Source organism: Streptomyces sp. BK340 (genome assembly GCF_007827595.1).
GTDB lineage: Bacteria > Actinomycetota > Actinomycetes > Streptomycetales > Streptomycetaceae > Streptomyces.
This window is the reverse complement of the sequence record NZ_VISR01000006.1, coordinates 115,344-170,936: the sequence shown is the minus strand read 5'-3', so window position 1 is coordinate 170,936 and position 55,593 is coordinate 115,344. Positions and strand designations below refer to the sequence as shown.

Annotated in this window: 54 protein-coding genes, 1 pseudogene and 1 riboswitch (1 of these 56 cut by a window edge); of the genes and pseudogenes, 23 read left to right on the top strand and 32 right to left on the bottom strand. The window is 71.8% G+C overall.

The window, feature by feature from the left end:
* Positions 1-91: 91 nt before the first annotated feature.
* Together FB157_RS14755 and FB157_RS14750 are read right to left on the bottom strand one after the other, a co-directional pair.
* Complete coding sequence (locus tag FB157_RS14755; RefSeq protein WP_145879727.1) at positions 92-919, bottom strand: hypothetical protein; 828 nt, start codon at positions 917-919, stop codon at positions 92-94.
* A 108-nt stretch (positions 920-1,027) separates the two neighbouring features.
* Positions 1,028-1,660 (bottom strand): RNA polymerase sigma factor, encoded by a 633-nt coding sequence (locus tag FB157_RS14750; RefSeq protein WP_145879726.1) that lies wholly within the window; start codon positions 1,658-1,660, stop codon positions 1,028-1,030.
* A 255-nt stretch (positions 1,661-1,915) separates the two neighbouring features.
* Here FB157_RS14750 and FB157_RS14745 point away from each other — a divergent pair, with 255 nt between their 5' ends.
* Positions 1,916-2,257, top strand: coding sequence for a hypothetical protein (locus FB157_RS14745; RefSeq protein ID WP_261386315.1), 342 nt, complete (start codon positions 1,916-1,918; stop codon positions 2,255-2,257).
* Between the two features lie 346 nt (positions 2,258-2,603).
* Here the strand turns inward: FB157_RS14745 and FB157_RS14740 are convergent, their stop codons facing one another.
* From FB157_RS14740 to FB157_RS14725, 4 genes are all read right to left on the bottom strand, one after another.
* The gene (locus FB157_RS14740; protein ID WP_186581507.1) at positions 2,604-2,996 is read right to left on the bottom strand and encodes a hypothetical protein; all 393 of its coding nucleotides are present in this window, start codon (positions 2,994-2,996) and stop codon (positions 2,604-2,606) included.
* Positions 2,997-3,142: 146 nt separating this feature from the next.
* Positions 3,143-3,700 carry a hypothetical protein gene (locus FB157_RS14735; protein ID WP_145879722.1) on the bottom strand — a complete coding sequence of 186 codons (558 nt, stop codon included), beginning with the start codon at positions 3,698-3,700 and terminating at the stop codon, positions 3,143-3,145.
* Positions 3,701-3,791: 91 nt separating this feature from the next.
* Entirely contained in the window at positions 3,792-4,478 is a 687-nt protein-coding gene (locus FB157_RS14730; protein WP_145879720.1) for a DUF4328 domain-containing protein, read from the bottom strand.
* 96 nt (positions 4,479-4,574) lie between these two features.
* The gene (locus FB157_RS14725; RefSeq protein ID WP_186581506.1) at positions 4,575-6,236 is read right to left on the bottom strand and encodes a glycoside hydrolase family 20 protein; all 1,662 of its coding nucleotides are present in this window, start codon (positions 6,234-6,236) and stop codon (positions 4,575-4,577) included.
* 154 nt (positions 6,237-6,390) lie between these two features.
* Here FB157_RS14725 and FB157_RS14720 point away from each other — a divergent pair, with 154 nt between their 5' ends.
* The 10 genes from FB157_RS14720 (at position 6,391) to FB157_RS14675 (ending at position 14,340) form a co-directional block, all read left to right on the top strand.
* A complete protein-coding gene (locus FB157_RS14720) occupies positions 6,391-6,963 on the top strand; it encodes a 2-oxo-4-hydroxy-4-carboxy-5-ureidoimidazoline decarboxylase (protein WP_145879718.1) in 573 nt (190 codons plus the stop codon).
* Positions 6,964-7,154: 191 nt separating this feature from the next.
* Complete coding sequence (gene sdhC, locus FB157_RS14715; RefSeq protein WP_043406142.1) at positions 7,155-7,535, top strand: succinate dehydrogenase, cytochrome b556 subunit; 381 nt, start codon at positions 7,155-7,157, stop codon at positions 7,533-7,535.
* A 5-nt stretch (positions 7,536-7,540) separates the two neighbouring features.
* Entirely contained in the window at positions 7,541-8,023 is a 483-nt protein-coding gene (locus FB157_RS14710; RefSeq protein ID WP_145879716.1) for a succinate dehydrogenase hydrophobic membrane anchor subunit, read from the top strand.
* A gap of 19 nt (positions 8,024-8,042) precedes the next feature.
* Entirely contained in the window at positions 8,043-9,797 is a 1,755-nt protein-coding gene (gene sdhA / locus FB157_RS14705) for a succinate dehydrogenase flavoprotein subunit (RefSeq protein ID WP_145879714.1), read from the top strand.
* Positions 9,797-10,558, top strand: coding sequence for a succinate dehydrogenase iron-sulfur subunit (locus tag FB157_RS14700; RefSeq protein WP_145879711.1), 762 nt, complete (start codon positions 9,797-9,799; stop codon positions 10,556-10,558). Before sdhA ends, FB157_RS14700 begins: the two co-directional genes overlap by 1 nt.
* 119 nt (positions 10,559-10,677) lie before the next feature.
* Positions 10,678-12,045, top strand: coding sequence for an FG-GAP and VCBS repeat-containing protein (locus tag FB157_RS14695; RefSeq protein ID WP_145879710.1), 1,368 nt, complete (start codon positions 10,678-10,680; stop codon positions 12,043-12,045).
* A gap of 92 nt (positions 12,046-12,137) precedes the next feature.
* Positions 12,138-12,548 (top strand): VOC family protein, encoded by a 411-nt coding sequence (locus tag FB157_RS14690; protein ID WP_145879708.1) that lies wholly within the window; start codon positions 12,138-12,140, stop codon positions 12,546-12,548.
* A 107-nt stretch (positions 12,549-12,655) separates the two neighbouring features.
* Positions 12,656-13,063 carry a hypothetical protein gene (locus FB157_RS14685; RefSeq protein WP_145879706.1) on the top strand — a complete coding sequence of 136 codons (408 nt, stop codon included), beginning with the start codon at positions 12,656-12,658 and terminating at the stop codon, positions 13,061-13,063.
* Complete coding sequence (locus FB157_RS14680; RefSeq protein WP_261386314.1) at positions 13,060-13,584, top strand: thiol-disulfide oxidoreductase DCC family protein; 525 nt, start codon at positions 13,060-13,062, stop codon at positions 13,582-13,584. The genes FB157_RS14685 and FB157_RS14680 overlap by 4 nt, the downstream gene beginning before the upstream one ends.
* Before the next feature lie 9 nt (positions 13,585-13,593).
* Positions 13,594-14,340, top strand: coding sequence for a TetR/AcrR family transcriptional regulator (locus FB157_RS14675; RefSeq protein ID WP_145879704.1), 747 nt, complete (start codon positions 13,594-13,596; stop codon positions 14,338-14,340).
* Here FB157_RS14675 and FB157_RS14670 read toward each other — a convergent pair whose 3' ends face one another.
* The 3 genes from FB157_RS14670 to FB157_RS14660 all read right to left on the bottom strand — a co-directional run bounded on the left by FB157_RS14670 (position 14,341) and on the right by FB157_RS14660 (position 17,631).
* A complete protein-coding gene (locus FB157_RS14670; RefSeq protein ID WP_145879702.1) occupies positions 14,341-15,885 on the bottom strand; it encodes an ABC transporter substrate-binding protein in 1,545 nt (514 codons plus the stop codon).
* Positions 15,886-16,096: 211 nt separating this feature from the next.
* A complete protein-coding gene (locus FB157_RS14665) occupies positions 16,097-17,374 on the bottom strand; it encodes a metallophosphoesterase (RefSeq protein WP_145879700.1) in 1,278 nt (425 codons plus the stop codon).
* Between the two features lie 17 nt (positions 17,375-17,391).
* Positions 17,392-17,631, bottom strand: a complete 240-nt coding sequence (locus FB157_RS14660; RefSeq protein WP_145879698.1) for an SCO4848 family membrane protein — start codon at positions 17,629-17,631, stop codon at positions 17,392-17,394.
* Positions 17,632-17,722: 91 nt separating this feature from the next.
* Here FB157_RS14660 and FB157_RS14655 point away from each other — a divergent pair, with 91 nt between their 5' ends.
* Positions 17,723-18,958 (top strand): D-alanyl-D-alanine carboxypeptidase family protein, encoded by a 1,236-nt coding sequence (locus FB157_RS14655; RefSeq protein ID WP_398946693.1) that lies wholly within the window; start codon positions 17,723-17,725, stop codon positions 18,956-18,958.
* Here FB157_RS14655 and FB157_RS14650 read toward each other — a convergent pair.
* A complete protein-coding gene (locus FB157_RS14650) occupies positions 18,906-19,823 on the bottom strand; it encodes a YihY/virulence factor BrkB family protein (RefSeq protein WP_145879695.1) in 918 nt (305 codons plus the stop codon). The genes FB157_RS14655 and FB157_RS14650 overlap by 53 nt on opposite strands.
* Positions 19,824-19,908: 85 nt before the next feature.
* Here FB157_RS14650 and FB157_RS14645 point away from each other — a divergent pair, with 85 nt between their 5' ends.
* Positions 19,909-20,664, top strand: coding sequence for a decaprenylphospho-beta-D-erythro-pentofuranosid-2-ulose 2-reductase (locus FB157_RS14645; protein ID WP_145879693.1), 756 nt, complete (start codon positions 19,909-19,911; stop codon positions 20,662-20,664).
* Between the two features lie 7 nt (positions 20,665-20,671).
* Here the strand turns inward: FB157_RS14645 and FB157_RS14640 are convergent, their stop codons facing one another.
* From FB157_RS14640 to FB157_RS14630, 3 genes are all read right to left on the bottom strand, one after another.
* A complete protein-coding gene (locus FB157_RS14640; RefSeq protein WP_145879691.1) occupies positions 20,672-21,256 on the bottom strand; it encodes a 2'-5' RNA ligase family protein in 585 nt (194 codons plus the stop codon).
* A 192-nt stretch (positions 21,257-21,448) separates the two neighbouring features.
* Complete coding sequence (gene trpS, locus FB157_RS14635; protein ID WP_398946691.1) at positions 21,449-22,474, bottom strand: tryptophan--tRNA ligase; 1,026 nt, start codon at positions 22,472-22,474, stop codon at positions 21,449-21,451.
* 129 nt (positions 22,475-22,603) lie between these two features.
* On the bottom strand, positions 22,604-24,052 hold the full coding sequence (locus FB157_RS14630; RefSeq protein ID WP_145879687.1) for a glycine hydroxymethyltransferase: 1,449 nt from the start codon (positions 24,050-24,052) through the stop codon (positions 22,604-22,606).
* Positions 24,053-24,084: 32 nt separating this feature from the next.
* Positions 24,085-24,175: riboswitch (ZMP/ZTP riboswitch) on the bottom strand.
* A gap of 100 nt (positions 24,176-24,275) precedes the next feature.
* Between FB157_RS14630 and rocD the strand changes: the two genes are divergently transcribed.
* A complete protein-coding gene (gene rocD, locus FB157_RS14625; RefSeq protein ID WP_145879685.1) occupies positions 24,276-25,481 on the top strand; it encodes an ornithine--oxo-acid transaminase in 1,206 nt (401 codons plus the stop codon).
* Here rocD and FB157_RS14620 read toward each other — a convergent pair.
* The 4 genes from FB157_RS14620 to FB157_RS14605 all read right to left on the bottom strand — a co-directional run bounded on the left by FB157_RS14620 (position 25,478) and on the right by FB157_RS14605 (position 28,568).
* Entirely contained in the window at positions 25,478-26,662 is a 1,185-nt protein-coding gene (locus tag FB157_RS14620) for a glutathionylspermidine synthase family protein (protein WP_145879684.1), read from the bottom strand. The two genes, rocD and FB157_RS14620, sit on opposite strands and share 4 nt — an antisense overlap.
* Positions 26,663-26,676: 14 nt before the next feature.
* Positions 26,677-27,030: a hypothetical protein gene (locus FB157_RS14615; RefSeq protein WP_145879682.1), complete on the bottom strand. Its 354-nt coding sequence runs from the start codon at positions 27,028-27,030 to the stop codon at positions 26,677-26,679.
* A 189-nt stretch (positions 27,031-27,219) separates the two neighbouring features.
* Positions 27,220-28,224, bottom strand: coding sequence for a DUF1648 domain-containing protein (locus FB157_RS14610; RefSeq protein WP_145879681.1), 1,005 nt, complete (start codon positions 28,222-28,224; stop codon positions 27,220-27,222).
* Entirely contained in the window at positions 28,221-28,568 is a 348-nt protein-coding gene (locus tag FB157_RS14605; RefSeq protein WP_145879679.1) for a GntR family transcriptional regulator, read from the bottom strand. Before FB157_RS14605 ends, FB157_RS14610 begins: the two co-directional genes overlap by 4 nt.
* Before the next feature lie 162 nt (positions 28,569-28,730).
* Between FB157_RS14605 and FB157_RS14600 the strand changes: the two genes are divergently transcribed.
* Positions 28,731-29,582 carry a DMT family transporter gene (locus FB157_RS14600; RefSeq protein ID WP_145879989.1) on the top strand — a complete coding sequence of 284 codons (852 nt, stop codon included), beginning with the start codon at positions 28,731-28,733 and terminating at the stop codon, positions 29,580-29,582.
* A 42-nt stretch (positions 29,583-29,624) separates the two neighbouring features.
* Here the strand turns inward: FB157_RS14600 and FB157_RS14595 are convergent, their stop codons facing one another.
* Positions 29,625-31,046, bottom strand: a complete 1,422-nt coding sequence (locus FB157_RS14595; protein WP_145879677.1) for a PLP-dependent aminotransferase family protein — start codon at positions 31,044-31,046, stop codon at positions 29,625-29,627.
* 46 nt (positions 31,047-31,092) lie between these two features.
* On the opposite strand from FB157_RS14595, the gene FB157_RS14590 reads away from it, so the two are divergent.
* From FB157_RS14590 to FB157_RS14580, 3 genes are read left to right on the top strand one after another with little or no spacing between them, the layout of a single operon-like run.
* A complete protein-coding gene (locus FB157_RS14590; protein ID WP_145879675.1) occupies positions 31,093-31,593 on the top strand; it encodes a carboxymuconolactone decarboxylase family protein in 501 nt (166 codons plus the stop codon).
* Entirely contained in the window at positions 31,590-32,033 is a 444-nt protein-coding gene (locus FB157_RS14585; RefSeq protein WP_261386313.1) for a carboxymuconolactone decarboxylase family protein, read from the top strand. Before FB157_RS14590 ends, FB157_RS14585 begins: the two co-directional genes overlap by 4 nt.
* Positions 32,030-32,749: an isocitrate lyase/phosphoenolpyruvate mutase family protein gene (locus tag FB157_RS14580; protein ID WP_145879674.1), complete on the top strand. Its 720-nt coding sequence runs from the start codon at positions 32,030-32,032 to the stop codon at positions 32,747-32,749. Before FB157_RS14585 ends, FB157_RS14580 begins: the two co-directional genes overlap by 4 nt.
* A 9-nt stretch (positions 32,750-32,758) precedes the next feature.
* Here the strand turns inward: FB157_RS14580 and FB157_RS14575 are convergent, their stop codons facing one another.
* From FB157_RS14575 to FB157_RS14555, 5 genes and pseudogenes are all read right to left on the bottom strand, one after another.
* A complete protein-coding gene (locus FB157_RS14575; RefSeq protein ID WP_145879672.1) occupies positions 32,759-33,724 on the bottom strand; it encodes an ABC transporter substrate-binding protein in 966 nt (321 codons plus the stop codon).
* 1 nt (position 33,725) lies between these two features.
* Positions 33,726-35,672 carry a proline/glycine betaine ABC transporter permease gene (locus tag FB157_RS14570; RefSeq protein WP_186581504.1) on the bottom strand — a complete coding sequence of 649 codons (1,947 nt, stop codon included), beginning with the start codon at positions 35,670-35,672 and terminating at the stop codon, positions 33,726-33,728.
* Positions 35,673-35,982: 310 nt separating this feature from the next.
* Positions 35,983-37,042: pseudogene (locus tag FB157_RS14565) on the bottom strand (glycine betaine/L-proline ABC transporter ATP-binding protein); the annotation flags it as partial.
* Positions 37,042-38,571, bottom strand: coding sequence for a GMC family oxidoreductase (locus FB157_RS14560; RefSeq protein WP_145879669.1), 1,530 nt, complete (start codon positions 38,569-38,571; stop codon positions 37,042-37,044). The gene FB157_RS14560 and the pseudogene FB157_RS14565, both read right to left, overlap by 1 nt.
* A 44-nt stretch (positions 38,572-38,615) precedes the next feature.
* Positions 38,616-40,136 carry an aldehyde dehydrogenase family protein gene (locus tag FB157_RS14555; protein ID WP_145879667.1) on the bottom strand — a complete coding sequence of 507 codons (1,521 nt, stop codon included), beginning with the start codon at positions 40,134-40,136 and terminating at the stop codon, positions 38,616-38,618.
* A gap of 200 nt (positions 40,137-40,336) precedes the next feature.
* Between FB157_RS14555 and FB157_RS14550 the strand changes: the two genes are divergently transcribed.
* Together FB157_RS14550 and FB157_RS14545 are read left to right on the top strand one after the other, a co-directional pair.
* Positions 40,337-41,095, top strand: coding sequence for a hypothetical protein (locus tag FB157_RS14550; protein WP_145879666.1), 759 nt, complete (start codon positions 40,337-40,339; stop codon positions 41,093-41,095).
* Positions 41,092-41,988: a helix-turn-helix domain-containing GNAT family N-acetyltransferase gene (locus tag FB157_RS14545; RefSeq protein ID WP_145879664.1), complete on the top strand. Its 897-nt coding sequence runs from the start codon at positions 41,092-41,094 to the stop codon at positions 41,986-41,988. Before FB157_RS14550 ends, FB157_RS14545 begins: the two co-directional genes overlap by 4 nt.
* Here the strand turns inward: FB157_RS14545 and FB157_RS14540 are convergent.
* Complete coding sequence (locus tag FB157_RS14540; RefSeq protein ID WP_145879662.1) at positions 41,971-42,888, bottom strand: LysR family transcriptional regulator; 918 nt, start codon at positions 42,886-42,888, stop codon at positions 41,971-41,973. The two genes, FB157_RS14545 and FB157_RS14540, sit on opposite strands and share 18 nt — an antisense overlap.
* A 101-nt stretch (positions 42,889-42,989) precedes the next feature.
* Here FB157_RS14540 and FB157_RS14535 point away from each other — a divergent pair, with 101 nt between their 5' ends.
* On the top strand, positions 42,990-44,435 hold the full coding sequence (locus FB157_RS14535) for an MFS transporter (protein ID WP_145879660.1): 1,446 nt from the start codon (positions 42,990-42,992) through the stop codon (positions 44,433-44,435).
* A 31-nt stretch (positions 44,436-44,466) separates the two neighbouring features.
* Here the strand turns inward: FB157_RS14535 and FB157_RS14530 are convergent, their stop codons facing one another.
* The 5 genes from FB157_RS14530 to FB157_RS14510 all read right to left on the bottom strand — a co-directional run bounded on the left by FB157_RS14530 (position 44,467) and on the right by FB157_RS14510 (position 50,074).
* Positions 44,467-45,447 carry a hypothetical protein gene (locus tag FB157_RS14530; RefSeq protein ID WP_145879658.1) on the bottom strand — a complete coding sequence of 327 codons (981 nt, stop codon included), beginning with the start codon at positions 45,445-45,447 and terminating at the stop codon, positions 44,467-44,469.
* Positions 45,448-45,577: 130 nt separating this feature from the next.
* Positions 45,578-46,567 (bottom strand): malate dehydrogenase, encoded by a 990-nt coding sequence (locus FB157_RS14525; protein ID WP_145879656.1) that lies wholly within the window; start codon positions 46,565-46,567, stop codon positions 45,578-45,580.
* 366 nt (positions 46,568-46,933) lie between these two features.
* Positions 46,934-48,271, bottom strand: coding sequence for an XRE family transcriptional regulator (locus FB157_RS14520; RefSeq protein WP_145879654.1), 1,338 nt, complete (start codon positions 48,269-48,271; stop codon positions 46,934-46,936).
* A gap of 506 nt (positions 48,272-48,777) precedes the next feature.
* Positions 48,778-49,230, bottom strand: a complete 453-nt coding sequence (locus FB157_RS14515) for a DUF3017 domain-containing protein (RefSeq protein ID WP_145879653.1) — start codon at positions 49,228-49,230, stop codon at positions 48,778-48,780.
* Positions 49,220-50,074, bottom strand: coding sequence for a bifunctional methylenetetrahydrofolate dehydrogenase/methenyltetrahydrofolate cyclohydrolase (locus tag FB157_RS14510; RefSeq protein WP_145879650.1), 855 nt, complete (start codon positions 50,072-50,074; stop codon positions 49,220-49,222). The genes FB157_RS14515 and FB157_RS14510 overlap by 11 nt, the downstream gene beginning before the upstream one ends.
* A gap of 253 nt (positions 50,075-50,327) precedes the next feature.
* Here FB157_RS14510 and FB157_RS14505 point away from each other — a divergent pair, with 253 nt between their 5' ends.
* Positions 50,328-50,906 (top strand): RDD family protein, encoded by a 579-nt coding sequence (locus tag FB157_RS14505; RefSeq protein WP_145879649.1) that lies wholly within the window; start codon positions 50,328-50,330, stop codon positions 50,904-50,906.
* Between the two features lie 102 nt (positions 50,907-51,008).
* Here the strand turns inward: FB157_RS14505 and purH are convergent, their stop codons facing one another.
* Positions 51,009-52,580: a bifunctional phosphoribosylaminoimidazolecarboxamide formyltransferase/IMP cyclohydrolase gene (gene purH, locus FB157_RS14500; RefSeq protein WP_145879647.1), complete on the bottom strand. Its 1,572-nt coding sequence runs from the start codon at positions 52,578-52,580 to the stop codon at positions 51,009-51,011.
* Positions 52,577-53,215 (bottom strand): phosphoribosylglycinamide formyltransferase, encoded by a 639-nt coding sequence (purN, locus tag FB157_RS14495; protein ID WP_145879645.1) that lies wholly within the window; start codon positions 53,213-53,215, stop codon positions 52,577-52,579. The genes purH and purN overlap by 4 nt, the downstream gene beginning before the upstream one ends.
* A gap of 282 nt (positions 53,216-53,497) precedes the next feature.
* Between purN and FB157_RS14490 the strand changes: the two genes are divergently transcribed.
* The gene (locus FB157_RS14490; protein ID WP_145879642.1) at positions 53,498-54,262 is read left to right on the top strand and encodes a hypothetical protein; all 765 of its coding nucleotides are present in this window, start codon (positions 53,498-53,500) and stop codon (positions 54,260-54,262) included.
* Positions 54,263-54,327: 65 nt separating this feature from the next.
* On the opposite strand, the gene FB157_RS14485 is transcribed toward FB157_RS14490, so the two are convergent.
* Positions 54,328-55,593, bottom strand: partial view of a DUF6350 family protein gene (locus FB157_RS14485; RefSeq protein WP_222440932.1) — the 3' portion only. 894 nt of this gene lie beyond the right edge of the window; only the last 1,266 of its 2,160 coding nucleotides appear in the window; its start codon lies off the right edge, out of view; the stop codon is at positions 54,328-54,330.

Sequence of the window (55,593 nt, the reverse complement as noted above, 5' to 3'; positions counted from 1 at the left end):
GCGCCGCACGGCGCCGTCGAGCCGACGTCCGAGAGCGGGTGAATCCTCGCGTCGGCAGATGGATCCTCACGCCCGGCAGCGGGTAACGACGTTACTTCTTCCCGCCGGACTTCCCGGGGTCGGCGGAGCCGGTGGGCCTCACGCCCGCCTTGCCGCTGTTGTCGCCCTTGCCGCTACCGCTGCCATTGCCACTGCTGCTGTCGGAACTGCTGCGCCCATTGCCGCTGTTGCGCGTCTTGTCGCTCTTGTCGTTCTTGTCGTTCTTGTTGCCGGTCGCGCCGTCGGCGCGTGCGATCCGCTCGGCGCAGTAGCCGGCGACCTTCTCCTGGCCGCCCGCCGCCGTGACGAGCCGCTGCCAGGCCGTCGCGTCGAGGGCCTTGCCATGGTCCTTGACCTGCTCGTAGGCACGGCAGTGGGCCAGGGTGTCCTTCGCCGTGGCCGGGTGATGGGGGCGCGCCGAAGCACCTGCGGACCCGGGACCGGCCGGCTCCGCGCTCGAGTGTCCCGGTGCGCTCGCCGAGGGCCGCTTCTGCTGCCCGGCGTCGTCCTTCCGGGACCCGACGGAGTCGATCGCGGCGAAGGCGACGCCGCCCAGCGCGACGCTCGCGAGGAACACCGAGAGCGTGGCCTTCAGCGAGAGCCGGGCGCCGCGCGCCTGCCGCGGCCGCCAGTCGTCCCGGCGCCGGGTGCGCAGCGCGTGCGCCCCGGAGTCACGGGCGGCGCGGAACGCGGCCACGGCGCGCCGCTCGGCCTCGGGGTCGACAGCGCCCGAGGCTGCGCCCCGGCTGAGCGCGGCACCGAGCAGCGCCTCGAAGGCGGGGTCCCGGTCGGTCCGGTCGGCCGGGGCCGGCCCGAGGACGGTGCCGCCAGGGTGCCCGCGCCGGCGGCCGGGCTCGTCGCCGCTGTGCCGTTCACCCATGTCCGTTCCCGATCCTGTTCCTAGTGCGGCCCGTGCGGCGTCCCGGATCTGCCGGGGGCCTCGCCCCACTGTCTCTGCAGAATCCATACGGCCGGCGGCCGTCAGCGTTCATTTCGACTCCCCCAGCGTCCGGGAGCCGTCATCCGTCACACCTGCGTCCACCGCGTCCTGGACGCCCAGCTGGCGGGCGAGCCGCTTCAGCCCCCGGTACGCGGCCGTACGGACCGCACCCGGGCGTTTGCCGAGGACACGCGCCACGGAGGGGCCGTCGAGGCCGACGACCACCCGCAGCAGGACGGCCTCGGCCTGGTCGCGCGGCAGCGACCGGACCAGTTCCAGGGCGCGCTCGGTGGATATGGACTCCAGCGCCTGTTCGTGGGTGCTGTGCGGCCCCGGCAGGTCCAGTACGTCCTGTTCGAGCGTCGTCCCCCGGGGCCGTACCCGCTGCCTGCGCAGGTGGTCCAGCGCCCGGTGCCGGGCGATGGTCGCGGTCCAGCCGCGGAACCCCGCGCCGTCTCCCCGGAACCTGCCGAGGTCGCGGGATATCTCCAGCCAGGCGTCGGAGGCCACGTCCTCGGCGTCCTCGCCGACGAGGCCGCGCAGATAGCCGAGCAGGCCCGGCTGCACGATCCGGTAGGCCACCGCGAAGGCGTTCTCGTCACCGTCCTGGGCCCGTGCGACGGCCGCGCCCAATTCCCCGTCGTACGCCTGCACGCGGCGGGGTTCCCTTACGTGGCCCAAGAACCGTCCTCGTCCGTACCGAGCCCGGGCCGCGCCCGCGCTCGCCTCGAATCCCCGTCGTGCGACACGGTCGCCCGTGTCCCACGCCCCACGGTCATCAGCGCCGGAGCTCACAGATTTGTCACAGTCGGCGGCGGGCAGTCCACCCGCACCGCCCCCGCGCGGCGCACGAGCATCTCACCTGCTTACCCTGCGGTGCGTCGCACAGGTCGCTTCACACCGGACAGGGCCAAGTGCCCGCTGAACACACCATGGTTGCTCGGACCGAGGGACGACATGCTGAAGGACGAGATCCTTCAGGATCTGTACGAGATGGGCGACACCGAGGGGTACGTTCCCTTCCCGCAGCCCGGGGGCCTGATCTCCTGGGCTGAGTCCAATTCGGGGGATTCCTTCTACTGGAAGACGAGTCCTGCGGACCCGGACGCATGGCCGGTGGTCGTCCGCACGGACAACGCCGAGTGGTTCGAGTTCCCGGTCGGCGCCGTCGAGTTCCTGGCCGGCGTGTACGGGCGCACCATCGATGTGCCGGGCATGCCCAGGAACTTCCCCGGCGAAAACCCACAGGTGCTGGGCCTGAGCGACTCCATCGGCTGATCGGGGCGACAGGTTCCCGTGGCTGGACTCTCCGGGTGGGGCGGCATCCTGAAGTCCGCCGTCGGATTCCCGGCGCAAGTCCGGTGCCCGCGGCGCCTGACAGTCGCGGCGACGGCTGCCGTGAGCAGACAGAACGGGCGAGGGTCCCGCTGTGCTCGAAGAGGTGGGCGCGTGAGTCCGCCGTGAGCACGCCACCACCAACGGCACGCGACTGCCCGCACGACGTACCGCCGGAGCCTGGGGCCACCCGTACGGCGCGGATGCTGATCGCTGGGGCTCGTACGACGGCGGCTTCCGCACATCGTCCACGGATTGGACGGGACGGAGATTCACCCCCGCCGGGTGTTCATGCGGAGGCGGAGGCGGACGCGTCGCGGCAGAGCAGGCGCAGGGAGCCCTGGCCGGCGAAGCAGCGGCGGGCCTCCTCGACGGGGTCCCACAACTTGCCGTCGGGTGTGCGGATCCAGTGGTCGCCGCCGGTCGACCACCACTCGGCGCCGGTCTGGCGCACGATGACCTCGCCGGCGTAGGCGCCGAAGCCGCGCAGCACGTTCTCGACCGCCGCGTAGGGCGGATCCTCGCGGCGGATGTCCTCGATCATCCGGTCCACCCGCCACAGACTCTGTGCCGAGTAGTCGAGCCGCACCCGCGCGCCCTCGCGCATGGTCGCCACCGCGTCGGCCGCCCACCGGACGGGCTTCGCCGCCGCGTGCGGCCTGGTCTCCTGCTGTGCTGTCACGTACTGCGCTGTCACATAGGGAGAAGCGGGCGGGGCCCGGCATCCGTCACCCGGATCGGGCCACGTTTCCCAACCGGTGCAGGACCGCCCCACCGCCACCGCACAACAGTCACAGGACTCCCCCGGAACCGGGGTTCGGACTCCGGTCAGCCGCGGCTGCGGGCGCGGCGGGACACGACCGCCTGCAGCACCCGGCGGCCCTCCACCGAGACGTCCAGGGCGCGGCGCAGCCCGTTCGGGCCGTGCTCGGCGAGGAGTTCCAGGACGACGACCTGGCGGCGCAGCTCGGCGGCGACGAGCGGGGACGCGTCCGTGTCGCCGCCCGCGCGCCCGGTCTCCGGCTCGTCGGCCGGCGAGCCGCCGCCCGCGGCCGGGTCGAGAAGCCGGTGGATGCGCAGGGAGGCGACGGAGCAGGCGTCGGCCCACGCCCTTATCTCCTCGGCGGTGCGCTCGGCAGGGGCCGCGTCCAGCATGCGGTGGGCGAGCTGCTCGGCCTCGTCCTCGCCGGCCTGCGCCGGACCGAGGGCGCCACGCGCCTTCTCCAGGCCGGCGGTCCACTCGGAGCCGTCCACGAGGCTCGCCCACAGGGGGCGCAGCACCTCGTCGTCACCGCCCAACAAGGGCACGCACCGGTCCAAACAAGCCAGCCCACTGGCAGCCAGTCCGCGTTCGTCGGCCTGAGCGATCAGTTCCACCAGGCTCATGAAAGCCTCCCTCGCCAGGGCGCCGCCTTTACGGAGCCCGCACTTCCCCTAACTGCGTGCGACTGCGAGAGAGTGTCACAGCAGTGGGTTTTCAGCCAAGAGCCGGGACAAACACAGGTCCGGCGAGTGCCTTCTCGTGCTGCATGCGGGTCAGCCGCAGCACGAACAGGACGGCGAGCGCGGCGGCCAGGACGTCGACGCCGTCGGCGATCATGACGTGCAGCGCGGCGTCCCGGATGGCCGACGCGGTGCGCGCCGCCTCGTACTCGCTCTGCATGAGCCGGCCGACGCCGGTGGAGAGCAGCCAGAACCCCCACCAGGCGTTGATCAGCCCGTGCCGCGCCCGCACACCGGCGGGGTGGCTGGCGTCCCAGACGTCCAGGGCGATGCGCCGCGGGAAGTAGAAGTTCGCGATGGGCACCACCCAGCCGGCGACGGTCCACGCACGCGACTTGCTGTGCCCGTCGGGGCTGAACACCTCGGCGTTCACCCGCACCCGGTAGAACCAGACCAGGAACACGACCGAGCAGACCAGCCAGAGCACGCTCTGGGCGCCCCCCGCCACCGAGTACAGGGCGTCCGCCCGGTCGGCGCGCGCGGAGAGACGCCTGCCGAAAGCGCCGGTGCCCGCCGCGAGGCCGTCCGCCACGCGGTACACGTTCAGACCGGCCACGACGGCCACCAGGTCGGCCAGAGCGACCAGGCCGAGCAGCACGGCAGTGGCCCTGCCGGGCCCGACCGGCGAACGCAGCCGGGCGCCCTTCGAGCCGGCGCTCATGACATCAGTGTTCATGGTGAATCCCCCCGTGTGCCCCAAGTACGTCGTGGCACGCGGAAGATACGGTTCACCGGCCTGGCATGTCCACCTGAAGAATCAGCCCAGCCGGTCCGCCAGCTGCTTGAACTGCGCCCAGGACAGAGCGGGCTTACGCGGGTCCCACAGCTTCTGCACGGTGGCCCGCAGCGGCATCCGGATACCTGCCGCGACCTGGTCCTGCGTCTGGGCGCCCGCGATGTCGCTCCACACCGCGAAGGACCCGCCGAGAATCTGGCCGTCGTAGCTCGCCGGTACGGCGGTCGTGCCGCGCAGCACCCGCGGGTTCCACTGCTCGTAGATGCGCTGCCCGGTCGGATAGACGAAGGTCTGCGGCTCCCCCAGCACGTAGTACAGGAACTCGTCGTTGTAGTTGAGCACCTTGCGGCCCGCGCTCAGGTACTCCACCGGCTGCCGGGCGCCGATCTCCTTGCCGGTCCAGTAGGCGACCTGGAGATCCTTGGCGGGCTGCACCGAGGTGTTGCGGAAGAAGCCGTCGTTCCAGGCCCGCATGGTCCGGTCGTGGGCGCGCACGGTGGCGGCCCGGTCGTTCAGCCAGCCGGTGGCGAGGTCGGCGACGGTCGCGCCGGACCCGTACTTCTGCCGGGCGGCGGCCGCCAGTTGCGGATACGACGCCTGCGGGTTCGCCACGGTCAGCGCCTGGTACTCGTCGCCGCCGAGATGCCACTGGTCGCCGGTGAAGAGCCCGGCGTACTCGCCCAGCAGGTCGTCGACGATCTTCGCGGCGGCGGGCTTGGAGATGTCGACCGCACCCCGGGTCGCCACCCCGTTCACGTTGCGCAGCTGCAGGTCGGGGTGGGCCGCGATGACCGCGCCCAGATGCCCGGGCGAGTCGATCTCGGGCACGACGGTGATGTGCCGGGCGGCCGCGAGCCCGACGATCTGTTTGACCTGCGCCTTGGTCAGATGGTCCGTGGAGACGATCTCCGGATGGGTGCTGGACTCGATCCGGAAGCCCTGGTCGTCGGAGAAGTGCAGCCCCAGTTCGTTGTACTTCAGGTCCCCCAGCTCGCGTATCCGGTCCTCGATCCAGGAGGCGGTGTACGGCTTGCGCGCGATGTCCAGCATGAAGCCGCGCCGCGGCTTGGCGGGCTCGTCCCGTACGACGCCCTCCGGCGCCGTACCGCCCCCGTGGACCTCCTGCTTGAGGGTGCGGGTGCCGTAGAAGACGCCCGCGTCGCCGGGTCCGCTGATGTCGACCCGCCCGTCGCGCACGGTCATCGTGTACGACTCCGGGTTCCCGCCCCCGCTGCCCAGAGCCAGCCGCAGATCGCCGGCCCGGACGTCGTCCTTCTCCCCCGCGTACGACAGCCCCAGCTCCCCGGCTATCAGCCGCCCCTCGTCGGCCAGCTCCGGATCGCTCACCACCACCCGCTCGCCCCGCTGCGCGCGCCAGCCCGGACCGCGGGCCGGGGTGTGGGAGCGCACCGCGGGTATGGTGCGCGGCGCCCGGGAGAGCGGATAGGACCGGCTGGGCGAGGGACTGCTCGGCGTGGCGGCGTGCCCGGACCCGGCACCCGAGGTGCGGTCCGACGGCGCCTGCGCCGCGCTCCCCACCGGTTTCCCGCCACCGCCGCCGCCCGCCGAGGCCCACACGCCGACGCCCACGCCGAGCGCGACGGTTCCCGCGAACGCGGCGGTCACGACCGCCCGCTTCCGCCTCACCTTCTGCGCCGGGGCCCGGCGCCTGTGCTGGCTCACCCAGCCAACGTACGTCCGATCGAGGATTCACTCGTCACCGAGACGTTCCGAAACTCTCCCGTTGGAGTGAAATTCGGGCATCCGTCGGACACACAGTGACCACTCTCGATAACGTGATGACACACCTTTCACGACATCCCCTGCCACACCACATGTGACGCGAGGACCCACGCTGCCTGCGCACCGTCTCCCGTACCTCCCCAAACCGCTGGACGCCTTCAACGCCGCACCCGCCGACGAGTCCCGCGCCCTGCTGCTGAACTGTCTGCGCAGCCTGCACTGGTCCCGTCGCCTGGCCGAGCACCGCCCCTACCCCGACCTGGACTCCCTCCTGGCGGCGGCGGACGAGGCGGCGTACGACCTGGCGCCGGGGGATCTGTCCGAGGCACTGGCGAGCGAGTCGCTGCCCGAGCTGCCGGAGGACACGTACTCCGCCGCCCACACGGCCCTGAGCGCGGCCCACGCGGCCTACGAGGCCCGATTCGGACACGTTTTCGTCATCTATCTGGGTGATTGTCCTCGCGAGGAGGCCCTCGACCGCATCCTCGAAGGCATCCGGTCACGATTGACGAACGATCCGGAGGAGGAGCGGGTGATAGCGGCGGAAGAACTCCGGCGCCTCGCGGGGCAGCGGCTGTCCCAGCTCCTCGGGGACACGATGCCGCATCCACCAGCGGCTCCACCGCGGAACGCAGCCGGCCACAACGCGCCCGCGCCCGGCAAATAACCGGACACGCCACCCCAGTAGCCGCAGCGCAATAGCCCATCCGATGCCAGTTTGATCACACAGGTAGGCCCCCCGTAAGCGGCGGCGCACCGCATGGATACGATGCTGAGGGCCGGTGGACCGTACCCGGCCGGGCCCGACCGACACCGAAGCCGGCGCGGCCCTAGTCCCCGCTCCCGGAGGGTTCTTCCGTGCCGGCTGGAACGCTGTACCGCGGCCGGGAAGGAATGTGGTCCTGGGTGGCTCACCGAGTCACCGGCGTCCTCATCTTCTTCTTCCTGTTCGTTCACGTGCTGGACACCGCACTTGTCCGTGTCTCCCCCGAGGACTACGACAAGGTCGTAGCCACGTACAAGACGCCGATCGTCGCGCTGCTGGAGTACGGCCTCGTCGCCGCCATCCTCTTCCACGCGCTCAACGGCCTGCGCGTCATCGCCGTCGACTTCTGGTCGAAGGGCCCGCGCTACCAGAAGCAGATGCTCTGGACCGTCGTCGGCGTCTGGGTCGTCCTGATGGCCGGGGCGATCTACCCCGTTCTCGGCCACGCCGCTCGTGTTCTGTTCGGGAGCTGACGCCCATGTCCACGACTGAAACCACCGCGTCCGGAGTCGGCCCCGTCGAGGGCGCCCCCGTCTACACGGTCGACAACCCGGCCCCGCTCATCGAGGCGCCGCGCAAGCGGACCAAGAAGACCCCCCGGTCCACCCGGGGCAACTTCGAGATGGCGGCCTGGCTGTTCATGCGCCTGTCCGGCGTCGTGCTGGTCGTCCTCGTCCTCGGCCACCTGCTGATCCAGCTCGTGCTGGACGGCGGCGTCTCCAAGATCGGCTTCGCCTTCGTGGCCGGCCGCTGGGCGTCCCCGTTCTGGCAGGTCTGGGACCTGCTGATGCTCTGGCTCGCCATGCTGCACGGAGCCAACGGCCTGCGCACGGTCATCAACGACTACGCGGAGCGCGCGAACACCCGGCTGTGGCTCAAGGGGCTGCTCTACACCGCCACGGTGTTCACCATCCTGCTGGGCACGCTGGTGATCTTCACCTTCGACCCGAACATCCGCTAGGCACGGGGCTGCGAGAATCATGAAGATCCACAAGTACGACACCGTCATCGTCGGCGCCGGCGGCGCGGGCATGCGCGCCGCCATCGAGTCGACGAAGCGCAGCCGCACCGCGGTCCTGACCAAGCTCTACCCCACCCGCTCCCACACGGGCGCCGCGCAGGGCGGCATGGCCGCCGCGCTGGCCAACGTGGAGGAGGACAACTGGGAGTGGCACACCTTCGACACGGTCAAGGGCGGTGACTACCTGGTCGACCAGGACGCCGCCGAGATCCTGGCGAAGGAGGCCATCGACGCCGTCCTCGACCTGGAGAAGATGGGCCTGCCGTTCAACCGGACCCCCAACGGGACGATCGACCAGCGCCGGTTCGGCGGTCACTCCCGCAACCACGGTGAGGCCCCGGTCCGCCGGTCCTGCTACGCGGCCGACCGCACCGGCCACATGATCCTCCAGACGCTGTACCAGAACTGCGTCAAGGAGGGCGTGGAGTTCTTCAACGAGTTCTACGTCCTGGACCAGCTGATCACCGAGGTCGACGGCGTCAAGAAGTCGGCCGGCGTGGTGGCGTACGAGCTGGCCACCGGTGAGATCCACGTCTTCCAGGCGAAGGCGGTCATCTACGCCTCCGGCGGCACCGGCAAGTTCTTCAAGGTGACGTCGAACGCCCACACGCTGACCGGTGACGGCCAGGCCGCCGTCTACCGCCGCGGTCTGCCGCTGGAGGACATGGAGTTCTTCCAGTTCCACCCGACCGGCATCTGGCGCATGGGCATCCTGCTGACGGAGGGCGCCCGTGGTGAGGGCGGCATCCTCCGCAACAAGGACGGCGAGCGCTTCATGGAGAAGTACGCGCCGGTCATGAAGGACCTCGCGTCCCGTGACGTCGTCTCCCGCTCCATCTACACGGAGATCCGCGAGGGCCGTGGCTGTGGTCCCGAGGGCGACCACGTCTACCTGGACCTCACGCACCTCCCGCCGGAGCAGCTGGACGCCAAGCTCCCGGACATCACCGAGTTCGCGCGCACCTACCTCGGCATCGAGCCCTACACGGACCCGATCCCGATCCAGCCGACCGCGCACTACGCCATGGGCGGCATCCCGACGAACGTCGAGGGTGAGGTCCTCTCGGACAACACCACCGTCGTCCCGGGGCTGTACGCGGCCGGCGAGGTCGCCTGTGTCTCCGTGCACGGCGCCAACCGCCTCGGCACCAACTCGCTGCTGGACATCAACGTGTTCGGCCGCCGTGCGGGCATCGCCGCCGCCGAGTACTCCCACACGGCCGACTACGTCGAGCTGCCGGAGAACCCGGAGGCCTTCGTCGTCGAGCAGATCGAGCGGCTGCGCAACTCCACCGGCAACGAGCGGGTGGCCACGATCCGTCGTGAGCTGCAGGAGACCATGGACGCGAACGTCATGGTGTTCCGCACCGAGCAGACGATCAAGACCGCGGTCGAGAAGATCGCCGAGCTGCGCGAGCGCTACAAGAACGTGGCGATCCAGGACAAGGGCAAGCGGTTCAACACGGACCTCCTGGAAGCGATCGAGCTGGGCAACCTGCTCGAGCTGGCCGAGGTCATGGCGGTGTCGGCCCTGGCCCGCAAGGAGTCCCGCGGCGGTCACTACCGCGAGGACTACCCGAACCGCGACGACGTCAACTTCATGCGCCACACCATGGCGTACCGCGAGGTCGGCGCCGACGGGTCGGAATCCGTCCGTCTCGACTACAAGCCGGTCGTCCAGACCCGCTACCAGCCGATGGAGCGTAAGTACTGATGGCAACTCCCGTTCTGGACAAGGTGGAGGCGGAGTCCGCCGCCTCTCCCTACATCACCGTCACCTTCCGGGTCCGCCGCTTCAACCCGGAGGTCTCGGCCGAGGCGACGTGGGAAGACTTCCAGCTGGAAATCGACCCGAAGGAGCGTGTCCTCGACGGTCTCCACAAGATCAAGTGGGACGTCGACGGCACCCTCACCTTCCGTCGTTCCTGCGCGCACGGCATCTGCGGTTCGGACGCGATGCGGATCAACGGCAAGAACCGCCTTGCGTGCAAGACGCTGATCAAGGACATCAACCCCGAGAAGCCGATCACGGTCGAGCCCATCAAGGGCCTCACGGTCCTGAAGGACCTGGTCGTGGACATGGAGCCGTTCTTCCAGGCGTACCGGGACGTGATGCCCTTCCTGATCACGAAGGACACCAACGAGCCGACGCGCGAGCGTCTGCAGTCCGCCGAGGACCGTGAGCGCTTCGACGACACGACGAAGTGCATCCTCTGCGCCGCCTGCACGTCCTCCTGCCCGGTGTTCTGGAACGACGGCCAGTACTTCGGTCCGGCCGCGATCGTGAACGCCCACCGCTTCATCTTCGACAGCCGTGACGAGGCGGGCGAGCAGCGCCTGGAGATCCTCAACGACCGGGACGGCGTGTGGCGTTGCCGCACGACCTTCAACTGCACGGACGCCTGCCCGCGCGGTATCGAGGTCACCAAGGCGATCCAGGAGGTCAAGCGCGCGCTGATCACGCGTCGCTTCTGATCCGCCCTCGCCCAGGGCGAGTTGGGCCCCGTTTCCGGTTCCACCGGGGGCGGGGCCCTCGCCGTACAACCCTCACGCCTCGTCAGGGGTCTCCTGTGTACTCGGATCACAGGAGACACATGTTCACGCACAGGAGGCTCCGCCTGGCGCTCGCGACGGCCACGGCCGCCTCGCTCGCCGGCGGGCTGCTGGCCCTCTCTGCCCAGACGGCCGCCGCGGCGACTCCCGCCAAGTACGCCGACGACTTCAACGGTGACGGCTACCGGGACTACGCGGTCGGCTGGTCGGGTGAGGTCACCGTCACCTACGGCACGGCCACGGGTCCCGGCACCGTGACGACGAAGTTCACCCAGAACAGCGCCGGCATCCCCGGAAAGCCGGGCGACGCCGGAGGGTACGGCGACATGTTCGGCGAGGGACTCGCGAACGCGGACTTCAACCGCGACGGTTACGCCGACCTGGCGGTCGCGGACCGCAGCGAGAAGGTGGGCACGAAGGCCGGGGCGGGCGCGGTCACCATTCTGTGGGGCGCCAGGGCCGGTCTCGGCACGAAGGCCACCCGCATCCCCGTCACGGCCCACGCCGACTACGGGTTCGGCGCCGCCCTGGCCGCCGGCGACTTCAACGGCGACGGAAAGGCCGACCTGGCCGTCGCCGACGGCGTGCACACGGTCTACATCTACCGCGGCGGCTTCTCCCAGTCCGGTACGACGGGCGCGGTCACCAGGCACGGGTACTCCGGCACCCTCGAACCGACCGCTCTCGTCGCCGGAAAGGTCACCAAGGACAAGGCGACCGACCTGTACGTCCTCGGCCAGGGCTACAAGAACGACAAGATGACCCAGGCCGCCTGGTTCCTGCGCGGCGGGACCACCATCAGGCCGGGCAGGTTCACGACGTACGACGCGTCGTCACCGGACTACGGCCCGACCGGAGTCATCGCCGACTTCGACAAGAACGGCTACGGGGACCTGGCCGTCAGCGACACCCCGTACAACAAGCACGCGGGCTCGGTCGTCGTCCTGCGCGGCGGCTCCGACGGCCCGGCCACCTCCTACCGCCTCACCCAGTCGACGGCAGGGGTTGCCACCGCCGCCACGGCGCACGACAGCTTCGGCTCCGGCCTCTCCGCCGCCGACACCAACCGCGACGGCTACCCGGATCTGGCGGTCGGCGTGCCCGAGGAGAAGGTCGGCACGGCCAAGCAGGCGGGTGGCGTCCACGTCCTGCGGGGCGGCGCGCACGGTCTCACCGGCACCGGCTCCCAGTGGTTCACCCGCGCCACCGCGGGCGTACCGGGCGACGCCACGCAGTACGGGGACTTCGGCAGGTACGTCCGCCTGCGCGACTTCGACCGGGACGGTGACGCGGACCTGCTGGTGTCGAGCGACTACTACAGCCCGGGTGTGCTGCTCCGCGCGGGTGCGACCGGCATCACGACCGACGGAGCCACGGAGCAGGCGCTGATCGCCGCCTTCCCGCAGTAGCCCGCGCGTCCGCACCCACCCGAGGAGCCCCGCCGAATCCGCTTCGGTGGGGCTCCTCGCATCTTGTCCCGTTCAGACCCTAATCTGACGACATGTCAGACGAAGAGTCGTACGAACTGCTCGGGTTCGACAACGTGCTGCTGCCCGTCGGTGACCTCGGTGAGGCCGTCGGGTTCTACGAGCGGGCCGGGTTCACCGTCGGATTCCGGTTCGACGAGGCCGGGATCGCACTGCTGAAGGTCGGCGGCGAGACGCCCGGGATTCTGCTGCGCGTCGAGGACGGACTGGGGCAACGGCCGCCGCCGTGGCCCTCGCCGCGCCTGTGGCTGGAGGTGCCGGACGCCCGGGCCGCGGCGCGGGAGCTGGCCGCCGCCGGTATCCCGGCGCTGGACGAGGTGTTCCCGGTGGCCACCGGCTGGACCGTCGAGATCGCCGATCCCTGGGGAAACGTCCTCGGGTTCACCGACTACAGCAAACGGCCGGCCCTGGGCCGCAGGGGATGAGACGAGGGTCTCCCCGCACCCCCACCCATTGAGTTGAACATGTTCAAAAGCAGGTCTACAGTCATGCCTGTCAGCGTTTTGAACGCGTTCAAGAAGGGGTGGGGCGCATGGACCGCATCGTCATCGCCTATGTCATCTACCTGGTCGTCAGCATCTCGCTGACCGTCTGGGTGGCCCGCACGCTCAGCCACAACGGCCGGGTCTTCCTCGCCGACGTGCTGCAGGGCAACGAGAAGCTGGCAGACGCCGTCAACCACCTCCTGGTGGTCGGCTTCTACCTCGTCAACCTCGGCTTCGTGGCCCTGTTCCTGACCGACAACAGCGACGTCGGCGACACCCGGGCCATCTTCGAGGTGCTGTCGGTCAAGCTCGGCGTGGTGCTGCTGGTGCTCGGCGCGATGCACCTGGGCAACGTGTACGTGCTCAACAAGATCCGGCGGCGCGGGATCATGGAGCGCGAGCAGCAACCCCCGGTGAACCCACAGGGCTGGATGCCGCCGACGGTCGGGGCGTGACGGCCGTGACCGCCACGGACGGCCGGGGCGCCACGGGCGTCCCGGTCCGCCGGCTGACCGTCCTGTACGACGCCGAGTGCGCCCTGTGCACCCATCTGCGCGACTGGCTGGTACGGCAGCCGCAGCTGGTGCCCCTGGAGCTGCTGCCGGCCGGATCCGCCGAGGCCCGCAGGCGCTACCCGGGGCTCGACCACGCCGCCACCCTCGACGAGGTCACCGTGATCGGCGACTCCGGCCAGGTCTACCAGGCCTCCCGCGCCTGGATCGTCGTCCTGTGGGCCCTGCGTGAACACCGCCCGCTCGCCCACAGACTGAGCACCCCGGCCGGGGCCAGACTGGCCCGGGGCGCGGCGCTGGCGGCCGCGAAATGGCGGGGTGCGCTGTGGGGCGGTACGCGGCAGGGCGGTGCGCAGTGGGGCGGGCAGTCCTACCAGGGCGCCGACGGGTGGGCGTACACCCCCGGCACGGGCTGGAGTTACAACCCGCCGTCCTGTTCAGACGGTGCCTGCCCGACTGGTTAGGCTCCTCCCGTGCCCGCGAAGAACGACGGCCCCGAGGCCGGCTCCCCGACCAAGTCCGAGCAGACCCGCGCCCTGATCCTGGAGACCGCCATGCGGATGTTCCAGGAGCGGGGCTACGACAAGACGACCATGCGGGCCATCGCCACCGAGGCCGGGGTCTCCGTGGGCAACGCCTACTACTACTTCGCGGGCAAGGAGCACCTGATCCAGGGCTTCTACGACAGGATCGCCGCCGAGCACCAGGTGGCGGTCCGGGAGGTCCTGGACCGGGAGACCGACCTGGAGGCGCGGCTCGCGGGCGTGCTGACCGCATGGCTGGACATCGCCAAGCCGTACCACGAGTTCGCGGTGCAGTTCTTCAAGAACGCCGCCGACCCCGACAGCCCGCTCAGCCCGTTCTCACCGGAGAGCGAGCACGCCCGCGAGCAGGCCATCAGCGTCCACCGCGAGGTGCTGGCCGGCTCCAAGTCCAAGGTCGCGCCCGAACTCCGTGACGTATTGCCGGAGTTGATGTGGCTCTCCCAGATGGGCCTCGTCCTGTACTGGGTGTTCGACCGCACCGAGGGACGTGAGCGCAGCTACCGGCTGGCACGCCGGGGCGCACGGCTGACCGCACGCGGCGTCGCCCTGGCCCGCTTCCGGGTGCTGCGTCCCCTCGTGCTCGAAGTCCACGAACTGTTCACGGACTTCCTGCCGGGGATGACGAAGGCACTGCCGGACCCGGGGGCCAGGGCGCACCGCGACGAGACGGGCTGATCAGATCCACTGCAGACGCCACAGGCGGAAGACGCCCGTGCCGTCCGTGAGGTACTGGCCGCCGCCGACGTCCTCGGTGCTCACCACGTACTCCTTGCGCTGCCACAGCGGGATCAGCGGCACATCGGTCGCCACGTCCGCCTGGATGTCGTGGAAGTCGTTCGCGGCCCGCGTGCGGTCGGCGTACTGCTGGCTGTCCAGGATGAGGTGGTCGACGACCTTGTTGCTGTAGCCGGTGGCCATGGTGGAGCCGGTGGCGACGAGCGGGGAGCCGAAGGTGTCCGGGTCGGGATAGTCGGCCACCCAGCCGACCGCCCACGCGTCCATCTTCCCGGCGGCCCAGCGCTTCTGGAAGTCGGTCCACTCATAACCCTGGACGTCCACCTTGAACAGGCCGCCCGCCTCCAGCTGCTTCTTCAGCTCAGCGGCCTCTTCCTCGCCCGCGCCCCGGTTCTTGCCGTAGCCGAAGGTGAAGTGCACCGGCAGGGTCACCCCGGCCTGGGTGAGCAGCTCCCGCGCCTTCTGGGTGCTCTGCGTCGGGTAGTCGTCGAAGAAGGACGTGGTGTGGCCGGTGATCCCGGTCGGGATCAGCGAGTACAGCGGGTCGACCGTGCCCTCGTACACCGTGGCGGCCAGCCGCTCGCGGTTGACCAGCCAGGCCAGGGCGCGGCGCACGCGCACGTCGTGCAGCGGCGAGTTCGCGCGGGTGTTGAGGTAGAGGTTGCGGGTCTCGGCGCTGTCGGACTCCGTGACCCGGTTGTTCGGGTCGCTCGGGTTGAGCCGGGACAGCATGCTCGGCGGCAGCGTCCGGGTGGCGACGTCGACCTGCTTGTCCTTCCAGGCGCTGTTGAGCTGGTCGGAGTCGGTGTAGTAGCGCAGCTCGATCGGGCGGCCGGTACCGCTCAGGTAGCCCCGGTAGTTCCCGTACGGGTCGAGGTCGGCCTTCTTGTCCTTCGTGTACGAGGTCAGCGTGTACGGGCCGGTGCCGTCGACGCCGTCGTCCTTGCGCAGGGCGGTGGCCGGGTACTTGTCCTTGTCGACGATGGAACCGGCGCCCGTGGCGACCTTCAGCGGGAAGGTGGCGTCCGGGGACGACAGATGGAAGGTGACCGTCGCCGCGCCGTCCGCGCTCACCGAGCCGAGCGTGGAGAACAGCGACGCCGGGCCGACGGGGGCGTCGATCTTCTTGACCCGCTCGAAGGAGTACCGGACGTCCTCGGCGGTCATCTTGCGCCCGCTCGGGAAGGTGATGTCGTCCCGCAGCCGGCACTGGTACGTCTTCAGCCCGCTGCCCACGAAGCCGCAGCTCTTCGCGGCGTCCGGGATCGGCTGGACACCGCCCGGCTCGAAGGTGAGCAGCGTCTGGAAGACGTTGCTGAACAGGGCCCAGGAACCGGCGTCGTACGCGCCCGCTGGGTCCAGTGAAGTGACGGCGTCGGTCGTACCGACCGAGATCGTCTTGTTCTTGTCCGTCTGCGACGGCAGCAACTGCCAGCCGCCGATTCCCACGACAGCGAGTACGAGCAGCGTCACGAGAATACGCATGCGAAAAGATCGCATGGTGGTGCCCTCCCCAGGCCCTCCAGGGCCCTACCCCTGGCCAGCACAATTTCGCCACTCCCCTAAGCGGCGCCGCTCACCTAATCACAGGACTTTCACTTGGGGGAAGGGCTTTCTGACCAGATGTGGAAGAACTTACCGAGACGTTGTTCGGCCGGGTTTCACAGCGTCTTCACAGGGGTGGGGAGAGTTCTGGTCACGCGCGTGTCGCGGCGAGCTCGATCACCGTGACGTCCGACGGCGCCCCGACACGCGTGGGCGGACCCCACGCGCCCGCGCCCCGGCTGACGTACAGCTGTGTGTCGCCGTACCGGTCGAGACCGGCCACGGTCGGGTTGGCCGCGGCGGCGACGAGGTTGCCGGGCCAGAGCTGGCCGCCGTGGGTGTGGCCGGACAGTTGGAGGTCGACGCCGTACCGGACGGCCTCGTGGATCTGCACCGGCTGGTGGGCGAGGAGCACGCAGGCGCGTGCCGGGTCCCGGTCCCCGAGCGCCTTCCGGAAGTCCGGGCCCTGGCCCTCGCTCTCGCCCTGGAGGTCGTTCACCCCGGCCAGGTCGAAGTACGGCAGCTCGGTGCGGGCGTTCTCCAGCGGGTGCAGGCCGAGCGTGCGCACCTCGGCGACCCACTGCGCGGCGCCGGAGAAGTACTCGTGGTTGCCGGTGACGAAGAACGCCCCGTGCCGGGCGGCGAGCTGGGCGAGGGGCGCGGCGGCCGGGCCGAGGTCCTTGACGCTGCCGTCCACCAGATCGCCGACGACCGCGATCAGGTCGGGCCGGGTGGCGTTGACGGTGTCGACGACCCGCTGCGCGAAACCGCGGCCCAGGACGGGTCCGAGGTGGATGTCGCTGACCACGGCGATCCGGAAGCCGTGTGCGGCGCGCGGCAGTTTGGCGAGCGGTACGGTGACCCGCTTCACCCGGGGCCCGCGCAGGACGCCGTAGGTGCCGTGGCCGACGGTCCCCACGGCCGCGGCGGCCGCGGCTCCGCCGATGACACGGGAGACGACGAGGCGGCGGCCGGGGTTCCGTGCCGCGGGTTCCCGGGTCGGTTGCGGTGCCGCGGCGGGCGCGCCGGCGGGCTCCGCCTCCTGGACCTCCGGCAGGTGCCCGGCCGCCACCCGGCTCCGCGGGCCGGGAAGCGGCTCCACGGTCTGCCGCCGGTCCAGGACGCGTCTCAGCAGCGGTCGTACCGCCTCTCCCGCCGCCACCGCCAGCAGCAGGTACAGCGCCAGCGCCATCCACAGGAAGCCGGGCCGGGCGAGGGTGCGCTGGAGCCAGAAGGGGGCACCTGAGCGTTCGGCGACCAGGGCCGTGATCATCAGCAGCGGGCCGGCGACGAAGAGCGCCGTGCCGGCGCGGCGGGCGGGGCCCGGGCCGCGGGTCGTGTCACGGACCAGTCGGCGCCACACGTACCAGTGCCCCAGCACCAGGACAGCCAGGACGGCCGGCGCGGCAAGGACGAGGACGATGACCACGCTGTCGAGTTCCCCCGCTATGACGTCCGGCGCAGTGCGCGCAGTCCGCGCAACCCGATGACCCCGATGACCGTCCCCAATACGAAGGAAACGACCGCCAGCAGCAGGTGCACCCAGAAGTACGCGGTCGGGTGACCGTCGTCGAAGGCGAGACCGCTGCCGTCCTTGACCAGGTTCTTGACGAAAGTGACCCAGATGATCCAGCTCCACACCCCGAAGGCGAGCAGGAACCAGGAGACCGGGCGGCTGAGCTTCATGACATCAGTATCGCCGTTCGATGTCCGGGTCCGTGTCCGGGGTGGGGTGCGCGGCGGGACTTCGCAGCCCCTGCCGGGTACGTTCAGGGCCGTGCCCGCACCGAAGAAGACCCCCAGGCGATCCCTGCTGGTCACCACCGCCACGCTGCTGTCCCTGTCCGCCACCGCGCCCGTCGCGCTCGCGGCCCCGACCCCGTCGACGAGCCCGACGGCCACGCCTCCGGCGCAGATGTCGCAGGTCGGCGGAGTCCGTCTCGGGCTGCCCGGGACACAGGTGAACCTCGCCGCCGGCGTGCCCGTGCTCCCCAAGGACCTCACCGCCCGTTCCTGGATCGTCTCCGACGCCGAGTCCGGCGATGTGCTCGCCGCGCACAACGCGCACTGGCGGCTGCCCCCGGCGAGCACCCTGAAGATGCTGTTCGCCGACACCGTGCTGCCGAGGTTCCCGAAGACGACCGAGCACAAGGTGGTGCCGAACGACCTGGCCGGCATGGGCATCGGCTCCAGCGTGGTCGGGATAAGGGAAGGCCGCTCCTACTCCGTCCACGACCTGTGGCTCGGCGTCTTCCTGCGCTCGGGCAACGACGCCGTGCACGTGCTGTCCGCGATGAACGGCGGCGTCGCGCAGACCGTGAAGGACATGCAGGACCACGCCGACGAGCTGCAGGCCCTGGACACGCACGTGGTCAGCCCGGACGGCTACGACGAGCCGGGGCAGCTGTCGTCGGCGTACGACCTGACGCTGTTCGCCCGCTCCGGGCTGCAGAAGAAGGACTTCCGCGACTACTGCTCGACGGTGCGGGCGAAGTTCGGGTCTGCCGAGATCCAGAACACCAACCGGCTGCTGAGCGGTGACATCGACGTGCCCGTCTACCGGGGCATCGCCGGGGTGAAGAACGGCAACACCACCAACGCGGGCGCCACCTTCACCGGCGTCGCCGAGCGGAGCGGCCGGGTGCTGCTGGTCACGGTGATGAACCCGGAGAAGCACGAGCACAACGAGGTCTACAAGGAGGCGGCCAAGCTGCTGGACTGGGGCTTCGAGGCGGCCGGCAAGGTCAGCCCGGTGGGCGAGCTGGTCCCGCCGAGGAGCGCCGCGCAGTCCACCCCGAGCCCCGGCGCCACCGCCTCCGCCGGGGCGGCGGGGAGGACCGGCGGGCGCGGCTCGAAGCCGGTGGCGAGCTCCACCGCCGCGGGCGGCTCCGGCGGCATCGGGATCGCCCTGGCCATCGCCGGCGGGCTGCTGGTACTGCTCGGCGGCGGGGCGTTCCTGGTCAACCGCCGTTGGCCGCTGCCGGACCTGATGCGCCGCCGGACGCGTTCCTGACCTCCTGCGCACCGCTCTCCTCGCTCTGCGTCGCCGTCCAGGCGGCGCAGAACAGGAGGAGTTTCGCCGTGAAGTTGATCCACAGCAGCAGCGCGACAGGGACGCCGAACGCACCGTACATGCTCTTCGCGGCGACTCCCTGGATGTAGCCGCTGAGCAGCACCTTCAGCAGTTCGAAGCCGACCGCGCCGAGGAGCGCGGCCTCCAGCAGGCGGCGGCGCGGCGGCTCGACGCCGGGCAGCAGGGTCAGGACGTAGAGCAGGAGCAGGAAGTCGGCGAGCACGGCGACGGTGAACGCGGCGATCCGCAACAGGACGGCGCCCCAGCCCGCCCGCTCGATACCGAGGTGGTCGGTGCTCCAGCCCACCAGTGCCGAGGCGATGGTGGAGATGGCGAGGGTGGCGAGGAGGGCTCCGCCGAGGCCGATCAGGATGCCCGCGTCCTTGGCCTTGGCCAGGACCGGGTTCCCCGTCGTGTCGGGCAGCTCCCACACCACGCGCAGGCACTCGCGCATCTGGCCGACCCAGCCCATGCCGATGAACAGCAGCACGGCACCGGCGATGACTCCGACCGTACCGGCGTTCTGCACCAGGGAGTTGATGTCCAGCTGATCGGCGATGCCGGGGACCTGGTCGGCGATCTTGTGCTGCAGGTTCTGCTGCTGCGACTGGCTGAGCGTGGCGGCGGCGATCGCCGCGATCAGCGTCAGCAGCGGGAACAGCGCGACGAAACTGATGAAGGTCATCGCGGCGGCCAGCCGTGTCCACTTCACCCGGTCCAGCCGCTCGTACGCCTGCCACGCGTGCGTGGTCATCAGCCAGGTGACGATCGGTCCGATCCCGGGGAGCTTCTTCAGCCAGTCCATGATCGGACTCTGCCCGCTCCTGGTGGACGTCAACACCGCGTTTCTTCACCAGGACGGACATATGTGGGCGATACGGTCGGCTGTCATGAAGGACGCCACCGCTCTGCCCCAGTCCCTGCTCATCCTCGGCGGCACGTCCGAGATCGCGCTGGCCACCGCCCGCCGGCTGATCGCCCGCCGCACCCGCACCGTCTGGCTGGCCGGCCGCCCCTCGCCCGCCCTGGACCAGGCGGCCGATCAGCTGCGCGCCCTGGGTGCCGACGTCCGCACCGTCGCCTTCGACGCCCTCGACCCCGAGTCCCACGAGGCGGCCCTCGGCAAGGTCTTCACCGAGGGCGACATCGACCTGGTGCTGCTCGCGTTCGGCATCCTCGGCGACCAGGCCCACGACGAACGCGAACCCCTGCGTGCGGTCCGGGTCGCGCAGACGAACTACACCGGAGCCGTGTCGGCGGGCCTGGTCGCGGCCCGTGCCCTGCAGACACAGGGCCACGGCTCTCTGGTGGTCCTCTCCTCCGCCGCCGGCGAACGGGCCCGCCGCGCCGACTTCATCTACGGGTCCAGCAAGGCCGGCCTCGACACGTTCGCCCAGGGCCTCGGCGACGCACTCTTCGGCACCGGCGTGCACGTCATGGTCGTACGCCCCGGCTTCGTCCGTACCCGCATGACGGCGGACCTGCCCGCGGCCCCGCTCGCCACCACCCCCGAGGCCGTGGCCACGGCCGTCGAACTGGGCCTGCGCCGCGGCTCGGAGACGGTGTGGGTGCCGGGCGCTCTGCGCCTGGTGATGTCGGCACTACGACACGCGCCGCGTGCGCTGTTCCGGAGGCTGCCCCTGTAGCGGAGCGTCAGCGACTGGCGATCCGCCCGCGCTCGACGCCCGCGTGGCCCCCCTGTGCGGGCACCACGGATCCACCGAACGTGTACTCCCGCAGCTTGCGCCACACGTCGTCGGCGCCCTGCTCGTACAGCGCGAACCCGGTGCACGGCCACTCGGCCTCGAAGCCGGCCAACTCGGCGAAGGCGCGGTCCATCGACGCCTCGTCGATGCCGTGCGCGACCGTGACGTGCGGGTGGTACGGGAACTGCAGCTCGCGTGCCACCGGACCCGAGGCGTCCCGCACCCGCTGCTGCAGCCAGGCGCAGGCCTCGGCACCCCGCGCGACACGCACATAGACGACCGGCGACAGGGGCCGGAAGGTGCCGGTCCCGCACAGCCGCATCGGGAACGGCCGGCCGGCCGCCGCGACCTGCTTGAGGTGCGCCTCGACCGCCGCCAGGTCGGCCGCGTCCACCTCGGTCGGCGGCAGCAGGGTGACATGCGTGGGGATGCCGTGCGCCGCGGCGTCACCGAAGCCCGCGCGCAGCTCCTGGAGCAGGCTGCCGTGAGGCTCCGGGACCGCGATCGACACGCCGATCGTTACGGTCCCCACGTCGTCTCCTGTCGTCGCGTGATGTCTTCCGGCCGTCTTCGCCGCCGTCGTCGTCGCGTGTGCGTCCGGGCCGTCGGCTATCGACTGTACGGCCACGGATGTCCCGTGGGCAGGCGCAGTGGAAGTGATGTGCAGCGCTCTGCCCGGTCGGACGTGTGTACGGTCGTGCGCCTCAGCGCCGGATCGTGCTTCTCAGTGCTTCGCCGGCAGGAAACCCACCCGGTCGTACGCCTGCGCAAGCGTCTCCGCGGCGACGGCGCGCGCCTTCTCCGCGCCCTTGGCGAGGATCGAGTCGAGCGTCTCGGAGTCGTCCAGGTACTGCTGGGTGCGCTCCCGGAAGGGCGTCACGAACTCGACCATGACCTCGGCGAGGTCCGTCTTGAGCGCGCCGTACATCTTGCCCTCGTAGTCCTGCTCCAGCTCGGCGACCGACTTGCCGGTGAGCGTGGAGTAGATGGTGAGGAGATTCGACACGCCAGGCTTGTTCACCGCGTCGTAGCGGATCACGGTGTCGGTGTCGGTGACGGCGCTCTTGACCTTCTTGGCCGTCGCCTTCGGCTCGTCGAGCAGGTTGATCAGGCCCTTCGGCGTGGACGCCGACTTGCTCATCTTGATCGTCGGGTCCTGAAGGTCGTAGATCTTCGCCGTCTCCTTGAGGATGTACGGCGACGGGATCACGAACGTGTCGCCGAACCGGCCGTTGAAGCGCTCGGCGAGGTCGCGGGTCAGCTCGATGTGCTGGCGCTGGTCCTCGCCGACCGGCACCTCGTTGGCCTGGTACAGCAGGATGTCCGCGACCTGCAGGACCGGGTACGTGAACAGGCCGACGGAGGCCCGCTCGGCACCCTGCTTGGCGGACTTGTCCTTGAACTGGGTCATCCGGCTGGCCTCGCCGAAGCCGGTGAGGCAGTTCATGATCCAGGCGAGCTGGGCGTGCTCGGGCACATGGCTCTGCACGAAGAGGGTGCAGCGGTCGGGGTCGAGACCGGCGGCCAGCAGCTGGGCCGCGGCCAGGCGGGTGTTCGCGCGCAGATCCGCCGGGTCCTGCGGGACCGTGATCGCGTGCAGGTCGACGACCATGTAGAAGGCGTCGTGGGACTCCTGCAGGGCCACCCACTGGCGGACGGCGCCGAGGTAGTTGCCGAGGTGGAACGAGCCGGCGGTGGGCTGGATGCCGGAGAGCACGCGGGGTCGGTCAGCGGAAGCCATGTTGCCCATTCTCTCAGAGGCTGGGGTGGGATCGGCCCCTGAGGTGGGGGGTGCTTCGGTGCGTGGGGACTGCGGACCGTAGGGGCTGGTCGCGCAGTTCCCCGCGCCCCTTAGGTTGGCTGGCCCTGAGGGCGTTGATCAGCCAAGGTCGATTTCAGGGTAGAGCGGGAACGCCGCCACCAGGTCCGTCGCCCGCTGGGCGATCTCCTGCGCGGTCTTCTCGTCCAGGACGTGGGCCGCCTTGGACGGGGCACCCGACTTGGTGGTGCCCGGCTCGGTGGTGCTGAGGACGCGGTCGATCAGGCCGGCGACCTCGTCCATCTCCGCGGTGCCGAGGCCCCGGGTGGTCAGGGCGGGGGTGCCGATGCGGATGCCGGAGGTGTACCAGGCGCCGTTCGGGTCGGCCGGGATGGCGTTGCGGTTGGTGACGATGCCGGACTCGAGCAGGGCCGCCTCGGCCTGACGGCCGGTGAGGCCGTAGGAGGTGGCCACGTCGATCAGGTTGAGGTGGTTGTCCGTACCGCCGGTGACCAGGGTGGCGCCGCGCTTCATCAGGCCCTCGGCGAGGGCGCGCGAGTTGTCGACGATGCGCTGGGCGTAGTCCTGGAAGGAGGGCTGACGGGCCTCGGCGAGGGCGACGGCCTTCGCCGCCATGACGTGCGGGAGCGGGCCGCCGAGCACCATCGGGCAGCCGCGGTCCACCTGGTCCTTCAGGGAGTCGTCGCACAGGACCATGCCGCCGCGCGGGCCGCGCAGGGACTTGTGGGTGGTCGTGGTGACGATCTGGGCGTGCGGGACCGGGTCGAAGTCGCCGGTCAGGACCTTGCCGGCGACCAGACCGGCGAAGTGGGCCATGTCGACCATCAGGGTCGCGCCGACCTCGTCGGCGATCTCGCGCATGACGCGGAAGTTCACCAGACGGGGGTACGCCGAGTAGCCCGCGACGATGATCAGCGGCTTGAACTCGCGGGCCTGGACACGCAGCGCCTCGTAGTCGATCAGGCCGGTGGCCGGGTCGGTGCCGTAGGAGCGCTGGTCGAACATCTTGCCTGAGATGTTCGGACGGAAGCCGTGGGTGAGGTGGCCGCCGGCGTCCAGGGACATGCCGAGCATGCGCTGGTTGCCGAAGGCCTGGCGGAGCTCGGCCCAGTCGGCCTCGGAGAGGTCGTTGACCTGGCGGGCGCCGGTCTTCTCCAGGAACGGGACCTCCACGCGGTCCGCGAGGACGGCCCAGAAGGCGACGAGGTTGGCGTCGATACCGGAGTGCGGCTGGACGTAGGCGTGCCGGGCACCGAAGAGCGCCTTGGCGTGCTCGGCGGCCAGGGACTCCACCGTGTCGACGTTGCGGCAGCCGGCGTAGAAGCGGCGGCCGATGGTGCCCTCGGCGTACTTGTCGCTGAACCAGTTGCCCATCGCCAGCAGGGTGGCCGGGGAGGCGTAGTTCTCGGAGGCGATCAGCTTCAGCATCTCGCGCTGGTCGGTCACCTCTTGGCCGATGGCGTCCGCGACCCGCGGCTCGACGGCACGGATCACGTCGAGGGCGGCACGGAAGGCGGTGGACTCGGTCGACAGGGGCTGCTCTGGCATGGGGACCTCCGGACGGTGTGCGTACAGCGTTCACGTTCGGCCCAGGCGCACGGCACTCTTTCCGGCTCGGGCCGCTCCCCGATGGTCGGTCCCATCCCTAGCGCGCCAGTCACGGCCCGCTGATCAGCCTACCGGGCGCGCCGGAACGGGGAGGTCCCGCGTCCACCATGCGAGCGAGGATAAGAAGGGGGTGCATCCGACTCTCTGGCCCCTTGGAGTTCCCGTGAACGCTACGGAGACGCTCATCGCCGCCGCCGACACCCACAGTGCGCACAACTACCACCCCCTGCCGGTGGTCGTCGCCACCGCGGAGGGGGCCTGGATGACGGATGTCGAGGGGCGGCGCTACCTCGACCTGCTGGCCGGGTACTCGGCGCTGAACTTCGGCCACGGCCACCCGCGGCTGGTGGAGGCTGCCAAGGCGCAGCTGGAGCGGGTGACGCTGACCTCGCGGGCGTTCCACCACGACCGGTTCGCCGCCTTCTGCACCGAGCTGGCCGCGCTGTGCGGCATGCAGATGGTGCTGCCGATGAACACCGGCGTCGAGGCGGTGGAGACCGCGGTGAAGACCGCCCGGAAATGGGGGTACCGGATCAAGGGGGTGCCCGCCGAGATGGCGAAGATCGTGGTCGCGAGCGGCAACTTCCACGGCCGTACGACGACGGTCATCAGCTTCTCGACCGACCCCGAGGCGCGGGCGGACTTCGGGCCGTACACGCCGGGCTTCCAGATCGTGCCGTACGGCGACCTGACCGCGATGCGGGCGGCGCTCACCGAGAACACGGTCGCGGTGCTGCTCGAACCGATCCAGGGCGAGTCGGGGGTGATCGTCCCGCCGGCCGGTTATCTGCCGGCGGTGCGTGAGCTGACCCGGCAGCGGGACGTGCTGTTCATCGCGGACGAGATCCAGTCCGGGCTGGGTCGGACCGGGCGGACGTTCGCGTGCGAGCACGAGGGGGTCGTACCGGATGTGTACGTGCTGGGGAAGGCGCTGGGCGGCGGGATCGTGCCGGTGTCGGCGGTGGTGTCGAGCACCGAGGTGCTCGGGGTGTTCGGGCCGGGTGAGCACGGATCGACGTTCGGCGGGAACCCCTTGGCGTGTGCGGTGGCGCTGGAGGTGATCAGGATGCTGCGGACGGGCGAGTACCAGGCACGGGCCGCCGAGCTCGGCGATCATCTGCACCGGGAGCTGGGCGCGCTGCTCGGCACCGGCAGGGTGACGGCGGTGCGCGGGCGCGGGCTGTGGGCCGGGGTGGACATCGCGCCGGGGGTCGGGACCGGCCGGCAGGTGTCCGAGCGGCTGATGGACCGGGGTGTCCTGGTGAAGGACACCCACGGTGCGACGGTCCGGATCGCGCCGCCGTTGGTGATCGGCAAGGAGGACCTGGACTGGGGGCTCGAACAGCTGGGGGCGGTGCTGGCCGGCTAGAGGATCACGTGCGGCAGGAAGCGGGCGTACTCGTCGGTGATCAGGCCCGAGGACTCGCGCAGGCCGAGGCCGGCCGGCTCGTCCCGGACGACCCAGGCGCCGAGGACGAGGTGATTGCCGTCGAAGGAGGGCAGCGGGGCGAGCTGCTGGTAGCAGCAGGGCTCGTCCCGGACGGCGGCCGGGGCGCCGGGCTCGTGGACGGTCACGCCCGCGCCCTCGCGGCCCAGCAGCGGCTTGGCGACATAGCCGGTCGACCCGGCCAGCTCGCGCGGGCCGTCCAGGTAGGCGGGCAGCAGGCTGGGGTGGCCGGGGTACAGCTCCCAGAGGATCGCCAGCAGGGCCTTGTTGCTCAGGAGCATCTTCCAGGCGGGTTCGATCCACAGGGTGCTGCCGGTGCCGCCGCCGTTGTCCAGGGTGTCCAGGACGTGCCCCGCGAAGGCGTCGGTGGTGAGCCACTCCCACGGATAGAGCTTGAAGACGCTGCGGATGAAGCGGAGCCCGTTGTCCACGAAGCGGCCGGAGAGGGTGTCCCAGCCGATCTCCTCCATGGAGATCCATTCGGTGGCGAGGCCGGCCTGTTCGGCGGTCTCCTTCAGGTAGGCGACCGTCATCAGATCCTCGCCGAGTTCGTCGGCCGAGGAGTGCGCGAAGTGCAGCGGGCTGCCCGGCGGGAGCAGCGCGGCCTGCCGGCGCCAGGCGTCGACCAGGCGATCGTGCAGCGAGTTCCACTGGTCGGCGCCGGGGAAGCGTTCCTCCATCCAGAACCACTGGGGGGAGGCGGCCTCGACCAGTGAGGTCGGGGTGTCGGCGTTGTACTCGAGGAGCTTCGCCGGGCCGGTGCCGTCGTAACGGAGGTCGAAGCGGCCGTAGACGGAGGGGAGTTCGGCGCGGCGCCGCCAGGCCTCGGTGACGGCCTCGGCGACCCGCGGGTCGGTGATGCCGAGGTCGGCGAGGCGGCCCTCGGCCACGATGTGCCCGGCGGCCGCGAGGCACATGCGGTGCAGTTCCTCGACGGCCTCCTCCAGCGCCTCGATCTCGTCCAGCGTGAAGACGTAGTAGGCGCTCTCGTCCCAGTAGGGGCGCAGCGAGCCGTCCGGGTGGCGAGTGAGGGGGTAGACGAGTCCCTGCTCCTCGACGGTCTGCTGCCAGCCGGGGCGGGGGGTGGTCGTACGGCGTTCCACGGTCCGTTTCCTCGTCAGCCGCCGGAGCTGCCGTGACCGCCGCCGAAGCCGCCGCGGTGCACGCCGCCGTGCGAGCCGCCCGAGCTCGAATGCGAGCCGGAGCCCTTGCCCGGCTTGGTGAAGGAGCCGCCGCTCACCCAGGAGCCCTGCTTCTTGCCGCCGTAGTACCAGGCGCCGTCGACGAAGGCCTTGGCGGACTTGCAGTTCTTGTCGGAGACGACCTTGTAGCCCTTGGCCAGCCGATAGCTGTCGCGGTCGACGCAGCGCTTGTCCGGGGCGGAGGAGCAGGCGGTCAGGGCGGTGGCGAGCAGGCCCATGCCGCCGAGGAGGACGGTTCCGGATCGAAGGCGTCGGCGTGCGGTATCCATGCTGGTGTCTCCCCCGTTGCTGGCCTGTTTTCGACGGTCAGCCTAGAGAACGGTAAGAGCGGCCACCGAGGCGGGTTGCTGGTTCGCCTCCCTCCGAAGCCGCTTCGTGCTCTTTGGGAGGGTGTGCGTCGCGCCATGGAGCCCGCGCAGGTCGTACCCGTGTGCCGCGGCTCACGCGGAATGAAGGACTCAGCCGTGCCGAGTCGTATTGAGCGCGTTGAGAAGAGCTGCGCCGCGCTCCGCGTCGTCGATACTGACGGCGAATTCCCCGCCCGTTCCCCGGGGGCGGATGACGAGGCATTCTCCGCTCCGCAGCATGACCGTGGTGCCGAGACCGCTGAGCCGGTAACCCCAGCCTCCGACCTGCGCGGGGGTGCGGTTCTCGGCGCGAGCCGACTCGATGTCCTCGGCCGGCCAGCGCCGGGCGGGCCAGCCGAGGGGTCCGAACGCCACTTCCAGGCCGCGCTCCGATGCACGCGCCTGCACGGTGGCGCAGCCGGCCACGGCCAGGGACGTGCACGCGAACGGAGCGAACAGCGCCCACAACGGGCCGGCGGTGGCGAGACCGCTGACCAGAGCGACGAGGGCCGCCACCGCCACCAGGCCGGCCACTGCCGCCACCAGATGGAGCCAGGGATTGGTGATGCGGGAGAACCACACCAGGCGCTGCCCGCGCGGGATCTCCAGCACCGGGCCGGAGGGCTCCTGCGTGGCGGGCGCGACGGAGGCCGCCCCGCGCGAGTTCACCAGCCATCCGACGACTCCGGCGACGACCGCCCCGGCGAGCGTCACGACGATCCATGCCGTTGGCTGGCGGGCCTGGTGCCAGTCCGCGTGATCCAGGTTCGCGCGGACGACGGACGCCTGCGCGCCGCCGAGGAGGATGCCCCCCGACAGCAGGACGGCGGCGGTCCACGCCCGCGTCGCGCTGCGCGCGGGGTCTCCGGCCCGCCGCTGGGCCACGAACACGATCGCGGTCAGGGCCAGCCAGATCAGGGCCGGGAAGAGGGATGCAGCCCACAGGGGCATGGACCCGTCCGGAGTGTCCCGCCCGGACCCCCAGTGGGTGGCCAGGCGGTCCGGCATCCGTCCATGGGCGGCCCAGGGCAGGGCGGCGATCAGCCCGGCCGTACCGACTGTCCACAGCCCGGCACTCCAGCGCGCTCCGCCCCTGGTCCTGGTGCCGTCGCTCACGGTAGCCCCCTGATCATCTCGATGAGATCGGTCCTGCTGTAGCCCAGCCGTGCCGCCTCGGTCACCAGCGCGTGCACCTGGTCCAGAAGTCCGGAGCGCTCGTCGGCGCCTTTCGCCACGGTCACGCCCCGGCCCCTGCGGAACTCCAGCAGTCCGTCGTCCCGGAGGCTGCGCAGCCCCCTGAGGACGGTGTTGACGTTGACGTCCAGCGCCTGGGAGAGGTCGCGTGCCGACGGCAGCCGGTCTCCCGGCCGGCACTCACCCTCGGCGATCGCGCGCCGGATGGCCCCTGCCACCTGCTCGTGCAGGGGGCGGGTGTCTCTGTTGTCCAAACGCAGCAACATGGTGCTACTGAAGATAGCACCATGCGTTTCATGCGGACAGGGTGCAGGGATGGCTGAGCACACACCTCCTGCAGCGATCGACAACAACCGCAGGGGCGTGAGAGCGGATGCGGAGGTCTCCGCGATTCCCCGTTCGCCTAAAGTCACTTCGTGCTCTTCGGAATGGTGTGTGCCCTGGCCGCGGCCGTCTGCTTCGGTACGGCGACGGTGTTGCAGGCGGTCGCCGCGAGGCAGGCCGGTACGGGTGGGGGCGGCGAGGCCGCGCTGTTGCTGCGGGCCCTGCGGCAGTGGCGGTACCTGGCGGGTCTTGCGCTGGACGGTCTTGGTTTCCTGTTCCAGATCGCAGCGCTGCGCTCGATTCCGATCTACGCGGTCAGCGCTGCTCTGGCGTCGAGTCTGGCGGTGACCGCGGTGGTCGCGGCGCGGCTGCTGCGGGTGCGGCTGACCGGCACGGAGTGGGGCGCGGTGGGCGTCGTCTGCGTCGGGCTCGCGATGCTGGGGCTGGCGGCCGGGCCGGAGGGGGACCGGGAGGGGTCGGACACCCTGAAGTGGGCCATGCTCGCGACGGCCGTCGGCATGCTGGTGCTCGCGCTGCTGGGCGGGCGACTGACCGGACGCATGCGGGCGCTGGTACTGGGGCTGGGGGCGGGTTTCGGATTCGGGGTCGTGGAGGTGTCGGTCCGTCTGATCGACTCGCTGCGGCCGGCCGGGCTGCTCACCAACCCGGCGGCCTACGCCCTGCTGATCGGCGGCGGCGCCGCCTTCATTCTGCTGACCTCCGCCCTGCAGCGCGGCGCGGTGACGACGGCGACGGCCGGACTGGTCATCGGCGAGACGATCGGCCCGGCGGCGGTCGGCGTGATCTGGCTCGGCGACCGGACAAGGGAGGGGTTCGCCTGGCTGGCTGTGCTGGGGTTCGCGGTGGCGGTGGCGGGGGCGCTGGCCCTGGCGCGGTTCGGCGAGGCCCCCGCCTCCGACGGTGAGGCCGTGCAGGCCGTGGGTCCGCCGCGGTGACCGCCCTGGGGGCCGCGCCCCCGGACGGGCCGGGATTCGCCGTCACGGCAACACCCTGCACAACGCCTCCAGCGCCCCCGCCCACGCACTGTCCGGCGGCGTCCCGTACCCCACCACTAGCGCGTCCAGCGGCTCGGCGAGCGCCTGCTCGTGCCGGTGGAAGGCGAGCCCGTGCAGGGCAAGGCCCTGCCAGGTCGCGGCCTGGATCACCGACTGCTCGGTGCCGGGCGGCAGCCGCAGCACGGCGTGCAGACCGGCCGCGATCCCGGTGACCCGGACCTCGGGTGCGCGGTCGGCCACGGCGGCGGCGAGGGCGTCACGGCGGCGCCGGTAGCGCAGCCGGGCGGAGCGGACATGGCGGTCGTAGGCGCCGGAGGTGAGGAACTCGGCCAGCGTCAGCTGGTCCAGCACGCCGCAGGTGTCGACACGGCCCTTGGCCTCGGCCGCCTCCTGGGCCAGGGACGGCGGCAGCACCATCCAGCCGAGGCGCAGGCCGGGGGCCAGGGACTTGCTGGCCGTGCCGAGGTAGACGACCCGGCCGGGGTCGAGGCCCTGGAGGGCGCCGACGGGCTGACGGTCGTAGCGGAACTCGCCGTCGTAGTCGTCCTCCAGGACCAGCCCGCCGGTCCGCCGCGCCCACTCCACGACAGCGGTCCGCCGGTCGGGGTGCAGGGGCATGCCCATCGGGAACTGGTGGGCGGGGGTGACGAGTACCGCGCCCTCGTCGCTCAACGCGCCCGTGTCGGTGCCCAGTTCGTCGTAGGGCAGCGCGGGTGTCGCGAGGCCCGCGCTCCTCAGCAGCCCCCAGTGGACGTCGAGCCCGTACGACTCCACCGCGACGGTCCGCACCCCGCGCGCCCCGAGCAGCGCCCCGAGGATGCGCAGGGCGTGCGAGAAGCCCGCAGTGATCAAGATCGAGTCGGGGTCGGCGCGGACGCCGCGGGCGCGGGCGAGATAGCCGGCGAGGGCGGTGCGCAGTTCGGGGCGGCCGCGCGGGTCGCCGTAGCCGAGGGCGTCGAAGGGGGCGGTGGCCAGCGCGCGGCGGGCGGCCTTGAGCCACTCGGTGCGCGGGAAGGAGGCGAGGTCGGGGCTGCCGGGGACGAGGCTGTAGGCGGGCCGGCCGGGTTCGCGGCGCCGGGGTGCGGTGCCGGCCGGCGGGACGCCCCCCGTCCCCCGCTGCCCGAAGGACGTGGGAGGTACCCCCATCGCCACCTGGGTCCCGGAGCCCTGGCGAGCGGTGAGCCAGCCCTCGGCGACCAGGTCGGCATAGGCCTCGGCGACGGTGTTGCGGGCGATCCCCAGGTCGGCGGCGAGGCTGCGGGAGGACGGCAGCCGGGTGCCGGGGGCGAGGCGGCCGGTGCGGACGGCGTCCCGCAGCGCGTCGGTCAGACCGCGGCGCAGCCCGCTGGAACCGGCCGGTTCCAGGTGCAGGTCGACTCCCAGAGTGGCCCATGAATTCGCCATGTAAATGGACCATACCCCTGGGCATCCTCGCTCCTAGGGTCGAACCATGAGCACTGCAGAGGAAACCGTCGAGTACGCCGCCGAACAGACCCCACGGCTCAACTGGGCCAAGCACGCACCCGAGGTCTACAAGGCGATGATCCGCCTGGACACGGCCGCGAAGCAGGGCATCGACCCCACGCTGTACGAGCTGGTGAAGATCCGCGCCTCGCAGCTCAACCACTGTGCGTTCTGCCTCGACATGCACACCAAGGACGCTCTCGCCGCCGGCGAGAGCGTGGAGCGGATCGTGCAGCTCAGCGCATGGGAGGAGTCGCGGCACTTCTACACCGCGAAGGAACTGGCGGCGCTGGAGCTGACCGAGGCGGTCACCGTGCTGACCGACGGCTTCGTGCCGGACGAGGTGTACGACCGGGCCGCCGCGCACTTCGAGGAGGCGGAGCTGGCCGGGCTGATCGCCGCGATCACGGTGATCAACGCGTGGAACCGGTTCGGCGTGACCACCCGGATGACCCCGGGCCACTACCGGCCGGGGCAGTACAAGTGAGCCGTACCCAGCTGCTGGACCGCGAGGTCGGCCTGGCCATGTCGGCGCTGAGCGCGGCCGCGAAGAGGGGGCTCGGCGATCCGGTCCTCGCCGAGCTGGTCATGATCCGTGCCTCGCAGCTCAACCACTGCGCGTTCTGCCTCGACATGCATCTCCGGCTGGCCCGTGGGAACGGCGAGCCGGAGGAGCGCATCCAGTTGCTGAACGCCTGGGAGGAGGCCGAGGACCGGTACAGCGAGCGGGAACGGGCCGCGCTGGCGCTGACCGAGGCGGTCACCGTGCTGACCGACGGCTTCGTGCCGGACGAGGTGTACGACACCGCCGCCAAGCACTTCGACGAGGCCGAACTCGCCCACCTCGTCGGCCTGATCACCGTCATCAACGGCTGGAACCGTCTCATGGTCAGCCGCCGTGTTCCGCCAGGGGGTTACCAGCCATGAGCAAGGTGGACGAGTTCCGCGCCCTGCACCGCAGGCGCGCCCAGGGCGATCCGCTGATCCTGCCCGGCCCCTGGGACGCGGCGAGCGCCCGGGTGTGCGTCGAGGCCGGGTTCCCGGCGCTGGCCACGCCGAGCGCCGGGGTGGCCGCCTCCCTCGGGTACGAGGACGGGGCTACCCCGGCCGACGAGATGTTCGCGGCGGTGGCCCGGATCGTGCGGGCGGTGGACGTGCCGGTCTCGGCGGACGTCGAGGGCGGGTACGGGCTCGCGCCGAAGGAGCTGGTCGAGCGGCTGCTGGAGGCGGGTGCCGTGGGCTGCAACCTCGAGGACTCCGCCGGGGGTGTCCTCAAGGACCCGCACGAGCAGGCCGAGTACCTCGCCGAGGTCCGCTCGGCCGCCGCCGACCGGCTCTTCGTCAACGCCCGCGTCGACACGTTCCTCCACGGCGACGGAAACCCCGAACGGGCCATCGAGCGGGCCGCGTCCTACGTGGCCGCGGGCGCGGACTGCGTGTATCCGATCCTCGCTCCGGCGGACGTGCTGCCCCTGCTGCGGGCCGGCATCCAGGGCCCGCTCAACATGATGGCCCGGCCGGACGGCGAGGGCCCCGCGCCCGCCGTGCTCGGCGAACTCGGGGCCACCCGCATCACGTTCGGAGCGGGCCTCCAGCGGCGCGCCGCCCGGGCGTTCCGCGAGATCGCCGACGGCATCGCGTAGCAGGGCGGGTCAGGGCAGCCACTTCTTCCACACGGAGGGGTGGCTGTCCACCCACTTCTTCGCCGCCTCCGCGGGCGAGAGCTTCTGGTCGGCGATCATCAGGGAGACCTGGTTCTGGTCCTCGGTGGTCCACCGGAACTTCTTCAGGAAGGCCGCCGCCTGCCCGCCGGACCTGGCGAAGTCCGCGTTGAGGTACTTCTGCAGCGGGGTGTGCGGGTAGGCGCAGGCGACCTTGGCCGCGTCCGCGTCGCAGCCCTCCTTGTACGGCGGCAGCTTCACCTCCGTCATGGGGACCTTCCTGAAAAGCCACTGGGGCGAGTACCAGTAGGTCAGGAAGGGCTTCTTGTCCTTGGCGAACTGCTTCATCTGGGTGATCTGGGCCGCCTCGGACCCGGCGAAGACGACCTGGTAGTCCAGCTTCAGGTTGTTCACCAGGGCCTTGTCGTTGGTGACGTAGGACGGGGAGCCGTCCATCAGCTGGCCCTTGCCGCCGCTCTCCGCGGTGCGGAAGAGCGGGGCGTACTTGTTCAGGTTCTTCCAGTCGGTGATGTCCGGGTGCTGCCGGGCCAGGTACGTCGGGACGTACCAGCCGATGTGCCCGGTCACCCCGAGGTCGCCGCCACGGGCGATCGTCCTCTTGTCGGTGACGTACCGCTTCTCCTGGTCCGGGTGGCCCCAGTCCTCCAGGATGGCGTCGACCCGGCCCTGGCTGAGCGCGTCCCACGCGGGCACCTCGTCCACCTGGACGGTGTCGACGCGGTAGCCCAGCTTGTGTTCGAGGAGGTACTGGGCGACGGCCACGTTGGACTGCGCGCCCACCCAGGACTGCACGGACAGGGTGACCGTCTTCGCGCCCCGGGCGTTCGCGAACGGCGACGCCTGCTTGGTCATGTCGGCGGCGCCGCAGCCGGTGGTCAGTCCGAGGACGGCGACAGCGACAGGGACACCGACGGGGACAGTCGTACGGAATCGCATGTCACGCTCCCTTCTTCGCGCGGCGTTCGGTCGGCTGGGTCACCCGGTCGAGCATCAGGCCCAGGCAGACGATGGCCGCGCCGGCGACCAGGCCGGTCGACAGGTCGCCCTGGGCGAGGCCGAAGGCGACGTCGTAGCCGAGGGCGCCACCGCCGACCAGGCCGCCGATGATGACGACGGCGAGGACCAGGACCACGCCCTGGTTGGCGGCGAGCAGCAACGACCGACGGGCGAGCGGGAGCTGGATCTGCCACAGCTGCTGGCGGCCGGTCGCGCCGAGCGAGCGCGCCGACTCCAGCGCTGCCGGGTCGACCTGGCGAAGCCCCTGAGCGGTGATCCGGACGACGGCCGGGAGGGCGTACACGACGGCCGCGGCGACGGCGGGCGCGCGGCCTACGCCGAACAGGGCGACGACCGGGATCAGGTACACGAACTGCGGCATGGTCTGGAAGACGTCCAGGACCGGGCGCAGCGCCCGTTCGACGCGGTCGCTGCGGGCGGCGGCGATACCGGTGGCGAAGCCGAGGACGAGGGTGACGGAGACGGCGGCGAGCACCTGCGACAGGGTGTCGAGCGAGGGCTCCCACACCCCGAGCACGCCGATCGCGGCCATCGCCAGGACGGCGGTAAGCGCGGTGCGCCAGGTGCCGATCAGCCAGGACAGCGCGGCGACCAGGAGCAGCACGGCCCACCAGGGCAGCCACTGCAGGCCGCTGCGGACGGGGTCCAGGATCCAGGTGGTGAAGTGGCCGGCCCAGTCGGCGGTGCCGCCGACCACCGGGACGCCGGAGTAGAGGTGGGCGGTCATCCAGTCGACGGCGCGGTTGACCGGTTCGGCGATGTCCAGGCTCCAGGAGCCGGGCCAGTCGAGTGCGCCGAGGAGGCGGGCGGCCAGGGCCACGGTCACGGTGACGGCCAGGGCGTACGGCAGGCCGCTGGCACGGGGCCGGGGGCTGCCGTCCCCCGCGGCTCCCGCGGCGGCGGTGACGCGGTCCAGGACGACCGCCAGCAGCACGATCGGGATGCCGGCCGCGAGGGCCGCGCCCACGTCGACTGAGGCGAGGGCCTGGTAGACGCGGTCGCCGAGGCCGCCGGCGCCGATGACGGAGGCGATGACGGCCATGGACAGCGCCATCATGATCGTCTGGTTCAGACCGAGCAGGAGTTCCTTGCGGGCCAGCGGGATACGGGCGGTCAGCAGCCGCTGGCGGGCGGTGGCGCCGAGCGACTCCACGGCTTCCAGGACTTCGGGGTCGGCACCGCGCAGGCCCAGCGCGGTGAGGCGGGCCATCGGCGGGGCGGCGTAGACGACGGTGGCGAGGACGGCCGCGGGGACGCCGATGCCGAAGACCAGGACGACGGGGAGGAGGTACGCGAACGCCGGGAGCACCTGCATGGTGTCCAGGACGGGGCGCAGGGCGCGGTCCAGGCGGTCGGAGAGGCCGGCGGCGAGGCCGAGCAGGGCACCCACCGCCACGGAGGCGAGGACGGCGACCACCATCAGCGCGAGGGTCTGCATGGTGGGCACCCACATGCCGAGCGCGCCGCAGGCCAGGAACGCGACCGCCGTGCCGGCGGCCAGGCGGACACCGCCGAGGCGCCAGGCCACGAGGGCGCCGAACGCGGTGACGCCCGCCCAGCCCGCGGCGAGCAGGGTGAGGTAGACGGCGCGTACGGCCAGTACGACGGCGTTGCTGATGTAGCCGAAGAAGTAGAGGAACAGGGGGTGGCTGTCCCGGTTGTCGATCACCCAGTTGCTGGCACCGGCCAGGGGCTTGGAGAGGTCGACGGTGAGCGCGTGCGGCCAGGCGTTGCTTCCCCAGTGGCTGTTGGCCAGGGGTACGAGGATCGCGGCGATCGCGGCCAGGGCGAGGAGCTTGGCCGCGGCACGGTTTCTCAGGAAGCCCGGGATCGCCGTGCCGGCGGTCGGGACGGTGAGCGTTGCCATCAGACGTCCTCCGGGCTGGTACGGGGCGCGGGCGGGGTCGCCGGCCGGCGCTTGCCGGGCGCCGGCTTCCCCGGAACGGGCGCCGCCCCGACGACACCACTGCCCACAGCCGCGTCGGCGTTGCTGCCCGCGGCCACCGCGGCATCGGCGTCCACGCGACCGCCGGCGGCCACCCCGGCATCGGCGTCCACGACCGCGTCCGTACGACCGCCCGCCGCTTCCGCAGCATCCCCGGCCTCGGCCACGTCGGCACGACCGGCGCCGGCGACCGCGGCATCACCGTCCACGGCTGCGTCGAGGGTGCTGCCCGCGGCCACCGCGGTATCGGCGTCCGCGGTCACGCCGGCCACCACGTCCAGCAGCTGCTCGGGGCCGACGACCCCGACGCACTTGCCCTCGTCCATCACCCGGGCCGGTGCGCCCGAGCGGGCCACTGCCTCGATGGCCTCGGCGACCGGGGCGTCGGGGCCGACCGCGGGGCCGGTCCCGGCCTCCTGCGGGTGCGCGGGGCGCATGGCCGTGCGGCAGGTCACGACCTGCTCACGCGGCACGTCGCGGACGAACTCGCGGACGTAGTCGTCGGCCGGGGAGGAGACGATCTCCTCCGGGGTGCCGAGCTGGACCACGCGGCCGTCGCGCATCAGGGCGATGCGGTCGCCGAGCCTGAGCGCCTCGCTGAGGTCGTGGGTGATGAAGACCATCGTGCGGCCCTCCTCGCGGTGCAGCCGGGCCACCTCGTCCTGCATGTCGCGGCGGATGAGGGGGTCCAGGGCGCTGAAGGGCTCGTCGAACAGCAGCACCTCGGGGTCGACGGCGAGCGCGCGGGCGAGACCGACGCGCTGGCGCTGGCCGCCGGAGAGCTGGCCTGGGCGGCGCTTCTCCATGCCCTCCAGGCCGACCTTGGTGACGAACTCGGCGGCCCGCTCACGTCGTTCGGACCTTCCGACGCCCTGGATCTCCAGGCCGTAGGCCACGTTGTCCAGGACCGTGCGGTGCGGGAGCAGCCCGAAGTGCTGGAAGACCATCGCGGCGCGGTGCCGGCGCAGTTCGCGCAGGCGGGCCTTGTCCATGGCGCGCACGTCCTCGCCGTCGATGGCGATGGTGCCGGCCGTCGGCTCGATCAGCCGGGTCAGGCAGCGCACCAGGGTGGACTTGCCGGAGCCGGACAGACCCATGACGACGAAGACCTCGCCCTTGCGCACGTCGAAGGAGACGTCGCGGACGGCGGCCGTGCAGCCGGTGCGCGAGCGCAGGTCGGCGGGGGCCAGCGTGCTGAGTTCCGGGTCTGCCGGGACGCGGTCGGCCTTGGGTCCGAAGACCTTCCAGAGGCCGTTGACCGAGAACACGGGCGACTGAGTGGTCGTACTCATCACGCACCACCTCCGATCAGGTCGACGGCCCTCTCCCCGACCATGAGCACCCCGATCATCGGGTTGACGGCGGTCATGGTCGGGAAGACGGAGGCGTCGGCTATGCGGATGCCGTCGAGGCCGCGGATCCGCAGCTCGGGGTCCACCACGGCGAGTTCGTCGTCGACGGCGCCCATCCTGCAGGTGCCGGCGGGGTGGTACACGGTGTGGGCGGCCTTGCGGGCGTACTCGCTCAGCCCGGCGTCGTCCACGATCTCCGGGCCCGGGCAGACCTCGCGCTTGAGCCAGCCGGCGAGCGGCTCGGCCTTGGCGATCTCGCGGGCGATGCGGATGCCGTCGACCAGGGTCCGGGCGTCGTAGTCGTCCTCGTCGGTGAAGTACCGGAAGTCCAGGGCCGGCTTCACGGACGGGTCGGCGCTGGTCAGGTACAGGCGGCCGCGGCTCTTCGGCTTGGGGATGTTGGGGGTCATCGAGACGCCGTACTGCGGGCGCTCGTAGCCGAGGCGTTCCGGGTTGTCCGTGAACGGGACCTGGTAGAAGTGGAACATCAGGTCCGGGCCCGTGTGTGCGGGGTCCCGGCGCACGAACAGCCCCGCGTCGGAGTCCATCGCGGAGTTCTCCGGGATCGGTCCGTGGGTCTCCCAGACGATGACCGACTCGGGGTGGTCGAGCAGGTTCTCGCCGACGCCCGGCAGGTCGAGCACGACGGGGATGCCGAGCGCCTCCAGGTCCTCGCGGGGGCCGATGCCCGAGTGCATCAGCAGGCGGGGCGAGTCGACGGCGCCCGCGCACAGCAGGACCTCGTGCCGGGCCCGGATCAGCAGCTCCTGGCCGTCCTCGGTGCGCACGTGGACGCCCTCGGCGCGGGTGCCGTTCAGCTCCAGCTTGTGCGCCCAGGTCTCCAGGAAGATACGGAGGTTGGGGCGCTCGTCCAGCACCGGGTGCAGGTACGCCACCGAGGCGGAGGAGCGCTTGTTGTCCTCGGGGTGGTAGGCGAGGTCGAAGAAGCCGGCGCCCTCGGTGAACGGCTTCTTGTTGAAGCCCTCGACGAGGGGCACGTCGAGCGCCGCCCGGGCGGCGTCCACGAAGTCGCGGGCGATGGCGTTCCGGTCCTTCTCGTCCACGGTGACGATGTTGTTGAGGAGGCGGGCGTAGTAGGCCTCCATGGGGACTGCGCCCCAGCCCTTGGCGCCGGCCGCCTCCCACTCGTCCCAGTCGGACGGGAGCGGCTTGAAGGAGATCAGGGTGTTGTGGGAGGAGCAGCCGCCGAGGACGCGGGCCCGGCTGTGCCGGATGTGGGAGTTGCCGCGGGGCTGTTCGGTGATCGGGTAGTCGTAGTCGAGGTCGCCGCCGAGCAGGCCCATCCAGCGGCGCAGGGTCAGCACGTCGTCGCGGCCGACGTCGCTGGGGCCGCCCTCGATGACGGCGACGGTGACGTCGGGGTTCTCGGTGAGGCGGGAGGCGATGACCGAGCCCGCGGTGCCGCCGCCGATGACGACGTAGTCGTAGAGGTGAGGGGTGTGGGACATGGGGTGTTACTCCAGAAGACTTGCTGTGTAAGGCAGTCGGGGGATCAGCCGGCGAACCAGCGCACCGGCTTCGGCGCGAGGTTCTGGTAGACGTGCTTGGTCTCGCGGTACTCGGCGAGCCCGGCGGGGCCCAGCTCGCGGCCGACGCCGCTCTTTCCGAAGCCGCCCCACTCCGCCTGCGGGAGGTAGGGGTGGAAGTCGTTGATCCAGACGGTGCCGTGACGCAGCCGGCCTGCGACGCGGCGGGCGCGTCCGGCGTCGGCGGTCCAGACGGCGCCCGCGAGGCCGTACTCGGTGTCGTTGGCGAGGGCGACCGCCTCGTCCTCGGTGCGGAAGGTCTCGACGGTGAGGACCGGGCCGAAGACCTCCTCGCGCACGACCTTCATCTCCCGGTGGCACCGGTCGAGGACCGTCGGCTCGTAGAAGTAGCCGGTGGCGGGCCGATCGGCGGACGGTTCGGGACGCCTGCCGCCCGAGCGCAGCACCGCGCCCTCCTGAAGTGCCGACTGCACGTAGGCCTCGACCTTGGCGCGCTGCTGCTCGGAGACCAGCGGTCCGCACTCGGCGCCCTCGGCAGTGCCCCGGCCGAGACGGATCAGGGCGGCCCGCCGGGCGAGTTCGGCGACGAAGCGCTCACGCACGCTCTCCTCGACGATCAGCCGGGCACCGGCCGAGCAGACCTGGCCGCTGTGGATGAAGGCGGCGTTGAGGGCCTGGTCGACGGCGGTGTCGAAGCCTTCGTCGGTGGCGCAGGCGTCGGCGAAGACCACGTTGGGGTTCTTGCCGCCGAGTTCGAGGGCGACCTTCTTGACGGTCGGGGCGGCCGCCTGGGCGACCTTGGTGCCGCTGACCAGGCCGCCGGTGAAGGAGACCAGGTCGACGTCGGGGTGCTCGGCGAGACGGGCGCCGACGGTGTGGCCGGGTCCGGTGACCAGGTTGGCGACTCCGGCGGGCAGACCGGCCTCGGTCAGCAGGTCGATCAGCGCGACGGTCGTCATCGGGGTGATCTCGCTGGGCTTGATCACGAAGGTGTTGCCGGCGGCGAGCGCCGGGGCGATCTTCCAACTGGCCTGGAGCAGCGGGTAGTTCCAGGGGGTGATGAGCGCGCACACACCGACGGGCTCGTGCACGACGACGCTGTGGATGTCGGGGGAGCCCGCGTCGACGACCCGGCCGGGGGCCTCGCCGGCGACCAGGTCCGCGAAGTAACGGAAGGCGTCGGCGACACAGTCGATGTCGATGCGGCCCTCTTCGGCGGTCTTGCCCGCGTCCCTGCTCTCCAGCAGGCCGAGTTCCTCGCGGTCGCGCACGAGGAGGTCGGCGACGCGGCGCAGCAGGGCGGCGCGCTCGCCGACGGGAGCGTGCGGCCAGGGGCCGTGGTCGAACGCCTGCCGGGCGGCCGCCACCGCGCGCTCCGCGTCCTTCTCGTCGCCCTCCGCGACCACGGCGAACGGCCGGGCGTCCGCGGGGTCGAGGATCTCGCGCGTCGCTCCGGAGACGGCTTCCAGCCACTCGCCGCCCGCGTGGATGGTCGCCGGGACCTGTCGTTCCGTTCTGTCCGCCATGATCGGTATTGCCTTCCGTTCCTGTTCAGTCCCCCTGTGTCACAGTCGTGTCACAGTCGGGGACCGTGGCCACCTGCCCCGCACCTCCGATCGCATGCGCAATCGGCGACCGAAAGTGCGCCGCGTCACTGAAAATGCGGCCGAAAACGGACAAAAGTAGGCTGAGCGGAGCGGCTTGGGGTGATCACGGAGGTGCCGCGATGGCCGGAGGACCGCTGGCCTGTGCGGCGGCGAGCGTGACCCTGTTCCTCTCCCCCGCCCTGGTGACGGCGGCCGCGGCGGACGACACCGGCGGTCCGAGCGCCCGTGAGCTCGCCCGGGAGGCGCAGGACCACCTGCTCCACACCCGGTCGCTCCACATGACGTGGACGGACCGGGCGGCGGCCGCGAAGAAGGGGGACGTGGCGTGGATGGACCTGTCCCTGGACCGGGACGGCAACTGCGTCGGCATCGTGCGCATGGGTGCGCACGGCGGCAGCATCCAGATCGTCGAACGGGACGACGAGGTGTGGCTGAAGGGCGACAGCACGTACTGGAAGGCCGAGCTTCCGGGCGGCGAGGGCACCGCGGCGGCCGAACTCCTCAAGGACCGCTACATCCACGGCACCACGCACGACAGCGCGCTCGAGGAGTGGGCGGGCCTCTGCGACCTGGACGCCTTCCAGCGGAAGCTGACACCCGACTCGTCGCACAGGAAGCCGCTGACGCGCGGGGACAGGACCACGGTCGAGGGCATACCGGTGATCCCGCTGAAGGGCACGGAGGGCGGCAGCCGGGTCACTCTCTACGTCACGGCGGACTCACCGCACGTGCTGGTCGAGGGCACCCGGAAGGGCGACGGCATCGACCTGACGATGACGTTCTCGGACTACGGCGAGCCCGTGCCGTCCGCCACCCCGTCCGCGAAGGAGTCGGTGGACGTGTCCCGACTGAGTCCTTTGACTAAAGTCAAAGAATGACCGAGCCAGTGTCGGCGGAGCAGGTCGCGGCCCTCCGCCGTTTCAACCGTTACTTCACGCGCCGCATCGGCGCCCTGGACGACCACTACCTGGGGCAGGACCGCCCCCTCGGAGAGGCCCGGCTGCTGTTCGAGGTCGGGGAGGGCACCTCCCTGCGCGAGCTGCGGAACCGGCTCGGGCTGGACGCCGGCTACCTCAGCCGCATGGCGAAGGCGCTGGAGGGCCAGGGCATGGTCCGGGTCGAGGCGGCCCCGCACGACAGCCGGCTGCGGATGATCGAGCCGACGGCGGCCGGCCGCGCCGAGATCGGCGAGCAGAACCGGCGCGCCGACGCCCTCGCCGCCGGACTCCTCGACGGACTCGCCCCGGACCAGCGGGCCGAGCTGACCGCCGCGATGGCGATCGTGCAGCGCCTGCTGCGGCTGGCGGCGATCACGGTGCGGACCGTCGACGGCGCCTCGGCCGTGGCCCGGGGCTGCCTGACGGCGTACGCGGCCGACATCGACGCCCGCTTCCCGGAGGGCTTCGACAGCGCCGCCCTGGTCCGCCCCGAGGAGGTGACGGGGGACGCCGGAGCCTTCCTGGTCGCGTACGAGGAGGAGCGTCCGGTGGGCTGCGGGGCGCTCAGGCGACTGGAACCGGGGGTGGGCGAGATCCGGCACGTGTGGGTGCACCCCGAGGCCCGGCGGCTGGGCCTGGCCCGGCGGCTGCTCGACGGACTGGAGCGGGAGGCACGGGCGCGCGGCCTGGACGTCGTACGGCTGGACACCCATGTCGTGCTCACCGAGGCACAGGCGATGTACCGGGCCTGCGGCTACACCGAGATCCCGCGCTACGACGACAACGTGTACGCCGGCCACTGGTTCGAGAAGCGGCTAGTCGCCACCGGCTGACTGCCGCATCAGCTCCCTCACGCAGTCGCGCAGCCAGGCGTGGGCCGGGTCGGCGTCGTGGCGGGGGTGCCAGGCCAGTCCCACCGGGAGCGGCGGGAGGGCGAGCGGCACCTCGAAGGTGACCAGGCCGAGGGCGGCGGCGGGCGGGCACCCCCAGGAGCTGACCAACCCGACCAGGTCGGTCTCGCGCAGCACGAAGAGCGAGGACGGGAAGGTGCCGACGGTGCCCACCACCCGGCGTTCCAGGCCGAGTTCGGCCAGCGCCTCGTCCACCGGCCCGTGCAGCCTGCCGCGCCGGGAGACGCCCAGGTGATCGGCCTCGGTGGCGAACCGCTCCGGCGTCAACTCGCCGGTGAGCAGCGGGTGTCCGGCCCGTACGACACCCAGCATGCGTTCCTCGTACACCGTCTCGACATGGACCTCGGGCGCGGTCGCGTCGATCACGCCGACCTCCAGATCGGCGGTGCCCTGGCGCAGGACCGGGGCGTCCACGTGACTCTCGGACAGGAAACGGAGGCGGATGCCGGGCGCCTCCTGGGCGGCACGCGCGAACAGGGTGGCGCCGTGGCAGGCGGCGATCGCGTCGTGGCCGATGATCGTGAAGGTGCGGGTGACCGTGCGCAGGTCGGAGTCCCGGCCGCGCCGGAACAGCGCACGGGCCCGCTCCACCACGGCGCTCACCTCGGCCCGTACGGCCAGTGCGTGCGGTGTCGGCACCATCCGGCGCCCGGCCCGCACGAGGACCGGGTCGCCGAGGGCCTTGCGGATCCGGCCGAGGGTGCGGCTCATCGCCGGTTCGGACAGGTGCAGCCGGCGGGCGGCGCCCTGCACGCTCTGCTCCTCCAGCAGCACGTCCAGCGCGAGGAGCAGGTTCAGGTCCAGGTCCGTGGATTGCGTCATGCGCAAGCATCCCTTGCAAAGGTTGCACTGGAAAGCAGGTCAGGAGCGACCCTACGGTGGCAGGGCATCCCGCACCAACCACCTAGCTCCCGGGAGGAGCCGTGCCCACGCACGCCCTGAAACGCCCCGCCCTGCTGGCGCTGTGCGCCTGCGTCCTGGTCGCGCAGAGCATGGTCGCCGCCATCAACCTCCTGATACCGCAACTGAGTTCGTCCGCCCTGCACCCCTCGCACAGCGAGATCCTGTGGACGGTCGACGCGTACGTCATCGTCTTCGCCGGGCTCCTCGTCCCGGCCGGAGCGCTCGGTGACCGGTACGGCCGCAAGGGCGCACTGCTCGCCGGGCTCGGCCTGTTCGCGGCGGGCGCAGCCGCCAGCGCGCTGGCGGCCGGCCCGGCCGCGCTGATCGCGGGGCGGGGCCTGTCCGGCGCCGGTGCGGCCCTGATCACCCCGGCCACCCTGTCGATCCTGATGCAGCTGTCCGCGCCCGAGCACCGGGCCCGCTCGATGGCCGCCTGGACCCTGTCGCTCGGCCTGGGCGGCGCGGCGGGCAACCTGGGCGGCGGCCTGGTCGGCCAGTTCCTGTCCTGGCGTGCCCTGTTCGCGGTCATGGTCCCGCTCGCCGCGGTGCTCGCCGCCGCCGTCGCCGTCACCACCCCGCGCACCGCCCGCTCCACCGGCAGCAACCCCGCCCCTTCCCCAAGCGCTCAACTTCGTTCGAGCAGGGGAGGCCCCTATGGCACCCTGCTGCTCACCGCGGGACTGGTCGCGGTCCTGTTCGGCATCATCGAGGGGCCGAGCTACGGCTGGACGTCCGCCCGCATCCTCGGCGCCTTCGCCGCGGGCGCCGCGCTGATCACCGCGTTCACCCTGCACGCCCTGCGCTCGGCGGCCCCGCTGTTCGACCCGCGGGTCTTCTCCTCGTCCCGCCTGCGCGCCGCCACCCTCGGCACGGCCACCGGATTCTTCGGCCTGTTCGCCCTCTTCTTCGTCAACTCGCAGTACCTGCAGGACGTGAAGGGCTTCGGAGCGGCCCTCACCGGCGTCGCGATCCTGCCGCTGCCCGTCGGGATGGCGGTCGCCCAGCGGCTGGCCGCCCGCTGGGCGGGCCACCCCCGGGCGCTCATCGGCACCGGCCTCACCCTCATCGGCCTGGGCCTGCTCGGCGTCTCCACGGCCGACGCGCACACCTCCTACTGGGCGTACAGCGGCTGGCTGCTGGTCGTCGCGGCCGGCACCGGTCTGTCCATGCCCGCCCTGACCCTCGGCGTCGTCACCTCGCTCCCCGCCCACCAGGCGGGTCTCGGCTCGGGCCTCGGCACCACCGCCCGCGAGACCGGCGCCGCCCTCGGCGTCGCCGTCACCGGGACCGTCCTGTCCGCCCACCCCGACCTCATCCACGGCATGGGCCCGGCCCTGCGCACGGTGGCCGTGGTGGTCCTGGCGGCAACGGCCCTGGTCACCACGGCCTACGGCACCGGCACCGGCACCGGTCCTGCTCCGAAGAGCACCCCGGACCGGGAGCCGGCGCTGCCCCGCAGCTCCTGAGGGACGGCGGGACGGCATGCCGGGCCGCCCCCTACCCGCAAGATGCCCCCGCCGGGCAGAACGAAGCCAGCGCGGTCGTGAGCGGAGCGCGCACGCGGGCGTCGGGCAGGTGTTCCGGGCCGCTGGAGCGGATCGCGTACAACGTGCCGCCGGGCGTGCGGAAGCGGTGGTCGACGACGCGTCGGGCACCCTTGTCCGGGTCGTCGTAGCGGTACGACAGCTCGGCCCAGGTGTCCGAGGAGCTGCGGGCGAGGGCCTGGTAGCCGGGCTCGTGGGAGTAGCCGTAGCCCGGGTCGTTCTCGGCGAGGTCCAGGGACTCGGTGACGGTGGACTCGGCCAGCTCGAAGATCTGCAACTGGCGGCCGTCGGACGGGGAGTCGTAGAACACCACGGTCGCCTTCTCCCCCTGCTTCTGCCGCCGGGTCCAGCCCTCGGGGACTGCGAGGGTGTAGCCGACGGGGTCGTGGACGAGGCGGTAGCCGGCGGGGAGCCGGCGCGATGCGGGCGGCGGCGTCGAGGCCGGTGTCCGCGGCGTCGTGGAGGGCGAGGCGGAGACGGTGACGCCGGTGGCCGGAGCGGAGGCCGCCGGGGTGCCGCTGCCGGCGCGGTCCCGCCCGAGGTACCAGACGCCGAAGCCGGAGCCGGCCCCGACCAGCACCATGGCGACGACCAGGGCGGCCAGCCGGCCGCCGTGCACACGGCGAGGCGCGGGGGCGTACGGCGGCGAAGGGACCGGGCCTCCGGGGTGGGCGGGGGCGGCGGTCCAGGGCTGCGGCGGTAACGGCGGCACCTGGGCCGGGCCGGTCTGCGCGGACGTCCGGGCAAAGGGCGGCGGGAGCGCGGCCGACTGGGTCTGGGCCGAAGCCCACGGCGGGGCCGGCGGCTCGTCGGCGGTCCAGGCCGCCCGGCCTCTCTCCTCGCCGGGCCCCCGCTCGGCCCGGGGCCCGTGCTCCGGACCGGAACCCTCCGCGCCGTAACCCTCCGGGCCGTTCCATCCGTTCCAGCCGCTCATCACGAACCCCCCGAATCACCCTTCCCTGTTCTGCTTTTGACAGTAACGGCGAAAACGGGCGCGGGCCCCGCTCCGGACGAAACCGGAACAGGGCCCGCACAGGCTCGCGGCGAATCCGCCGGAGGCAGCCTCAGATGAGACCCAGGGAGCGAACCGCGTCGCGCTCCTCCGCGAGCTCCTTGACGGAGGCGTCGATGCGGGCGCGGGAGAACTCGTTGATGTCCAGGCCCTGGACGATCTCGTACTTGCCGTCCTTGGCGGTGACCGGGAAGGAGGAGATCAGGCCCTCCGGGACGCCGTAGGAGCCGTCCGACGGGATGCCCATGGAGGTCCAGTCGCCCTCGGCGGTGCCGTTGACCCACGTGTACACGTGGTCGATGGCGGCGTTGGCGGCGGAGGCGGCGGAGGACGCGCCACGGGCCTCGATGATCGCGGCGCCGCGCTTGGCGACGGTCGGGATGAAGTCCTCGGCCAGCCACTTCTCGTCGCCGACGACCTCGGCGGCGTTCTTGCCGGCGACCGTGGCGTGGAAGATGTCCGGGTACTGCGTGGCGGAGTGGTTGCCCCAGATGGTCAGGCGCTTGATGTCGGCGACCGTCGAGCCCGTCTTCTTCGCGAGCTGGGTCAGCGCGCGGTTGTGGTCGAGGCGGGTCATCGCGGTGAAGCGCTCGGCCGGGACGTCCGGGGCGGCGGCCTGCGCGATGAGCGCGTTGGTGTTGGCCGGGTTGCCGACGACCAGGACCTTGATGTCGTCCGCGGCGTGGTCGTTGATGGCCTTGCCCTGCGGCTTGAAGATGCCGCCGTTGGCCTCCAGCAGGTCACCGCGCTCCATGCCCTTGGTGCGCGGGCGGGCGCCGACCAGAAGGGCTACGTTGGCGCCGTCGAAGGCGACGTTCGGGTCGTCCGAGATGTCGATGCCCTGCAGGAGCGGGAACGCGCAGTCGTCCAGCTCCATGGCCGTGCCCTCGGCGGCCTTGAGCGCCGGGGTGATCTCCAGCAGGCGCAGCTTGACCGGCACGTCCGCGCCGAGCAGCTGGCCGGAGGCGATGCGGAAGAGCAGGGCGTAACCGATCTGGCCGGCCGCGCCGGTGACGGTGACGTTCACGGGAGTGCGGGTCATGGCGTTCTCCGTATGACAGCTGGCGGTGGGGCGTCACTGCCCCGGCGGATGATCGATCTCTTGGCGTCAAGAGAATCCAGCGGTCAGGCTATCGCGCATCCGGCATGCGAGACGTCCGGGGCCGTGTGGCTCAGCCCACAAGTCGGACTCGTCATTCAGGAAGGGGCGGCCGCCCGTCCGGGAGAGGGAGGAGGGCGGCCGCTGTGGGGGTACCGGATGACCGGACTCCCGTGGGGGTACCGTTCGCGTTCCCAGGATCCGGCGGCCCATGCGTCCGTCTCCGGAATTCCACCCGAATTGGTTGGCCCCGCACGTGGGGTGACCGCCGGACGGGCCCTCGCGCCCCGCCCGGCGGGCCCGTCCGTCCTACTTCGTGCACCCCTGACGCCCGGAGGCGAGGATCGCGCAGGCCTTGGCCTCGGCCGCGTCCTTCACGGCGACCATCGGCGTGTAGGCGATGGCGTCGCCGACGGCGGTGATGTCACCCGTCTGGCGGAGCTTGCCCGCGGAGACCTGGACCTGGTCGCCCTGGGTGGCGCCGGTGATCCGGCCCCAGGCGGCGCCACAGGTCCTGCTGTAGCGGACCTCGAGGGTGGTGGTGCCGACGGTGGCGGTCTTGGCGGTGGTCACCAGGTCACCGCTGCAGCCCATCGCCTCCGCGTCCTTGCCGTTGCAGGCGGCGCCACTGCACTTGACCCCGGCGGGCAGGCCGGCCTTGCTGCTGGCCGTCGGGGACGGCGACTTGGCGGCTCGCTCGTGCTTGGCGCCGTTGCCCGGCTTGGTGAAGAAGTAGACGGCCGCGAAGACGACGAGGACACCGACGACGCCCGCGAGGAACATCGTCAGCCGCCCCTTGCGCCCAGCCCCCTTGCCGGCGGCGCCACCGCCGGGCCGTGCCCCCTGCGGCTGCCCGTCGTACGGGTTCGGGGGGCCCGGGTTCCGGCCCGGGCCGTCCGGCGAGGCGGCGGGACGCGCACCGGAACCGGAACCGGCATCGGCATCGGCATCGGCATCGGCACCGGCATTGGTCGCGGCGGTGGGCCGACGGCTCGCCTTCGACGGACCCTCATATCCCGCCAGTCCCCAGGAGTTGACCTCACGGGCCGCACCACGGTCCGCGTTCTCCCACCCGTCGGCGTCCGACGCCGTCGGCTGCGGCGGGATCGTCGGCGAGACGCCCGCCGGGCCGGCGATGCCCGGAGTGACGGTGGTGCCCGGAGTGACGGTGGTGCCCGGAGTCACGCCGGTGCCCGGAGTCACGGTGGCGCCGGGGGGCACGGTGGCACCCGGAGTCACGGTCCTGCCGGTGCCGGTGCCTCTGCCGGCCGTCCTGGTGCCGCTCGCGCCCTCGGTCTCGGCCGCCCCGAACTCCCCCAGCGCGGCGCGCGCCTGGGCGATACGAATGTGCTCCATGGTCCGGTCGTGCCGCATCTCCGCGCGGCTCCAGGCGCGTTCGGCCAGCTCCCACATGGTGGTCAGATGGACCGGGTTGGTGCCTGTGACCTCGGCGAGCGCGACGACCGCGCCCTTGGGTGCGAGCAACCGGCCGCCCAGGTAGCGCTCCCAGGACGTCTTGCTGTAACCGGTCCGGTCTGCCAGCGCCGCGATGCTCAGACCACTGCGGTCCACGAGGCGTCGCACCTGGCTGGTGAACTCCTTGATCTGCGGATCCAGATCGTCCGGCAAGGCTTTCCATCGAGGCATTGCTTCCCCCCTCATTCCCCCGGTTGGTGCTGATGGTTCCCCGCGCCGTTCCCCGCACGTGACCTCGCGCCGGTCCGGTCCCCCGGCGCGGCCCCCTCTGGCTACCCACAGGGATGCGCCGACTAAGGATCCCAGTTCCCGGAGTGGGGGCGCACTGGAGCGCCGCTCCCGCCGGTTGTGCACCGTCGCACGCCGGCTGCCCCACGGTCCACCGGACCGTCCCGATTGGGCACCTTGGACACGTTAGCCCGGTTCCACCGCGCCTTCGCGACCGTACCCCCGAACTGTCAACACATCGACACGGCGGCCACACATGTGGCAGGGCGCGGACACCGTAGCGGAACGGTCACTTCCGTGCCACAGCGCACGGACAGCCGTTGAACAGGCGGTTCATGGAGGGAAGGCTGGATCCCGACGGCGGCTCGTCCTTACTCGGGGGAGGGGACGGGCCGCCGTCCCGCCCGCGCCCACGGGGGAGGCGCGGGCCTGCGGCCGTACCGCAGCCGCTACTTGACCGTGAAGTGCAGGATGTCCTTCAGGAACGAGAGCTTCAGCAGCGGGTCGGGCTGGATCATCAACGCCAGCAGGACGATCACCAGGCCCAGGACGCCGTAGGTCGCGACATCCGTGAAGCGGGAGCGCACGGCGAGCATCCCGACGTCGGGCAGCAGCCAGCGCAGCACGGCGCCGCCCAGCAGCGCGACGCCGATGAGCAGCGTCCCCGGGCGGAGCGCGTCCAGCGTGATCACCAGCAGGCCGACGGCCACCAGGCCGACGACGGCGAGCAACGGCCACTGCCGCGCGGGCGCCGGAGCGTTGCCGGGCGCGGCCCGGCCGCCGCCCTCCGGGCGCGCGGTGTCCCTGGTGAACCGCGGGAAGCGGCGCGTCGTCCGCTTCGGGTCCCCGCCGGTGTCGGAGACGGCGGGTCCGGTGCTGGAGCGGGAGTCCTCAGCCGGCACTGCGCTCCGCCGCCTCGACCACGTTGACCAGCAGCAGCGCCCGGGTCATCGGGCCCACACCGCCCGGGTTCGGGGAGATCCAGGCGGCCACCTCGGCCACGTCCGGGTGGACGTCACCGACGATCTTGCCCTCGGCGTTGCGGGAGACACCGACGTCCAGGACGGCCGCGCCCGGCTTGACGTCCTCGGCGCGGATCAGGTGCGGGACGCCGGCCGCGGCGATGATGATGTCGGCCCGCTTGAGGTGGGCGGACAGGTCACGGGTGCCGGTGTGGCACTGGGTCACGGTCGCGTTCTCGCTGCGCCGGGTGAGCAGCAGCGGCATCGGACGGCCGATGGTCACGCCCCGGCCGACCACCACGACCTCGGCGCCCTTGATCTCGACGCCGTGGCGGCGCAGCAGGGTCAGGATGCCGTTGGGGGTGCAGGGCAGCGGCGCCGGCTCGTTCAGGACGAGACGGCCGAGGTTCATCGGGTGCAGGCCGTCCGCGTCCTTGGCCGGGTCCATCAGCTCCAGGACGCGGTTCTCGTCGATGCCCTTGGGCAGCGGGAGTTGGACGATGTAGCCGGTGCAGGCCGGGTCCTCGTTCAGCTCGCGGACGACCGCCTCGATCTCCTCCTGGGTGGCCGTGGCGGGCAGCTCGCGCTGGATGGAGGCGAGGCCGACCTGGGCGCAGTCGCGGTGCTTGCCGGCGACGTACTTCTGGCTGCCGGGGTCGTCCCCGACCAGGATCGTGCCGAGGCCGGGCGTGACGCCCTTCTCCTTCAGCGCCGCCACGCGGGCGGTCAGATCGGACTTGATCGCGGCTGCGGTGGCCTTGCCATCGAGAATCTGGGCGGTCATGACACCATCCTCGCGGATGACCGGGTCCCGGTTCCAATCCGGGGCCGCCCGGGCCGGTTCCCGATGTCCCGTCCTTGATCGATGATGTTGCACTTGCACAACACCTTGCGAATCCGGCTGGACAACAATCGGCCTTTCCTACGACCATGAGCGCCGCAGTATCGCGGTCCGGTTGGGGGGCAAACCGCTCAGATCCTGACGTTCCTCCGTTCCTTCCGCGTCGTCCCCGCAGTGTCAACGGAGGAAATCCGCCATGAGTTTCGGCTCGCCCAACAACCCGTACGGTCAGCCGCAGGATCCGCAGCAGGGTTACGGCTACCCGCAGCAGCCCGGCTACCCGCAGGCCCCGCAGGGCGTCCCGCCGCAGCAGGGTTACGGCTACCCGCAGGCGCCGCAGGGCGGATACCCCGGCTACCCGCAGCAGCCCGGCTACGGCATGCAGCCGACGTACGCGAACTGGGGACAGCGCTTCCTGGCCCGGCTGCTCGACAGCCTGCTGTACGCGGTGCCCTACGGCATCGCGATCGCGGGTGCCAAGAACGCCCCGTTCCTCGCCATCATCGGCTTCCTCGCCCTGATCGGCCTGTTCGTCTGGCAGATCATCATGGAGGGCAAGACGGGCCAGACCGTCGGCAAGAAGGCGCTGGGCATCCGCACGCTCAAGGAGGAGACCGGGCAGCCGCTCGGCGGTGGCATGGCGTTCGTGCGCCAGCTGGCCCACATCCTGGACGGCCTGCCCTGCTACCTCGGCTACCTGTGGCCGGCCTGGGACGCCAAGCGTCAGACGTTCGCCGACAAGGTCTGCGGCTCGATCGTCATCCGCTCCAACTGAGCTGAGCGCCATCCGCTCCGACCGAGCTGATCACCTGAACGGAAAGCGGCCTCCGGCCCCCTGCGAAGGGAGCCGGAGGCCGCTTTGCGTGCCCCTGCGGGATCAGTGGAAGAAGTGGCGCGTGCCCGTGAAGTACATGGTGACGCCCGCCTTCTTCGCGGCCTCCACGACCAGCTCGTCACGGACCGAACCGCCCGGCTGGACCACGGCCTTGACGCCCGCCGCGGTCAGGACCTCCAGGCCGTCCGGGAACGGGAAGAAGGCGTCCGAAGCGGCGTACGAGCCCTGGGCGCGCTCGGCACCGGCCCGCTCGACCGCCAGCTTCGCGGAGTCGACCCGGTTGACCTGGCCCATGCCGACGCCGACCGAGGCGCCGTCCTTGGCGAGCAGGATCGCGTTGGACTTCACCGCGCGGCAGGCCCGCCAGGCGAAGGCCAGCTCGGCCAGCTCTGCGGCCGAGAGCGCCGCACCGGTGGCCAGCGTCCAGTTGGCCGGGTCGTCGCCCTCGGCCTGGAGCCGGTCGGTCTCCTGCAGCAGCACGCCGCCGTCGATCGGCTTGACCTCGACCGGGTTGGCCGGGCCGTTCGGGGCCTTCAGGACGCGGATGTTCTTCTTCTTGGTGAGGGCCTCCAGGGCCCCCTCCTCGTAGCCGGGCGCGACGATGACCTCGGTGAAGATCTCCGCGACCTGCTCGGCCATCTCCTTGCTGACCGGGCGGTTCACGGCGATGACGCCGCCGAACGCGGACAGCGGGTCACAGGCGTGCGCCTTGCGGTGCGCCTCGGCGACGTCCGCGCCGACCGCGATGCCGCAGGGGTTGGCGTGCTTGATGATCGCGACGCACGGCTCGGCGTGGTCGTACGCGGCACGGCGGGCGGCGTCCGTGTCCGTGTAGTTGTTGTACGACATCTCCTTGCCGTGCAGCTGCTCGGCCTGGGCCAGACCGGCGCCGGCGGCGTCGACGTACAGGGCGGCGGGCTGGTGCGGGTTCTCGCCGTAGCGCAGGGTGTTCTCGCGCTCCCAGGTGGCACCCAGGAAGTCGGGGAACGCCGAGTCGTCGACGGGCGCGTACGCGGACGCGAACCAGGAGGCGACGGCCACGTCGTAGGCGGCCGTGTGCTGGAAGGCCTCGGCGGCCAGCCGCTTGCGGGTGGCGAGGTCGAAGCCGCCGGCCGCGACGGCGGCGAGCACGTCGGCGTACCGCTCCGGGCTGGTGACCACGGCGACGGAGGGGTGGTTCTTGGCGGCGGCACGGACCATCGACGGGCCGCCGATGTCGATCTGCTCCACGCACTCGTCGGGCGAGGCGCCGGAGGCGACGGTCTCCCGGAACGGGTAGAGGTTCACGACGACCAGGTCGAACGGCTCGACACCCAGCTCGGCGAGCTGCTCGCGGTGGCTGTCCAGACGCAGGTCGGCGAGGATGCCCGCGTGCACCCTGGGGTGCAGGGTCTTGACCCGGCCGTCCAGGCACTCGGGGAAGCCGGTCAGCTCCTCGACCTTGGTCACGGGGACACCGGCGCCGGCGATACGGCCGGCCGTGGAGCCGGTGGAGACGAGCTCGACACCTGCCTCGTGCAGCCCGCGCGCGAGGTCTTCGAGCCCGGTCTTGTCGTAGACGCTGACGAGCGCCCGGCGAATGGGCCGCTTGGTGCTCTCGGCGGTGGCGGTCACTGGATAACTACCTTTCGTCCCTCAATGCGATAGCCGTTGCGGGCGAGCCGCCCCACGACCTCGACGAGCAGCCTTCGCTCGACTTCCTTGATGCGCTCGTGCAGCGCGCTCTCGTCGTCCTCGTCCCGGACCTCGACCACGCCCTGAGCGATGATCGGCCCGGTGTCGACGCCGTCGTCGACGAAGTGGACGGTGCAGCCGGTGACCCTGACGCCGTACGCGAGCGCGTCCCGCGCGCCGTGGGCCCCGGGAAAACTGGGCAGCAGGGCGGGGTGCGTGTTGACGAACCGCCCGCCGAAGCGCGCGAGGAATTCCTTCCCGACGATCTTCATGAACCCGGCGGAGACCACGAGGTCGGGTTCGTGCGCGGCCACGGCCTCGGCCAGGGCGGCGTCCCACTCCTCACGCGTCCCGAAGTCCTTCACCCGGCACACGAAGGTCGGCAGCCCGGCCCGCTCTGCGCGGGCGAGCCCCTCGATGCCGGTGCGGTCGGCCCCGACGGCGACGATCCGCGCGCCGTACGACTCGGCTCCGGTGCGCTCGATCTCGTCCAGGAGCGCCTGCAGGTTGGTGCCGGATCCGGAGACCAGCACGACGAGGCGCTTGACCGCTTGGCCAGCGGTGGTGGCGGCCACGGTGGGGCCCTTTCTCGGGGAAGCGTTGTGTCCGGCCGGCGTTTGTACAGTCGTACGAATGCTTCGCGCCCCCGGATACGGGGAAGTCTACGAAGCGGCCGACCGTCAGCAACGATACCGGCACTCCGGAAGGCCCCCTCGGGACGGGGGCGTGGCCGGAAGGTAGCGTTCGGAGGGAATCACGAAGGAGCAGCCTCGGGAACGCGGTCGTCGTGCGGTGCGTTTCACGGGTGGAAGCTCACGTCGGACCGCCGTATTCACCTAGGGGAAGACGCTCTTTTGATGCCCGATCGCAGCCTGCGACTCCTCACGTTCCCCTCGCGCCCGGCCCAGGGAGGCGAGCGGGGCGCCGTGCTGCTGCGGGAGCGGCCGGCCTCGCCGCCCCAGGCGCCCCAGGGCGGGCGGGACGGCGACGGACGCGGCGGCGAGCAGCAGGACGACAATCCGTTCGCGCCGCCGCCGGAGGGCACCCCCGACAAGCCGTGGCAGCCGCGCCACCCCGAGGGATCCTCGGACTCCGGGGGCAGCTCCCCCTGGGGCACCCGGTGGAGCGACCACCAGCCCGGCCGCTCCCCCGGCGGCTTCGGCGAGCGGCCCGGCCGCGGCCCCGAGGGCCCGGGCGGCCCGACCGGCCCCGGCATGCGCTGGGACCCGACGGACCCGGCCCAGCGCCACGCGCGCTTCGCGCTCCTGTCCGGCATATGGGCCGTCTTCTTCGCCCTCTTCAGCTGGCCCTACGTCGCCCTGCTGCTGGGCGCGCTGGCCCTGTACTGGGGCATCAGCGCCCTGCGCGCCAAGCCCCGCCCCTCCGACCCGGACGCCCCGGCGCCCGCCCCGGGCCCCCGCCCGCAGACCACTGCGGCGATCGGCGGCCTGGTCACGGCCTCGCTGGCCCTCGCCCTGGTGGCCACGACCTTCGCGGTACAGCTGGTCTACCGCGACTACTACACGTGCGTCGGCGACGCCCTGACCCACGAGGCCAAGCAGTCCTGCGAGCAGCATCTGCCCCAGCAACTGCGGGGCGTGCTGGGCGTCGGGAACGACTAGCCCCTGTGGGGCCCGGCAGGCACCTCCCGAGCCGGGCGCAGCGGGTGGCTCTTCCGGTAGAGGGCTCAGCGGGCGGATTCCGAGTCGGGGGATTCGGTGGGCCGGTGATGGGCGTCCGCGGGAGGCGAGGACTCCGGGGCGGGTGCAGGGGCGGCGACCGGCGGGATCGAGGACTCCGGCACAGGTGCCTGGGCGGCTGCCGGAGGCGACGGATCCAGCGCGGGTGAACGGCCGACTGACGGCGGCAGAGGCTCCGGCACAGGTGCACGGCCTCCCCGTTCGGGCGACGGATCCAGCGCGGGAGAACGCCCGACCAACGGCAGCTGGGACTCCGGCGCGGGTGCGTGGGCGGCTGCCGGGGGCGATGGATCCGGTGCGGGTGAACGGCCGACCAGCGGCAGCTGGGACTCCGGCGCGGGTGCGTGGGCGGCTGCCGGGGGCGATGGGGCCCGCAGGGGTGGCCAATCGGGTCCGGCGGGCGGGGCGGGCGCGCCCAGGGGGGGCGACGCCGCTCGCAGGGCCGCCCAGCGGGCGGCTCGGGCCACGTCGTCGTGCCAGGCCGGGGGGAACGGGTCGGCGGCGGGCAGGACGTCGTACCCCTCGTCCTCGTCGGGCCGGGCGAGGGGGGAGGGGGCGTCCTGCTGGTGGGCCCGGGTCTTCGGCGCCTTCCCCGGCCTGGTCGCCTTCGCGCGCGTTTCCTTCGCCTGCTCCTTCGTCTGTTCCTCCGCGGCGGCCTTCGCAGAACCCTTCGCGGAACCCTTCGCGGATTCCTCGGCCACCCCTCTCGCGGACCCCTTCACGGCCTCCTCGGCCGTCGCCCTGCCCGCCGCCCTCCTCCCCGTGCCCGTCGGCCGCCTGCTCCCCGGCTCCGTCCCCTGCGCCGGAACCGTGCCCCGCGCCCGCCGCCGCCACAGCCGCCACGCCCGTACCGTCAGCGCCACCGGCATCCCCGCGACCGTGAGCCAGAGAGCGGCCGCTCCCCCGCTCTGCCACCACAGCGGGCCGAAGCGGGCCAGTGCGGCCACACCGAGCGGGCCGCCGGACAACGCGGCGAGAAGGGCGAGGATCGCTCCGCAGAGGAGCGCCGACAGCACCAGCACTCCGGCGGTCCGCGCGGCCGGCCAGGGCGCTCTCGGCGCATCCTGCGCCTCCGGGTCCACGCACCCCGCGGCTCCCCGCCCCACGAACCAGGCGACCGTCACCCCGGCCGCCACCGGCACCGCTCCCGCCGTCCAGTTCAGCGGGGTTCCGGCGCCCGCGTCCGGCACGGCCGCGAGCAGCGGGAACGGGGGCAGCAGCGGGGCCGGGTCCGAGGCGAGGGGGTGCACCAG

Bases quoted from the DNA above. Each gene is read 5' to 3' on its own strand.
- trpS (WP_398946691.1), bottom strand. From the start codon at position 22,474: ATGGGCAACATGGCTTCCGCTGACCGACCCCGCGTGCTCTCCGGCATC.
- FB157_RS14560 (WP_145879669.1), bottom strand. From the start codon at position 38,571: ATGTCCCACACCCCTCACCTCTACGACTACGTCGTCATCGGCGGCGGC.
- FB157_RS14575 (WP_145879672.1), bottom strand. From the start codon at position 33,724: ATGCGATTCCGTACGACTGTCCCCGTCGGTGTCCCTGTCGCTGTCGCC.
- FB157_RS14605 (WP_145879679.1), bottom strand. From the start codon at position 28,568: ATGTTGCTGCGTTTGGACAACAGAGACACCCGCCCCCTGCACGAGCAG.
- FB157_RS14490 (WP_145879642.1), top strand. From the start codon at position 53,498: ATGCCCGATCGCAGCCTGCGACTCCTCACGTTCCCCTCGCGCCCGGCC.
- FB157_RS14595 (WP_145879677.1), bottom strand. From the start codon at position 31,046: ATGGCGAATTCATGGGCCACTCTGGGAGTCGACCTGCACCTGGAACCG.
- FB157_RS14520 (WP_145879654.1), bottom strand. From the start codon at position 48,271: ATGCCTCGATGGAAAGCCTTGCCGGACGATCTGGATCCGCAGATCAAG.
- FB157_RS14525 (WP_145879656.1), bottom strand. From the start codon at position 46,567: ATGACCCGCACTCCCGTGAACGTCACCGTCACCGGCGCGGCCGGCCAG.
- FB157_RS14710 (WP_145879716.1), top strand. From the start codon at position 7,541: ATGTCCACGACTGAAACCACCGCGTCCGGAGTCGGCCCCGTCGAGGGC.
- FB157_RS14540 (WP_145879662.1), bottom strand. From the start codon at position 42,888: ATGACGCAATCCACGGACCTGGACCTGAACCTGCTCCTCGCGCTGGAC.
- FB157_RS14645 (WP_145879693.1), top strand. From the start codon at position 19,909: ATGAAGGACGCCACCGCTCTGCCCCAGTCCCTGCTCATCCTCGGCGGC.
- sdhA (WP_145879714.1), top strand. From the start codon at position 8,043: ATGAAGATCCACAAGTACGACACCGTCATCGTCGGCGCCGGCGGCGCG.
- FB157_RS14615 (WP_145879682.1), bottom strand. From the start codon at position 27,030: ATGGATACCGCACGCCGACGCCTTCGATCCGGAACCGTCCTCCTCGGC.
- FB157_RS14735 (WP_145879722.1), bottom strand. From the start codon at position 3,700: ATGAGCCTGGTGGAACTGATCGCTCAGGCCGACGAACGCGGACTGGCT.
- FB157_RS14660 (WP_145879698.1), bottom strand. From the start codon at position 17,631: ATGAAGCTCAGCCGCCCGGTCTCCTGGTTCCTGCTCGCCTTCGGGGTG.
- FB157_RS14650 (WP_145879695.1), bottom strand. From the start codon at position 19,823: ATGGACTGGCTGAAGAAGCTCCCCGGGATCGGACCGATCGTCACCTGG.
- FB157_RS14510 (WP_145879650.1), bottom strand. From the start codon at position 50,074: ATGACCGCCCAGATTCTCGATGGCAAGGCCACCGCAGCCGCGATCAAG.
- FB157_RS14630 (WP_145879687.1), bottom strand. From the start codon at position 24,052: ATGCCAGAGCAGCCCCTGTCGACCGAGTCCACCGCCTTCCGTGCCGCC.
- FB157_RS14580 (WP_145879674.1), top strand. From the start codon at position 32,030: ATGAGCAAGGTGGACGAGTTCCGCGCCCTGCACCGCAGGCGCGCCCAG.
- FB157_RS14690 (WP_145879708.1), top strand. From the start codon at position 12,138: ATGTCAGACGAAGAGTCGTACGAACTGCTCGGGTTCGACAACGTGCTG.
- FB157_RS14530 (WP_145879658.1), bottom strand. From the start codon at position 45,447: ATGAGCGGCTGGAACGGATGGAACGGCCCGGAGGGTTACGGCGCGGAG.
- FB157_RS14670 (WP_145879702.1), bottom strand. From the start codon at position 15,885: ATGCGTATTCTCGTGACGCTGCTCGTACTCGCTGTCGTGGGAATCGGC.
- FB157_RS14550 (WP_145879666.1), top strand. From the start codon at position 40,337: ATGGCCGGAGGACCGCTGGCCTGTGCGGCGGCGAGCGTGACCCTGTTC.
- FB157_RS14505 (WP_145879649.1), top strand. From the start codon at position 50,328: ATGAGTTTCGGCTCGCCCAACAACCCGTACGGTCAGCCGCAGGATCCG.
- FB157_RS14590 (WP_145879675.1), top strand. From the start codon at position 31,093: ATGAGCACTGCAGAGGAAACCGTCGAGTACGCCGCCGAACAGACCCCA.
- FB157_RS14685 (WP_145879706.1), top strand. From the start codon at position 12,656: ATGGACCGCATCGTCATCGCCTATGTCATCTACCTGGTCGTCAGCATC.
- FB157_RS14695 (WP_145879710.1), top strand. From the start codon at position 10,678: ATGTTCACGCACAGGAGGCTCCGCCTGGCGCTCGCGACGGCCACGGCC.
- FB157_RS14730 (WP_145879720.1), bottom strand. From the start codon at position 4,478: ATGAGCGCCGGCTCGAAGGGCGCCCGGCTGCGTTCGCCGGTCGGGCCC.
- FB157_RS14600 (WP_145879989.1), top strand. From the start codon at position 28,731: ATGGTGTGTGCCCTGGCCGCGGCCGTCTGCTTCGGTACGGCGACGGTG.
- FB157_RS14570 (WP_186581504.1), bottom strand. From the start codon at position 35,672: ATGGCAACGCTCACCGTCCCGACCGCCGGCACGGCGATCCCGGGCTTC.
- FB157_RS14545 (WP_145879664.1), top strand. From the start codon at position 41,092: ATGACCGAGCCAGTGTCGGCGGAGCAGGTCGCGGCCCTCCGCCGTTTC.
- FB157_RS14700 (WP_145879711.1), top strand. From the start codon at position 9,797: ATGGCAACTCCCGTTCTGGACAAGGTGGAGGCGGAGTCCGCCGCCTCT.
- FB157_RS14555 (WP_145879667.1), bottom strand. From the start codon at position 40,136: ATGGCGGACAGAACGGAACGACAGGTCCCGGCGACCATCCACGCGGGC.
- FB157_RS14755 (WP_145879727.1), bottom strand. From the start codon at position 919: ATGGGTGAACGGCACAGCGGCGACGAGCCCGGCCGCCGGCGCGGGCAC.